Source organism: Bradyrhizobium manausense, from assembly GCF_018129685.1.
Classification (GTDB): Bacteria; Pseudomonadota; Alphaproteobacteria; order Rhizobiales; family Xanthobacteraceae; genus Bradyrhizobium; species Bradyrhizobium manausense_D.
This window is the reverse complement of sequence record NZ_JAFCLG010000002.1, coordinates 1-56025: the sequence shown is the minus strand read 5'-3', so window position 1 is coordinate 56025 and position 56025 is coordinate 1. Positions and strand designations below refer to the sequence as shown.

General features: G+C 64.3%; 54 protein-coding genes (1 of these 54 only partly in view). 29 read left to right on the top strand and 25 right to left on the bottom strand.

What is annotated here, in order from left to right; genetic code table 11:
* A protein-coding gene (locus JQ621_RS07880) for a TetR/AcrR family transcriptional regulator (protein WP_212233889.1) crosses the window boundary here: on the bottom strand, window positions 1-439 show its 5' portion. The gene continues 191 nt to the left of window position 1, outside the view; the window shows 439 of its 630 coding nt (coding positions 1-439); its start codon is at window positions 437-439; the stop codon falls past the left edge of the window.
* A 101-nt stretch (window positions 440-540) separates the two neighbouring features.
* On the opposite strand from JQ621_RS07880, the gene JQ621_RS07875 reads away from it, so the two are divergent.
* The 5 genes from JQ621_RS07875 to JQ621_RS07855 all read left to right on the top strand — a co-directional run bounded on the left by JQ621_RS07875 (window position 541) and on the right by JQ621_RS07855 (window position 4376).
* The gene (locus JQ621_RS07875; RefSeq protein WP_212233888.1) at window positions 541-1236 is read left to right on the top strand and encodes a PspA/IM30 family protein; all 696 of its coding nucleotides are present in this window, start codon (window positions 541-543) and stop codon (window positions 1234-1236) included.
* Window positions 1237-1282: 46 nt separating this feature from the next.
* Window positions 1283-1567, top strand: coding sequence for a YiaA/YiaB family inner membrane protein (locus JQ621_RS07870; protein WP_212233887.1), 285 nt, complete (start codon window positions 1283-1285; stop codon window positions 1565-1567).
* 183 nt (window positions 1568-1750) lie between these two features.
* Window positions 1751-2776, top strand: coding sequence for a hypothetical protein (locus tag JQ621_RS07865; RefSeq protein ID WP_212233886.1), 1026 nt, complete (start codon window positions 1751-1753; stop codon window positions 2774-2776).
* Window positions 2773-3978 (top strand): hypothetical protein, encoded by a 1206-nt coding sequence (locus JQ621_RS07860; RefSeq protein WP_212233885.1) that lies wholly within the window; start codon window positions 2773-2775, stop codon window positions 3976-3978. The genes JQ621_RS07865 and JQ621_RS07860 overlap by 4 nt, the downstream gene beginning before the upstream one ends.
* Before the next feature lie 191 nt (window positions 3979-4169).
* Window positions 4170-4376 (top strand): hypothetical protein, encoded by a 207-nt coding sequence (locus JQ621_RS07855; RefSeq protein WP_212233884.1) that lies wholly within the window; start codon window positions 4170-4172, stop codon window positions 4374-4376.
* Window positions 4377-4385: 9 nt separating this feature from the next.
* On the opposite strand, the gene JQ621_RS07850 is transcribed toward JQ621_RS07855, so the two are convergent.
* The gene (locus JQ621_RS07850) at window positions 4386-5231 is read right to left on the bottom strand and encodes an SDR family NAD(P)-dependent oxidoreductase (RefSeq protein WP_212233883.1); all 846 of its coding nucleotides are present in this window, start codon (window positions 5229-5231) and stop codon (window positions 4386-4388) included.
* A gap of 186 nt (window positions 5232-5417) precedes the next feature.
* Here JQ621_RS07850 and JQ621_RS07845 point away from each other — a divergent pair, with 186 nt between their 5' ends.
* The 3 genes from JQ621_RS07845 (at window position 5418) to JQ621_RS07835 (ending at window position 10209) form a co-directional block, all read left to right on the top strand.
* Window positions 5418-6914, top strand: coding sequence for an aldehyde dehydrogenase family protein (locus JQ621_RS07845; RefSeq protein WP_212233882.1), 1497 nt, complete (start codon window positions 5418-5420; stop codon window positions 6912-6914).
* A gap of 121 nt (window positions 6915-7035) precedes the next feature.
* Complete coding sequence (locus JQ621_RS07840; protein ID WP_212233881.1) at window positions 7036-8163, top strand: alkene reductase; 1128 nt, start codon at window positions 7036-7038, stop codon at window positions 8161-8163.
* A 384-nt stretch (window positions 8164-8547) separates the two neighbouring features.
* A complete protein-coding gene (locus tag JQ621_RS07835; protein WP_212234291.1) occupies window positions 8548-10209 on the top strand; it encodes a thiamine pyrophosphate-binding protein in 1662 nt (553 codons plus the stop codon).
* Between the two features lie 206 nt (window positions 10210-10415).
* On the opposite strand, the gene JQ621_RS07830 is transcribed toward JQ621_RS07835, so the two are convergent.
* On the bottom strand, window positions 10416-11795 hold the full coding sequence (locus JQ621_RS07830; protein WP_212233880.1) for an LLM class flavin-dependent oxidoreductase: 1380 nt from the start codon (window positions 11793-11795) through the stop codon (window positions 10416-10418).
* A gap of 230 nt (window positions 11796-12025) precedes the next feature.
* On the opposite strand from JQ621_RS07830, the gene JQ621_RS07825 reads away from it, so the two are divergent.
* The 7 genes from JQ621_RS07825 (at window position 12026) to JQ621_RS07795 (ending at window position 18734) form a co-directional block, all read left to right on the top strand.
* Window positions 12026-13411, top strand: a complete 1386-nt coding sequence (locus tag JQ621_RS07825) for a M20 family metallopeptidase (RefSeq protein WP_212234290.1) — start codon at window positions 12026-12028, stop codon at window positions 13409-13411.
* A gap of 98 nt (window positions 13412-13509) precedes the next feature.
* Window positions 13510-14421, top strand: a complete 912-nt coding sequence (locus JQ621_RS07820; RefSeq protein ID WP_212233879.1) for an amino acid ABC transporter substrate-binding protein — start codon at window positions 13510-13512, stop codon at window positions 14419-14421.
* A 138-nt stretch (window positions 14422-14559) separates the two neighbouring features.
* Window positions 14560-15291, top strand: a complete 732-nt coding sequence (locus JQ621_RS07815) for an amino acid ABC transporter permease (protein WP_212233878.1) — start codon at window positions 14560-14562, stop codon at window positions 15289-15291.
* 4 nt (window positions 15292-15295) lie between these two features.
* Window positions 15296-15988 carry an amino acid ABC transporter permease gene (locus JQ621_RS07810; protein ID WP_212233877.1) on the top strand — a complete coding sequence of 231 codons (693 nt, stop codon included), beginning with the start codon at window positions 15296-15298 and terminating at the stop codon, window positions 15986-15988.
* A gap of 189 nt (window positions 15989-16177) precedes the next feature.
* Window positions 16178-16909, top strand: a complete 732-nt coding sequence (locus tag JQ621_RS07805; RefSeq protein WP_212233876.1) for an amino acid ABC transporter ATP-binding protein — start codon at window positions 16178-16180, stop codon at window positions 16907-16909.
* 182 nt (window positions 16910-17091) lie between these two features.
* Entirely contained in the window at window positions 17092-17952 is an 861-nt protein-coding gene (locus JQ621_RS07800) for a D-amino-acid transaminase (RefSeq protein WP_212233875.1), read from the top strand.
* A 53-nt stretch (window positions 17953-18005) separates the two neighbouring features.
* Entirely contained in the window at window positions 18006-18734 is a 729-nt protein-coding gene (locus tag JQ621_RS07795) for a helix-turn-helix transcriptional regulator (protein WP_212233874.1), read from the top strand.
* On the opposite strand, the gene iaaH is transcribed toward JQ621_RS07795, so the two are convergent.
* Window positions 18731-20158 (bottom strand): indoleacetamide hydrolase, encoded by a 1428-nt coding sequence (gene iaaH / locus JQ621_RS07790; protein ID WP_212234289.1) that lies wholly within the window; start codon window positions 20156-20158, stop codon window positions 18731-18733. The two genes, JQ621_RS07795 and iaaH, sit on opposite strands and share 4 nt — an antisense overlap.
* A 179-nt stretch (window positions 20159-20337) precedes the next feature.
* Window positions 20338-23769, bottom strand: coding sequence for an indolepyruvate ferredoxin oxidoreductase family protein (locus JQ621_RS07785; protein WP_212233873.1), 3432 nt, complete (start codon window positions 23767-23769; stop codon window positions 20338-20340).
* Window positions 23770-23922: 153 nt separating this feature from the next.
* Between JQ621_RS07785 and JQ621_RS07780 the strand changes: the two genes are divergently transcribed.
* Entirely contained in the window at window positions 23923-24378 is a 456-nt protein-coding gene (locus tag JQ621_RS07780) for an Lrp/AsnC family transcriptional regulator (protein WP_212233872.1), read from the top strand.
* A 7-nt stretch (window positions 24379-24385) separates the two neighbouring features.
* Here the strand turns inward: JQ621_RS07780 and JQ621_RS07775 are convergent, their stop codons facing one another.
* From JQ621_RS07775 to JQ621_RS07765, 3 genes are read right to left on the bottom strand one after another with little or no spacing between them, the layout of a single operon-like run.
* Entirely contained in the window at window positions 24386-25171 is a 786-nt protein-coding gene (locus tag JQ621_RS07775) for a fumarylacetoacetate hydrolase family protein (RefSeq protein ID WP_212233871.1), read from the bottom strand.
* A gap of 15 nt (window positions 25172-25186) precedes the next feature.
* Window positions 25187-26554 carry an LLM class flavin-dependent oxidoreductase gene (locus JQ621_RS07770; protein ID WP_212233870.1) on the bottom strand — a complete coding sequence of 456 codons (1368 nt, stop codon included), beginning with the start codon at window positions 26552-26554 and terminating at the stop codon, window positions 25187-25189.
* Window positions 26555-26575: 21 nt separating this feature from the next.
* Window positions 26576-27628, bottom strand: coding sequence for an Ldh family oxidoreductase (locus JQ621_RS07765; protein WP_212233869.1), 1053 nt, complete (start codon window positions 27626-27628; stop codon window positions 26576-26578).
* 294 nt (window positions 27629-27922) lie between these two features.
* Here JQ621_RS07765 and JQ621_RS07760 point away from each other — a divergent pair, with 294 nt between their 5' ends.
* A complete protein-coding gene (locus JQ621_RS07760) occupies window positions 27923-32038 on the top strand; it encodes a bifunctional diguanylate cyclase/phosphodiesterase (protein WP_212233868.1) in 4116 nt (1371 codons plus the stop codon).
* 13 nt (window positions 32039-32051) lie between these two features.
* Here the strand turns inward: JQ621_RS07760 and galE are convergent, their stop codons facing one another.
* The 4 genes from galE to JQ621_RS07740 all read right to left on the bottom strand — a co-directional run bounded on the left by galE (window position 32052) and on the right by JQ621_RS07740 (window position 37224).
* Complete coding sequence (galE, locus tag JQ621_RS07755; RefSeq protein WP_212233867.1) at window positions 32052-33044, bottom strand: UDP-glucose 4-epimerase GalE; 993 nt, start codon at window positions 33042-33044, stop codon at window positions 32052-32054.
* A 17-nt stretch (window positions 33045-33061) separates the two neighbouring features.
* Window positions 33062-33868: a WecB/TagA/CpsF family glycosyltransferase gene (locus tag JQ621_RS07750; protein WP_212233866.1), complete on the bottom strand. Its 807-nt coding sequence runs from the start codon at window positions 33866-33868 to the stop codon at window positions 33062-33064.
* Window positions 33861-36143 carry a GumC family protein gene (locus tag JQ621_RS07745; RefSeq protein WP_212233865.1) on the bottom strand — a complete coding sequence of 761 codons (2283 nt, stop codon included), beginning with the start codon at window positions 36141-36143 and terminating at the stop codon, window positions 33861-33863. The genes JQ621_RS07750 and JQ621_RS07745 overlap by 8 nt, the downstream gene beginning before the upstream one ends.
* 295 nt (window positions 36144-36438) lie before the next feature.
* Window positions 36439-37224, bottom strand: coding sequence for a class I SAM-dependent methyltransferase (locus tag JQ621_RS07740; RefSeq protein ID WP_212233864.1), 786 nt, complete (start codon window positions 37222-37224; stop codon window positions 36439-36441).
* Between the two features lie 389 nt (window positions 37225-37613).
* Here JQ621_RS07740 and JQ621_RS07735 point away from each other — a divergent pair, with 389 nt between their 5' ends.
* Complete coding sequence (locus tag JQ621_RS07735; protein ID WP_212233863.1) at window positions 37614-38639, top strand: glycosyltransferase family 2 protein; 1026 nt, start codon at window positions 37614-37616, stop codon at window positions 38637-38639.
* Here the strand turns inward: JQ621_RS07735 and JQ621_RS07730 are convergent.
* Window positions 38636-39607 (bottom strand): glycosyltransferase, encoded by a 972-nt coding sequence (locus tag JQ621_RS07730; RefSeq protein ID WP_409334194.1) that lies wholly within the window; start codon window positions 39605-39607, stop codon window positions 38636-38638. The genes JQ621_RS07735 and JQ621_RS07730 overlap by 4 nt on opposite strands.
* A 221-nt stretch (window positions 39608-39828) precedes the next feature.
* Here JQ621_RS07730 and JQ621_RS07725 point away from each other — a divergent pair, with 221 nt between their 5' ends.
* From JQ621_RS07725 to JQ621_RS07710, 4 genes are all read left to right on the top strand, one after another.
* Complete coding sequence (locus tag JQ621_RS07725; protein WP_212233862.1) at window positions 39829-40896, top strand: glycosyltransferase; 1068 nt, start codon at window positions 39829-39831, stop codon at window positions 40894-40896.
* Window positions 40897-40935: 39 nt separating this feature from the next.
* Window positions 40936-42288: an O-antigen ligase family protein gene (locus JQ621_RS07720; protein WP_212233861.1), complete on the top strand. Its 1353-nt coding sequence runs from the start codon at window positions 40936-40938 to the stop codon at window positions 42286-42288.
* A gap of 148 nt (window positions 42289-42436) precedes the next feature.
* Window positions 42437-43585 carry a GNAT family N-acetyltransferase gene (locus JQ621_RS07715; RefSeq protein WP_212233860.1) on the top strand — a complete coding sequence of 383 codons (1149 nt, stop codon included), beginning with the start codon at window positions 42437-42439 and terminating at the stop codon, window positions 43583-43585.
* A gap of 98 nt (window positions 43586-43683) precedes the next feature.
* Entirely contained in the window at window positions 43684-44568 is an 885-nt protein-coding gene (locus JQ621_RS07710; RefSeq protein ID WP_212233859.1) for a protein-L-isoaspartate O-methyltransferase family protein, read from the top strand.
* 3 nt (window positions 44569-44571) lie between these two features.
* On the opposite strand, the gene JQ621_RS35745 is transcribed toward JQ621_RS07710, so the two are convergent.
* The 3 genes from JQ621_RS35745 to JQ621_RS07700 all read right to left on the bottom strand — a co-directional run bounded on the left by JQ621_RS35745 (window position 44572) and on the right by JQ621_RS07700 (window position 46173).
* A complete protein-coding gene (locus JQ621_RS35745) occupies window positions 44572-44706 on the bottom strand; it encodes a hypothetical protein (RefSeq protein ID WP_283813159.1) in 135 nt (44 codons plus the stop codon).
* Window positions 44707-44830: 124 nt separating this feature from the next.
* Window positions 44831-45430: an NAD(P)H:quinone oxidoreductase gene (wrbA, locus tag JQ621_RS07705; RefSeq protein WP_212233858.1), complete on the bottom strand. Its 600-nt coding sequence runs from the start codon at window positions 45428-45430 to the stop codon at window positions 44831-44833.
* Between the two features lie 44 nt (window positions 45431-45474).
* Window positions 45475-46173 carry a pirin family protein gene (locus JQ621_RS07700; RefSeq protein WP_212233857.1) on the bottom strand — a complete coding sequence of 233 codons (699 nt, stop codon included), beginning with the start codon at window positions 46171-46173 and terminating at the stop codon, window positions 45475-45477.
* Window positions 46174-46289: 116 nt separating this feature from the next.
* Between JQ621_RS07700 and JQ621_RS07695 the strand changes: the two genes are divergently transcribed.
* The 3 genes from JQ621_RS07695 to JQ621_RS07685 all read left to right on the top strand — a co-directional run bounded on the left by JQ621_RS07695 (window position 46290) and on the right by JQ621_RS07685 (window position 48881).
* Complete coding sequence (locus tag JQ621_RS07695; protein ID WP_212233856.1) at window positions 46290-47225, top strand: LysR family transcriptional regulator; 936 nt, start codon at window positions 46290-46292, stop codon at window positions 47223-47225.
* A 210-nt stretch (window positions 47226-47435) separates the two neighbouring features.
* Window positions 47436-48422 (top strand): tripartite tricarboxylate transporter substrate binding protein, encoded by a 987-nt coding sequence (locus tag JQ621_RS07690; RefSeq protein ID WP_212233855.1) that lies wholly within the window; start codon window positions 47436-47438, stop codon window positions 48420-48422.
* A 105-nt stretch (window positions 48423-48527) separates the two neighbouring features.
* Window positions 48528-48881 carry a hypothetical protein gene (locus JQ621_RS07685; RefSeq protein ID WP_212233854.1) on the top strand — a complete coding sequence of 118 codons (354 nt, stop codon included), beginning with the start codon at window positions 48528-48530 and terminating at the stop codon, window positions 48879-48881.
* A gap of 68 nt (window positions 48882-48949) precedes the next feature.
* Here the strand turns inward: JQ621_RS07685 and JQ621_RS07680 are convergent, their stop codons facing one another.
* The 7 genes from JQ621_RS07680 to rpsU form a co-directional block, all read right to left on the bottom strand.
* Window positions 48950-49795, bottom strand: a complete 846-nt coding sequence (locus JQ621_RS07680; protein ID WP_212234287.1) for an adenylate/guanylate cyclase domain-containing protein — start codon at window positions 49793-49795, stop codon at window positions 48950-48952.
* A 187-nt stretch (window positions 49796-49982) separates the two neighbouring features.
* The gene (locus JQ621_RS07675) at window positions 49983-51221 is read right to left on the bottom strand and encodes an RNA polymerase sigma factor (RefSeq protein ID WP_212233853.1); all 1239 of its coding nucleotides are present in this window, start codon (window positions 51219-51221) and stop codon (window positions 49983-49985) included.
* The gene (locus tag JQ621_RS07670; protein ID WP_212233852.1) at window positions 51218-51562 is read right to left on the bottom strand and encodes a YciI family protein; all 345 of its coding nucleotides are present in this window, start codon (window positions 51560-51562) and stop codon (window positions 51218-51220) included. The genes JQ621_RS07675 and JQ621_RS07670 overlap by 4 nt, the downstream gene beginning before the upstream one ends.
* 21 nt (window positions 51563-51583) lie before the next feature.
* Complete coding sequence (locus JQ621_RS07665) at window positions 51584-51838, bottom strand: hypothetical protein (RefSeq protein WP_212233851.1); 255 nt, start codon at window positions 51836-51838, stop codon at window positions 51584-51586.
* 272 nt (window positions 51839-52110) lie between these two features.
* Complete coding sequence (locus tag JQ621_RS07660) at window positions 52111-52578, bottom strand: YbaK/EbsC family protein (RefSeq protein ID WP_212233850.1); 468 nt, start codon at window positions 52576-52578, stop codon at window positions 52111-52113.
* 16 nt (window positions 52579-52594) lie between these two features.
* Window positions 52595-53335: a haloacid dehalogenase type II gene (locus tag JQ621_RS07655; RefSeq protein WP_212233849.1), complete on the bottom strand. Its 741-nt coding sequence runs from the start codon at window positions 53333-53335 to the stop codon at window positions 52595-52597.
* 160 nt (window positions 53336-53495) lie between these two features.
* Entirely contained in the window at window positions 53496-53768 is a 273-nt protein-coding gene (rpsU, locus tag JQ621_RS07650; protein ID WP_212233848.1) for a 30S ribosomal protein S21, read from the bottom strand.
* Window positions 53769-54208: 440 nt separating this feature from the next.
* Here rpsU and JQ621_RS07645 point away from each other — a divergent pair, with 440 nt between their 5' ends.
* The 3 genes from JQ621_RS07645 (at window position 54209) to JQ621_RS07635 (ending at window position 55035) form a co-directional block, all read left to right on the top strand.
* Window positions 54209-54418 (top strand): cold-shock protein, encoded by a 210-nt coding sequence (locus JQ621_RS07645; RefSeq protein ID WP_212233847.1) that lies wholly within the window; start codon window positions 54209-54211, stop codon window positions 54416-54418.
* A 96-nt stretch (window positions 54419-54514) separates the two neighbouring features.
* Window positions 54515-54751 carry a transcriptional regulator gene (locus tag JQ621_RS07640; RefSeq protein WP_212233846.1) on the top strand — a complete coding sequence of 79 codons (237 nt, stop codon included), beginning with the start codon at window positions 54515-54517 and terminating at the stop codon, window positions 54749-54751.
* Between the two features lie 59 nt (window positions 54752-54810).
* On the top strand, window positions 54811-55035 hold the full coding sequence (locus JQ621_RS07635; RefSeq protein ID WP_212233845.1) for a hypothetical protein: 225 nt from the start codon (window positions 54811-54813) through the stop codon (window positions 55033-55035).
* A gap of 80 nt (window positions 55036-55115) precedes the next feature.
* Here the strand turns inward: JQ621_RS07635 and JQ621_RS07630 are convergent, their stop codons facing one another.
* Together JQ621_RS07630 and JQ621_RS07625 are read right to left on the bottom strand one after the other, a co-directional pair.
* Window positions 55116-55289, bottom strand: a complete 174-nt coding sequence (locus tag JQ621_RS07630) for a DUF3606 domain-containing protein (protein ID WP_212233844.1) — start codon at window positions 55287-55289, stop codon at window positions 55116-55118.
* Entirely contained in the window at window positions 55277-55522 is a 246-nt protein-coding gene (locus JQ621_RS07625) for a hypothetical protein (protein ID WP_212233843.1), read from the bottom strand. Before JQ621_RS07625 ends, JQ621_RS07630 begins: the two co-directional genes overlap by 13 nt.
* A 164-nt stretch (window positions 55523-55686) precedes the next feature.
* Between JQ621_RS07625 and JQ621_RS07620 the strand changes: the two genes are divergently transcribed.
* The gene (locus tag JQ621_RS07620) at window positions 55687-55917 is read left to right on the top strand and encodes a hypothetical protein (RefSeq protein ID WP_212233842.1); all 231 of its coding nucleotides are present in this window, start codon (window positions 55687-55689) and stop codon (window positions 55915-55917) included.
* Window positions 55918-56025 lie beyond the last annotated feature (108 nt).

The following is a 56025-nucleotide window of genomic DNA, read 5'->3' as shown; positions in this document are numbered from 1 at the left end:
CTCGCTTTGGAAACAGCGCGGCGAGCGGCACATAGATGTGCCGGAACAGCTGCATCTGGTCGTCGATCGACCAGTCGGGCACGATCTTGTCGGCCTCCATGCGATGCTCGAACAGAGCGCGCCAGAGCTGGAGATTTTCCGCGGCGAAATCGCAATAGCCAATGGCGATGCGAACCAGCGTCTCCTGCGGAGACGGAGCTCCGGCGCTCTCCGCTGCGCTCAGCGCCGCATCGAGCCGCGACAGCGTACGCGAGCCGACCCGCAGGATGAGCTCGTCGACATCGGCGACGAGATTGTAAACCGCGCCGTTGGCGCAGCCGATCTCGCGGGCGAGATCGCGCGTCTTCAGGCCGGCCAATCCCCGTTCGGCGATCATTCGCTCCGCCGCCAGGATCAGGTCCTCCCGGAGTTTCTCTCGACGTTCCGAGGCTTTAGACATATCTTAACCAAATTCTTGAGCGTTGCTCAAAATTATCTTGAGCGTCGCTCAAGATATGCTACAAAGCATCCGTGAGCAATGCTCATAACAGGGAGCAAGCAATGTTCAAGACCGTCGTCACACTTTTCCGCGGCAGCATGGCCGCCGCCGGCGAGGAGCTGGAAGACCGCACGGCCCTTCTGATCCTCGACCAGCAGATGCGCGATGCGGCCGCAGCCGTTGAGCGCAGCAAGCGGACGCTGGCGCTGGCGATCGCGCAGGACCAGCAGGAGGGCCGCAAGCTCGAGGCGACCATCGCCCGCCTCGCCGATCTCGAGACCCGCGCGGTTGCGGCGCTCGATGGTGGCCGCGAGGATCTCGCCAGGGAGGCCGCCGAAGCCATGGCAGGTCTCGAGGCCGACCGCGACGCGGCGCTGACGGCGCGGGCGCTGTTCGCGACCGAGATCACACGGTTGAAGCGCCATGTCGCAAGCGCGCAGGCGCGCATCACCGAGCTCGATCGCGGCCGCCGGGTCGCCCGCGCCTCGGAGGCGGTGCGTTCGCTTCGTCGCAGCGGAATCGAGGCAGCTCGCCCTTACGAATCAACGCTGCCGGAAGCCGAGAACACCTTGCGGCGCCTGCGCGATCGCCAAATCGAGGCCCAGGCCGCCGATGACGCCCTGGTCGAGCTTGATGCGGCTACCGGTCCGCTCGCTACCGCCGAGAAACTTGCCGAGCAGGGCTTTGGCCCCCGGCTCAAGACAACCGCGGACGACGTGCTGGCGCGGTTGAAGTCCAAGCGCTCACCGACTGCCTGAACCAACGAAGACGATTCAACTCAACGCCAAGCAACAGGAGACCAACATGAACCCGACCACCCCGTCCCACAGCCAAGCCTGGGTCACTTTCACCTATGTCTCGTTCGCCGCCTCGGCCTTCATGGTCGGAATGGGCATCTTCTTCTTGCCGCTCGATCTCTCGGTCAAAGGCTACCTCGCGATGGGCTTTCTGATGCTGACGCAGTCCTGCATCACCATGACCAAGACGATGCGCGACAATCACGAGAGCGGCCGGTTGGTGAACCGTATCGAAGACGCCAAGGCCGAGCGTCTGCTGATGGAGGTCGAGCGCGGCTCGCGTGCGGCGTAACGCCACGCGACCAGGTTTGCGATCTGAGCGGCGGACGCCAAGGCATCCGCCGCTTCATCGCGCTTGTGCCGGTTTGCCGCAGGCCCGCAACAATTCCTTTACCCTGCCTGCGCCGCAGCAGGCTGTACTCATCGCTCCTTAACAGCCTCGCGCGAAGAACGGCTCGGACTACGGGCAATCGAGATGGTGGCATCTGGCAGCGACCAAGGTACAGGACGAGGCCGGAGCGTTATCCGGCGGCTGAGCAGCTATGCCGCGTTTTGGTTCAAGGCCTTCGCCCAGCCGGCCATCGACCTCTCCTTGCGGACCCATCCCGGGCACGTGACCCGAATTGTCGAGAGCCCCGGCTTGTGGCTGTCGCATGACGAGTTGGAGCAATTGGTCGCGCAGCTCCGCAGCGTCGCAGCCAAGACGCTGCCGGCCGATGAGCTGACCTATGGTATCTTCTCCGGCGAGCGCGAGCGTCTTGTACGCGCCATCGTGACCCTGATTTCCGAGGAGGACAGCGGACGTCCGATCGCGTTTAACGCGCTCTCGGTGATGCAGGTCGAACTCGATGGCGCGCCCGTCGACGTCACCCATCTCGGGCTCGTGATGGTCGATCCCGACGCGCGCGGGCGGGGGTTGTCCTGGGTGCTCTACGGCCTGACCACGCTGGTGCTGTTTCTGCGCGATGGCCTGCGTCCGCGCTGGATCTCCAACGTCACCCAGGTTCCGTCGGTCGTCGGCATGGTCACCGAGACCTTCTCCGACGTCTATCCGTCGCCGCGCCCCGAAGCGCGACAGAGCTTTGCCCATCTGCAACTCGCCCGCGGCATCATGCGCCAGCATCGCGGCGTGTTCGGTGTCGGCACCGATGCCGGCTTCGACGAGAGCCGCTTCGTCATCACGGATGCCTATACCGGCGGGTCCGACGCGCTGAAGAAGACCTTCGACGAGGCGCCGAAGCACCGAGATCCGCAATATGCGGAATTCTGTGCCCGCGAGCTGAATTACGAGCGCGGCGATGATGTGCTGCAGATCGGCCGCATCGACCTTGCGGCCGCGCGCGCCTACCTGTTCGAGCAGGTGCCGCACCGGTCGCTGCCCGGCCTGTTCGTGGCGTCGCTTTTTCTCGGCCTGCAAAGGCTCGTGCTGCCGGTCGTCCACTGGCTCGACGACAGCAAGAGCTTTGGTACGCTGCGGCCGCGGCAAGGCAACGGCCGATGACATCAGCTGTCATTGCTTCCGCGATCGTCAATGTCTGTGCCGTGATCGGGCTCGCTGTCGCCATGCTCGCGCTCTACCGCCGTGATGCGCGCAGTCCGCTGACGGTGCGACTCGTGATCGCGCTCGGCATCGTCGCGCTGCTGTTTCTCGTGCGAAGCGCGGCATGGCTGACCGGGAGCAGCCTGCTCGACGACCTCTCGGTGATCCCGGCCGCCGCCATACCATTCGGCGCGCTGATCGTGACAGAGGGAATGTTGCGACGGCACGCGCCCCGCGCCATCAAGCTTGCCGTGATCATCGGCGCCGTCGTGCTCGGCCTCGGCGGCGCCGTTGGCCTCGGGCACTTCGATACGCCGTACGCCATTGCACTGGCATTGTTCCAGCTCGGCGGCTTCGCGGCTTGCGCATTCCTGCTGGCGACGCGTGATCGGGCCTCGCTGATGGTCTCCGAAAATCGCGGCATCGACCGCATGACGATCGGCGCGATCATCGTGCTGCCTTTCATCATCACCGATTTTGCGGCCTTGATGCCTGATATGCCGGTCAGGCTCGGCGCGCTCGGGGCGTTGCTTGTTGTGACCGCCGTTCTGATCGCCGGCAGCAGCGCTGAAGCACGTTGGCATGCCGTGCTGCTGACCGTGCTGCGGCTGGGGAGCTCGGTGTTGCTCGGGCTCGCTGCGGCCTTCGTCGCGTCCGATGCCGATGCGGCGCAGATCGTCCGTTTCTGCGGTGTGGCCGTCGCAGGCGTGCTGACCATCGGCCTGATGACCGACACGCTGCGGGCCTACCTCGAATCCCGCACGCCCGGCATGTTGAGCTCCGTCGCGGCGTCGTCGGCCGCCACGCGCGACCAGTTGATCGCCGAGTTGCTGCGCCATCCCCTGTTCGAGAGCGCGCAGCGGCTTCGCGAGATTGATCTTGCGGCCTACGATCCGCTTCTCCTGCGCAACCGGCTCGCGACGCATCGCGTGCTCAGGAGATCGGACGCGCCCTGGGGGCATCCATCGGCAGATCCCGCCGTCGAGCGTCTGGTGTCGCTGCTGGCCGCGGGAAACGCGACGCATCTCGTGGTACTCTCGTCGGATCCCGTTGACGTTCTCGCGCTCGCCGTCCCCGTGATCTCCGCCGATCCCGCCACCGAGACCGCGATTGCGCTGGTGCAGCGGATCCTGATCATGGCGGACGCAGGCGCGCCCGCCTGAGCTCTTGCAGCGGCATGGAGGCATGCAACGGAGCCATGACGCGCCGCGACCATGTGCAGGTTGGGCGTATGTCGCGGTTCCAGCAGCCGTGAAGGGTTGTTGTGTGATCGAGATTCAAGCCGGCTTTGCCGATTGTGATTTGAGCGCAGGTGCGATATGGCTCTCGCGCTTTCTTAAGGCGGAGACGAGCTTTGTCGAAACAATCCCTGCGTGAAGAGGCCGAGCGCCTGATCCGCGAATCGATGGAGAAAAAGACCATCGTCGTGAAGCAGGGGTCCACCCGCATCGAGGCGGTCTGCGGCAAATGCGGCGCGCCGAACCGGGTCCAGGCGGAAAAAGGCCAGACCCGCGTCAAGTTCGCTTGCAAGAACTGCGGGCAGAAGCAAGAGACGCTGTAGGCGTCCAGCCTACTCCTTCTTCACGAACTTCGCGAACGCATCCGCATAGTCCGGGTGCCAGCGCGACAGCGGCGGGCGGTTCTCGACGATGTCTCCGGCGGCCCATTGCATGCGCTTCTCGTCGAGCGCGCGGGGCACGTCATTGTCCGGGCAGAGGATGTAGAAATCGCCGGCTTCAAGCCGCGTCAGCATGAAATCCACGGTCTGCTCCGGCGTCCACGCCGCGGCCGGCTTCTCGGTGCGGCCCTTTGCCGTGAGCCCGGTGAATACGAAGCCGGGGATCAGCAGGTGGGCCGTGATGTGGCAGTCTTTGGTGTTGCGCAGTTCGTGCTGCAGCGCCTCCGTAAACGCCTTCACGCCGGCCTTGGAGACATTGTAGGCGGGATCGCCGGGCGGGGTGGTGATGCCTTGCTTGGAGCCGGTGTTGATGATCAGGCCGGCGTTGCCGCGCGCAATCATCTGCGGCGCGAAAATGCGTGAGCCGTTGATGATGCCCCACATGTTGACGCCGATGATGCGCTGCCAATTGTCGGGTTCGCCGAACAGCGAGCTGCCCGGCTGGATACCCGCATTGTTCATCAGCAGATCCGTGCCGCCGAAATGCGCGCCGACGGCGCGTTCCAGTTCTGTCAAGCTGTCGATCCGGCTGACATCCACCACGGATGTCATCACATTCGCGCGGCCCGCAATCGATGACAGTTTTGTTGCGGCTGCTGCCAGCCGATCCTCATCAACGTCGGCGATGCACACCTTCATCCCGGCCCGTGCGAACGCCATGGCCGCGGCAAGACCGATGCCCGACGCACCCCCGGTGATCACGGCGACGTTGCCTTTTGCAATGACAGGATGTGACATGGCTTTTCTCCCGGCTTCACTCTTCGCCGAGCTATAACACGGCATTGATACGACCCTGCACAAGTCGGCATGGCAGGGCTTCGTTCCACGCCGACTTTACGCCTTTCCAGCGCCGCTGTATCCTCTTCGACTTAACGATCCCGCCCAGATCGAACCCAATCAATCACCTATCCAGGGAGTGCAGCCATGGCTGTGTCGCAGGCGATTCCGATCGCGCGCCATCCGTTCGCCAACGGGTCCTACAAGCAGATGCTGATCGACGGGAAATGGGTCGACGCCGCCTCCGGCAAGCGCTTCGAGACCCATAACCCCGCCACCGGCGAGTTGCTCGCAACCGTCGCCGAAGGCGACAAGGAAGACATCGATCGTGCGGTCGCTGCCGCCCGCCGTGCTTTCGAGGGTCCCTGGAGCAGGGTCAAGCCGTTCGAGCGGCAGAACCTGCTGCTCAGGCTTGCCGATCTCGTCGAGAAGAATTTTGACGAATTGTCGCAGCTCGACACAATGGACATGGGCGCACCGCTCAGCCGCACCCGCGCCTATCGCCTGCGTGCCGTCGGAATGCTGCGTTATTACGCCGGCCAGACCACCGCGATCCATGGCGAGACCATCGAGAACTCGCTGCCTGGCGAGATCTTCTCCTACACGCTGAAGGAGCCGATCGGTGTCGTCGGCGCCATCATTCCCTGGAACGGTCCGCTGACCGCGACCATCTGGAAGATCGGACCTGCAATCGCAACCGGCTGCACCGTGGTGCTCAAGCCCGCCGAAGAGGCGCCGCTGACCTCGCTGCGGATCGCCGAGCTTGCGATGGAAGCCGGCATCCCGCCCGGTGTCGTCAACGTGGTGCCCGGCTATGGCGAGACCGCCGGTGCCGCGCTGGCCTCGCATCATGACGTCGACAAGGTTGCCTTCACCGGCTCGCACGTCACGGGCCAGTCGATCATTCGCGCCTCGGCCGGCAACCTGAAGCGCGTCTCGCTCGAGCTCGGCGGCAAGTCGCCGGACATCGTCTTCGCCGATGCCGATCTCGATGCTGCCGTTCCCGGCGCGGCGATGGCGGTGTTCGCCAATTCGGGCCAGATCTGCAGCGCCGGTACGCGCCTGTTCGTCGAACAGTCGATCTACGAGGAGTTCGTCGGCCGCGTCGCCGAGTTCGGCAAGAAGCTGCAGGTCGGCAACGGCCTCGATCCGAACGTGCAGATCGGCCCGCTGGTGTCCGAGGAGCAACTCAAGCGCGTCACCGGCTATCTCGACATCGGCCAGAAGGAGGGCGCGCGTGCGCTCGCCGGCGGCGGTCGCGTCACGGAAGGTGCGCTGTCAAAGGGCTTCTTCGTCTCGCCCACGGTGTTCGCCGGCGTCCAGGACAATATGCGTATCGCGCAGGAGGAGATCTTCGGTCCCGTCATCTCCGCGATCGCGTTCAAGGACATGGACGAACTGGTCAAGCGCGCCAACAACACCACCTTCGGTCTCGGCTCCGGCCTGTGGACGCGCGACGTCAGCAAGGCCCATGCGGTTGCGAAGAGCCTGCGTGCCGGCTCGGTGTGGGTGAATTGCTACCAGGCGATGGATCCGGCCGTGCCGTTCGGCGGCTACAAGATGAGCGGCTATGGCCGCGAGTCCGGCAAGCAGCATGTTGAGGAATATCTCAACGTGAAGGCCGTCTGGATCAAGACGGCCTGAGGTCTGTTCTCCCCCGCGTTCCGTGCGAGGGAATATCTGATTTTCGGAGGGGGCGGTGCCTTTTGCGGTGGCCGCCCCCCGCTATATGATCCGCATCCTTTCAAAGACATCCGGGGCCCACATGAAATTCGAGGCGTTGTTTAGACCGCTGCAGGTTGGTCCGTACAAGCTTGCCCATCGCGTTGCGATGGCGCCGCTGACGCGCATGCGCGCGGAGCGCGAAAGCTTTTCGCCGCGGCCGCTCAACGCTGAATATTACGGCCAGCGCGCGACAAAGGGCGGCCTGATCATCGCCGAAGCATCGCCGGTGTTGCCGCATGGCCGCGGCAATCCGGCGACGCCGGGCATCTATTCGGAGGCGCAAGTCGCAGGCTGGCGCAAGGTCGTCGATGCCGTCCACGCCAAGGGCGGCATCATCTTCCTCCAGCTCTGGCACGTCGGCCGCGTCTCGCATTCCTCCTATCATGGTGGCCAACTGCCGGTCTCGGCCTCCGCGATCGCGATCAAGGCCGAGGGCATGAAGGCGATGACGGCCGACGGCAAGATTGCCGATTACGAGACGCCGCGCGCGCTGGAGACCGACGAGGTCAAGGGGATCGTCGAGGCATTCCGGCAGGCCGCCAGGAATGCGCTCGCCGCCGGTTTCGACGGCGTCGAGATCCACGGCGCCAACGGCTATCTGCTCGAGCAGTTCCTGCAATCACGCAGCAACCAGCGCACCGATCAATATGGCGGCTCGATCGAGAACCGCGCGCGGCTTCTGCTCGAGGTCACACAAGCCGCGATCGACGTCTGGGGTGCCAACCGCGTCGGCGTCCGCCTGTCGCCGCACGGCATCGCCAATGATTCCGGCGAGCCGGATCCGATGCCGCTCTACACTTATGTCGTGAAGGCCCTCGATAAGCTTGGTCTTGCCTATCTGCACTTCATCGAGCCGCGCTCCAGCGGCGCCGGGCGTGCTGACGTTCATTGGGAGAACGTGCCTTCCGCCATGGCGCTGTTCCGCCCGCATTACAGCGGCGTGTTGATGACTGCCGGCGGCTTCACCGGCGAGACAGCGAATGCTGCGATTGTCGATGGCCACGCCGACATCATCGCCTTCGGCCGCATCTTCATCTCCAACCCCGATCTGCCGCGGCGGCTCGCGCACGATTACCCGATCACGCCCTACAACCGCGCAACGTTCTATGGCGGCGAGGAGAAGGGATACACGGATTACCCAGTGTATGACGAGCTGACGCCGGCGTGAGCTCTCTCCCCGTCATTCCGGGGCGATGCGCAGCATCGGGTCCGGAATCCATTTCACATCCTGGCTTGCCGCCCAATGGATTCCGGGCTAGCGACCCGCTGGTCGCGCCCTGGAATGACGATCGTGTATTGTCGTCTTCGCAATGACGACGGAGAGACTTCCATGGCCAAAGCCGCAGTCGCCGCAGGAACCGCCACCGGCCATTGCCTCTGCGGCAAGGTCACGTTCGAGATCGACGTCCCTGCGCGCTGGGCTTGGCACGACCATTCCGCCAGTAGCCGCCGCGCCCATGGCGCAGCCATGAGCGCGCTTCCTTGCGCGTTCCCCAAGACTTCGGCCATCATGCGGCCGGCCTCCGGTAACGTCCGGGGCACGGAGGAAGCATTGAAAAACAGGATCACCGGCCGTTCCGCCTTTCTCGCGCTGCTCAAGGACGAGGGCATCACGCACCTGTTCGGCAACCCCGGCACTACCGAGCTGCCGATCATGCATGCGCTGAAGGACCATCCTGATCTCACCTATGTGATGGCGATGCAGGAGAGCCTGGTGGTGGCGATCGCAGACGGCTACAGCCGCGCCTCCGGAAAACTCGTTGCCTGCAACGTCCACGTCGCGCCCGGCCTCGGCAATGCGATGGGCTCGCTCTACAATGCCCAGTTTACCGGCACGCCGATGATCCTGACCGCGGGCCAGCAGGAGCAGGGTCACGGCCTGATGGAGCCGGTGCTCTATGGTCCCTTGGTTCGGATGGCCGAGCCGCTGGTGAAATGGGCGGTCGAGGTGACGCGGCTTGAAGACCTGCCGCGCATCGTGCGCCGCGCGGCGAAGGTGGCGATGACGCCGCCGACCGGGCCGGTGTTCATCTCGCTGCCCGGTGACATCCTCAATAGCGAAGCCGGCATCGATCTTGGTCGTTCCACCCGCATCGACGCGCGGACAAGGCCGTCGGACGAGGCGGTGAGGGCATTCGCCGCACGCTTGCTGAAAGCCGAGCGTCCCGTCATCGTCACCATGGATGAGGTGGTCAAGAGCGATGCGTTGAAGGAAGCCGCCGAGCTCGCCGAGCTGCTTGGCGCGGCCGCCTACCAATCCTCGACGCCCTATGGCGCGCACTTCCTCTCGCAGAGCCCGAGCTTCGTCGGCACGCTGGCGCGCATGCAGAAGGTCGCGCGCGATACACTGGCGCCCTACGATCTGCTGATCGCGCTCGGCGGCGATCCCCTGCGGATGTCCGTCTATAGCGAGGTCGATGCGTTGCCGGAAGGCCTCGGCATCGTGCAGATCGGCCTGGTCGATTGGGAGATCGCCAAGAATTACGGCGCCGAGATTGCGCTGAAAGCAGATGTCAAGGAAACGCTGCGCGCGCTGATCCCGGTGCTGAAGGAGATGGGCGGTGCTGCGCTCGCCAGCCGCGCAAAGCAGCGCATCGCCGAGCTTGCACCGAGGAACTGGACCGCGCGCCGGACAACGTTGATCGAGCAGATCGGCAAGAACGCGGGCCGCAGCCCCATCGATCCTGATTATCTCGTGCTGCAGATGGTCGAAGCCATGCCCGACCATGCGATCCTCGTCGACGAAGGTCTCACGTCCAGCCGCCAGATCACCGCACTGCGACCGCATCGCGACCGTTTTGGCTATCACGGCCTTGCCTCAGGTGGCATCGGCTGGGGCCTGCCGGCCTCGGTCGGCGCCAGCATTGCCAATCCGGATCGGCCCGTCGTGTGCTTCTCGGGCGACGGCAGCGCGATGTATTCGATCCAGTCGCTGTGGACCGCGGCGCATCACAAGCTGCCGCTCAACGTCGTCATCGCCAACAATGGCGGCTATCGCATCATCAAGCAGCGCCTGCTCGCCTTCCATGGCGATGACAATTATGTCGGCATGGATTTTGTCGATCCGCCCGTGGATTTTGCCGGTGTGGCCAGGGCGCTCGGTTGTGAGGCGATCAAGATCAGCGATGTCAGGGAGTTGAGGGCAACGCTCACGTCGGCGTTCAACCGGCCGGGAACGAAGCTGATCGAGGTGATGGTGGACGGGAAGGTGTAGCCCGTTCGCGATGATGGAGTGGCTGCATTTCGCTCAAAGCTCAGACCGTCACCCTGAGGCGCTCACTCTGCGGCGCAAGGCGACGCAGAGTGAGCCTCGAAGGGCGACGGCCCGGCTGCAACGGGGCCGTTCATCCTTCGAGGCTCCCGGCACGATGCTGCGCATCGCGCCAGTCGCGCCTCAGGATGACGGACGTGAAGGGAACGCTACCCCGCCTTCCCCACCCGATACCCCGCCGCCGGATGCGGCGCGTCGAGCCGCGCCCGGCCGTCGCCGAACAGCTTCTCCCGCAGCGTGCCTTTCGCATATTCCGGCTTGTAGCGGCCGCGCTTGGTCAGCTCGGGCACCAGCATGTCGGAGATGTCCTCGAAATCGCCAGGCGAAATCGCAAAGGCCACATTGAGCCCGTCGACGTCGGTCTTCTCGAACCAGTCCTCGATCTTGTCGGCGACGCTCTCGGGCGTGCCGACCACGACGGGGCCGGCGCCGCCGATGCCGACATGCTCGATGACGTCGCGCACGGTCCAGACCCGGTCAGGATCGCCGCGGGTGACGTTGTCGAGCGCGCTGCGGCCGGCATCGTTCTGGACGTGACGGACCTGCTGATCGAACTCGTAGCCGGAGAAGTCGATGCCGGTCCAACCCGACATCAAAGCGAGCGCGCCCTCCGGATTGATGTGCGACCGGTAGTCGGCATATTTGGCTGCGGCTTCAGCTTCGGTGTTGCCGAGGATGATCGTCATCATGTTGAACATCAGGATTTCTGCCGGGTTGCGGCCGAGTGCGGCGGCCTCCTGGCGGATCGCGGCGACGCGCGGGGCAATGATCTTGGCCGATGGTCCCGACATGAACACGCATTCGGCGTGCTTGGCTGCGAACTGCCGCCCGCGCGGCGAAGTGCCGGCCTGATACAGTACGGGCGTGCGCTGCGGCGAGGGCTCGCTCAAATGAATGGTGTTGTTGATGCGGTAGTTCGCGCTCTCATGATTGATGCGGTGAACTTTCGAGGGATCCGTGAAGATGCCGCGCTTGCGGTCGCGCAGCACCGCATCGTCCTCCCAGCTGCCTTCCCAGAGCTTGTAGACGACTTCCATATATTCGTCGGCGATATCGTAACGGTCGTCGTGTCCGGTCTGCTTGTCCTTGCCGGCGCCGCGCGCGGCGCTGTCCAGATAGCCGGTGACGACGTTCCAGCCGATCCGGCCCTCGGTGAGGTGGTCGAGCGTCGACATTCGCCGTGCGAACGGGTAGGGCGGCTCGAACGAGAGATTGCTGGTGACGCCGAAGCCGAGGTTCTTGGTGACAGCGGCCATCGCCGAGAGCAGCAGCAGCGGCTCGTTCGAGGGCGTTTGTGCTGCATTGCGCAAGGCCGCGTCAGGGCTGTTGCCGTAGACGTCGTAGACGCCGAGCACGTCGGCCAGGAACAATCCGTCGAAACGGCCGCGTTCCAGCGTCTTGGCGAGGTCGATCCAGTAGGGCAGGCGGTTATATTCGGCGGTGCGGTCGCGCGGATGCGTCCACAACCCCGGCGATTGATGTGCGACGCAATTCATCGCAAATGCGTTGAGCCTGATCTCTTTGGCCATGCTGGTCCCCCGGCGCCCTGTACCGAGCGCTCTTCAAATGATAAACGTGCGCCCGAACTTGGCGAAGTTCTTGCATATCGCTTGCGCTTGGCAAGGCCAAAATCGGCAGCACGCCTGCCCTTGGCAAGCCGGGCTCAAGAGAGCAAGAACGAAATCGCAAGTCCCCGCCACTTTCGAGCGTCCGCGTGGTCCGCTACGCTGCCTCGTTCCAGACGTTGAAGACGATCCTGATGACCAGAGCCGACGCCATCGCCCGTGCCCGGGACGACTTCCAATCCGGTGCGTTTCTCGCCGAACTCGACCGCCGCGTCGCCTACAAGACCGAAAGCCAGAACGCTTCGCGCGGCCCCGAGCTGCGTGCCTATTTGGAACAGGAGATGGTGCCGGCCTTCGCGGCACTCGATTTCACCAGCCGTATCGTCGAATCCCCGAGCGGCAAGTCGCCGTTCCTGTTTGCCGAACATCACGAGAGTGCATCTGCGCCGACCGTTCTGATCTACGGCCATGGCGACGTCGTCGACGGCATGGAGGGCGAGTGGCGCGACGGCCGCGATCCCTGGCGCACGACGGCGTCAGGCATTCGTCTCTATGGCCGCGGCACTGCTGACAACAAGGGCCAGCACAGCATCAACATGGCCGCGCTCCGCGCCGTGCGCGAGGCCCGCGGCGGCAAGCTCGGCTTCAACGCGAAATTCATCGTCGAGATGGGCGAGGAGATCGGCTCGCCAGATCTCGGCAAGGTCTGCGACCTCAACCGCGATGCGCTCAAGGCCGACCTGTTCATGGCTTCCGATGGGCCGCGGCTGTCGGCGGATCGGCCGACGCTGTTCCTGGGATGCCGCGGCGGCATCCGCATTCATCTCGATGTGGTCTTGCGCGACGGCGGCCATCATTCCGGCAATTGGGGCGGCGTGCTCGCCAACCCCGCGACCATCCTGGTCAACGCGATTTCGACGCTGGTCGACGGTCACGGCCGGCTTCAGCTCGACGCCTTGAAGCCGCCGCGGCTCACCAACCAGATCCGCAGCTATCTTGCCGACGTGCAGGTGATTCCGACCGAGGGCGAGCCCGCCCTTGCGGAGAATTGGGGCGAGGACGGCCTGTCCGCGGCCGAGCGGCTCTATGCCTGGAACACGCTGGAAATTCTGGCGATGTCGTCGGGCAATATCGCAAAGCCCGCGAACGCCATTCCTGGGCACGCCAATGCCGTGCTGCAATTGCGCTTCGTGGTCGGCACCAAGGTCGATGGCCTGATCGATGCCGTCAAGGCCCATCTGGTCGAGAAGGGTTTTCCGATGGTCGAGGTCAAGGCGGCGCAGAGCTTTGCCGCCTCGCGCACCGATTTCGACAGCCCCTGGATCAAATGGGCCGCTGACTCAGTCCAAAACACCACCGGCAAGGCGCCTGCGGTGCTGCCGAACTTCGGCGGCTCGCTGCCGAACGACGTGTTTTCGGAAGTTCTGGGCCTGCCGACGATCTGGGTCCCGCACTCCTATCCCGGCTGCTCCCAGCATGCGCCCAATGAGCACATCCTGCTGCCACTGACTGAAGAGGCCTTGACGGTGATGGCCGGCTTGTTCTGGGATCTCGGGGAATTGCCAAAGCCGCTCGCCTGAGCGTTAATTTGAGCCGTCAGCCAGCCAAAAGTCACATTCTAATCCGGCCGGATTTGTGCTTGCATCCCGCCGCATCATCCTGAAAGGGGAACAAAAAAGTGAAACATTTCCGTAGCATCGGACTCGCGCTCGCCGCGACTTTCGCCGTCAGCCAGGCGGGCGCCGAAGAGCTCACCGGGACGCTCAAGAACATCAAGGACACCGGCGCCATCACGCTCGGCTTCCGCGATTCCTCGATCCCGTTCTCCTATCTCGACGACAACCAGAAGCCCGTCGGGTTCGCGATGGACATCTGCTACAAGATCGTCGACGCCGTGAAGAAGGAGCTCAAGCTCGACAAGCTCGAGGTGAAGCTCAATCCGGTGACTTCTGCCACGCGTATTCCGCTGATGGCCAACGGTACGATCGATCTCGAATGCGGCTCGACCACCAACAATGCCGAGCGCCAGAAGCAGGTCGCCTTCACCAATACCCACTATCTGACCGCCAGCCGCTACGTCTTCAAGAAGTCGAGCGGCCTCAAGTCGATCGACGATCTCAAGGGCAAGACGGTGGTCTCCACCGCCGGCACCACCAACATCAAGCAGCTCACCGAGGCCAATGTCGCCAAGGGCCTCGGCGCCAACATCATCCCGGCCAAGGATCATGCCGAAGCTTTCCTGATGGTCGAGACCGATCGCGCGGTCGCCTTCGTGATGGACGACATCCTGCTCGCAAGTCTCGTGGCCGGCTCGAAGTCGCCGGACGACTACGTCATCTCCAAGGATGCCTTCTCCAAGCCCGAGCCCTACGGCATCATGCTGCGCAAGGACGATGCGCCCTTCAAGAAGGTGGTCGATGCGGCAACCGCTGCGCTCTACACCTCGGGTGAAGGTCAGAAGATCTACGACAAGTGGTTCACCCAGAAGATTCCGCCGAAGGGCCTGAACCTCAACACACCGATCTCCGATGAGCTGAAGCACGAGTTCGCCAAGCCCTCGGACTCGCCGAATCCGGACGACTATAAGTAAGATGAGCTATTCCCTCTCTCCGCAAGCGGGGAGAGGGAATTCCGAAGGAGAGTGGCCGGACATTTGCATAGGCGACCAAGACCTTATCAGAAGACCTATCCAACACGTTTTTGATTGGCGCGTTCGCGCGGGGGACACGTGAACTACCACTGGAACTGGGGAATTTTCTTCGAGCCGAACCCGATGGGGACCGGCACCTATCTCGACATGCTGCTGTCGGGACTGGTGCTGACCCTGAAGACGGCCGCACTCGCCTGGATCATCGCGCTGGTCTTCGGCTCGATCGTCGGCGTCCTGCGGACGCTGCCGTCCAAGGCTGCAGGTTGGTTCGGCTTCTGCTGGGTCGAGTTTTTCCGCAACATGCCGCTGCTGGTGCAGCTGTTCCTGTGGTTCTTCGTGCTGCCGGAGCTGCTGCCGAAGTCCGCCGGACTATGGCTGAAGCAATTGCCGAACGCGCCGTTCTGGACGGCAGCGATCGGCATCGGCTTCTTCATGTCAGCGCGCGTCGCGATACAATTGCAGGCCGGCATCGGCTCGCTGCCGCGCGGCCAGAAGATGGCGGCAACCGCGCTCGGGCTGACCACGATGCAGGGCTATCGCTACATCCTGCTGCCGATGGCGTTCCGCATCATCCTGCCGCCTCTGACCTCGGAGTTTCTCAACACCATCAAGAACACGGCGGTCGCCATCACCATCGGCCTGATCGAGCTGACCGGACAGGCCCGCTCGATGCAGGAATTCTCGTTCCAGGTGTTCGAGGCCTTCACCGCGGCCACCATCCTCTATCTCCTCGTCAACGCCGTCGTCGTGACCGCGATGCGCTTCCTCGAGCGCTGGGTCGCGATCCCCGGCTACATCACGGGGAAATAGCGCGATGTTCAGCAATTTCGATTTCGGGGTCATCATCCGCGCGCTGCCCTATCTGTTCTACGAGGGCATGACGTTCACGCTGATGCTGACGGGCCTCGCAGCACTCGGCGGTCTCGTCTTCGGCACGGCGATCGCGCTGATGCGGCTGTCCGGCTACAAGGTGCTCGGGCGCATCGCCGGTGTCTATGTCGACTTCATGCGCTCGCTGCCGCTGGTGCTGGTGATCTTCTGGTTCTACTTTCTGGTGCCCTATATCGGACAGTGGGTGACCGGGGCATCGCGCCCCATCAGCGTCGGCGCGTTCGCGTCCTCGCTCATCACCTTCATCATGTTCGAGGCGGCGTATTTCTCCGAGATCATGCGCGCCGGCATCCAGTCGATCTCGCGTGGCCAGCCGGCCGCGGCCAGCGCGCTCGGCCTGACCTACGCACAGACCATGCGCTACATCGTGCTGCCGCAGGCCTTCCGCAACATGCTGCCGGTGCTGATCACGCAGACCATCGTGCTGTTCCAGGACACCTCGCTGGTCTACGTGCTGTCGATCACCGATTTCCTCGGCGCCGCGAGCAAGGTCGCGCAGCGCGACGGCCGTCTGGTCGAGATGTATCTGTTTGCCGCAATCGTCTACTTCACCATTTCCTGTATCGCGTCCTTTGGCGTGCGCCGTCTCCAGGCGCGCATCGCCATCATCCGCTAGGTGAAGCTTGGGTTTGATTTATCACCACGCGCTTCCCCTCACCTCTCCCATCGGGAGAGGTCGGATCGCCTTGGCGATCCGGTTGAGGGGCTTCGCTCCGACGATTGACCTGACCCCCTCACCCGGCGCTTCGCGCCGACCTCTCCCGATGGGAGAGGTGAACCGAATTTGCCGCAGGGCTTGAGACACATGATCGAAATCAGCCACGTCAACAAATGGTACAGCCCGACCTTCCAGGTGCTGACCGACTGCACCACGAGCGTCACCAAGGGCGAGGTCGTCGTGGTCTGCGGGCCCTCGGGCTCGGGCAAGTCGACCCTGATCAAATGCGTCAACGCACTGGAGCCGTTCCAGAGCGGCGACATCAGCGTCGATGGCACCAAGGTCAACGATCCCAAGACCAATCTGCCGAAGCTGCGCTCGCGGGTCGGCATGGTGTTTCAGCACTTCGAGCTGTTTCCGCATCTGAAGATCATCGACAATCTCTGCCTCGCTCAGCAGAAGGTGTTGGGACGGTCGTCCGAACAGGCGGTCGCGAAGGGCATGCAGCTGCTAGAGCGCGTCGGCCTCAAGGAACAGGCGCAGAAGTTTCCCGCGCAGCTCTCCGGCGGCCAGCAGCAGCGCGTCGCGATCGCGCGCGCACTCGCGATGGACCCCATTGTCATGCTGTTTGACGAGCCGACCTCGGCGCTCGATCCGGAAATGGTGAGCGAAGTGCTCGACGTCATGGTCGACCTCGCCCATGAGGGCATGACCATGATGGTTGTTACCCACGAGATGGGCTTTGCCCGCAAGGTCGCCAACCGCGTCATCTTCATGGACCGCGGCGAGATCGTCGAGGACGCGCCGAAGGAGGACTTCTTCGGCCAGCCGCGCAGCGATCGCGCGCAAAAGTTCTTGTCGAAGATTCTGTCGCATTAGCCACCGTCGTCATTCCGGGACGCGCCTCTTTGGCGCGGGCCCGGAATCCATACTCACGATGGTGGTTATGGATTCCGGGCTCGTCGCTACGCGCCGCCCCGGAATGACGAAACGAGGGATGATTGCTCCTCTCAATCGGCGTATAACCGCGCCAAATCCCCGTTCCCACCAGGAGACCAGCCTTGGATTCGATCGCCTACGTCAACGGCTCATTCGTCCCGCTCTCGGACGCGAAAATCTCGGTGCTCGACCGCGGCTTCCTGTTCGCCGACGGTATCTACGAGGTCTCGGCTGTGCTCGGTGGCAAGCTGGTCGACAACGCCTCGCATCTGGCGCGGCTGGAGCGCTCGGTCGGCGAGATCAAGCTGAAGCTGCCGGAGACGCTCGATCGCATCACCGAGATCCAGAAGGAGCTGATCGCTCGCAACAAGATCGAGAGCGGTCTCGTCTATCTCCAGGTCACGCGCGGCGCCGACAAGGGCCGCGACTTCGCCTTCCCCAAGGCTGACGTCAAGTCGAGCCTGGTGATGTTCACCTCCGAAAAGGACATCATCAACGCCGCCTCGGCCAAGACCGGCATCAACGTCATCACGGTGCCCGACATCCGCTGGGAGCGCCGCGACATCAAGAGCGTGGCGCTGCTGGCGCAGGTGCTGGCGAAGCAGGCCGCCGCCGAAGCCGGCGCGGGCGAAGCCTGGATGCTGGAAGACGGCTACGTCACCGAGGGCGGTTCGTCGTCGGCGTTCATCCTGACCAAGGACGACGTCATCGTCACCCGCAAGAACTCCAACGCAATCCTGCCGGGCTGCACCCGCAAGGCAGTCGTCGCGCTCGCCGAAGAGCGCCAGCTCCGGGTCGAGGAGCGTTCTTTTACGGTCGAAGAGGCGCTGGCCGCGAAGGAGGCGTTCATCACCTCCGCGTCCCAGTTCGTGCAGCCGGTGATCGCGATCGACGGCAAAAAGGTCGGCGACGGCAAGCCCGGTCCCATGGCGACGCGGCTGCGCGAGATCTACGTGGAGTTCGCGAAGGCGACGGCGGTTTAAGCGATTTTCGCCGGTTCCCAGGCAGGCGATTGTCCGCTAGGCTTGCGGGCGCCATGTATGTCACCGCCGCTGAAAGCCGGGTTCTGGCCCGCGTCTTCGGGCTCCTGTCCGAGGACATGGCCGAACGCGACGTTCGCAAGGCGGTTGGAGATCATCTGCTGGAATTGCTGCAGGCCGACTATTACGCTTCGTTCGTCTGGGAGGAGGCCACCAAAACCTTCGGCAAGGCCGTGTTCCTCAACATGGATCCGAACAACCTCGCCAGATACGACGCCTATTACCAGCACCACGATCCCATCACCTTCAAGCTCCAGGCGCGGCGAGAGGCGACGCTGGTAACGCAGGTCATGCCGCAACGCGAACTGATGCGGACGGAGTTCTTCAACGATTTCCTGGCGCGCGATGGGCTCCACTGGGGCGTCAATGCCTACAGTTTTGTCGGCGACCGCAACATCGGCGACGTCAGGATCTGGCGCGGTCGTCATCGCGAGAACTTCGACGCGCATACGCTGGAGTTGCTGCGGCTGATCGAGCCGGCCTTCACCGGCGCGCTGGTTCGCGCTGCCGGCGGCCCGGCCGAGGCCGATACCTCGCCGGTGCTCAAGCTCTCCGTCCGCGAGTTCGAGATCGCGCGGATGATCTCGGACGATCTCAGTGACAAGGAGATCGCGCACCGGCTTTGCGTCGAGGTCTCGACGGTGCGCACCCATTTGAAACGCATCTTCGAAAAGCTGGGCGTTCGTCGCCGCAGCGGCGTCGCCAGCCTGCTGTCAAGGCACTAACGCGTCGGAGCCGGCAGCCGTCCGAATACCTTGTCCATGGCCATGCCGATCGCGAGCAGGCGGCGGTCGCTGCCTGCGGGACCGTCGAGCTCGAGACCGACGGGCAGCTTGCTCGAGGCTCCCAGCGCGATCGGGACCTGGATGCCGGGAACGCCGGCATTGCTGCCCGGATCGGTGTTCTGGATGAACAACAGGAAGTTCTCCAGGCTGCTGGACTCGGGGGTCGCGGCGATCGCAACCTTTGGCGTGGTCGGAAAGGCGATCGCGTCGAGCTTGTTCCTGGCAAAGGTGTCGCGATAGAGCGCCTGCAGCGCCGGGCGTTCGGTCTTTATCGCGGCATCATAGGCGGGCTTGCCGTCGACGACCGTGTTGTTCGGGCCCGGCAGCTTGTGCGGGATCACCAGCCCGTCATAGGTGCCCTTGACATCGGGACTTGCAATATCCCTCGCCAGTGCGTCGATCGTGATGCCGGTGCCGGTGTGCTTGAGCCAGGCGACCATATCGTCATTGGCCTCATAGATCGCGACCGGAAAACTCACCTTGCCGTTGATCTCGGCAAGCTGCGGCATCTCGACATCGATCACGGTGACGCCCTGCGATTTGAGCTTGTCGATGGCGGCGCGGAATGCCGCATCGGTGTCGGCGTCGAGATTGGCGAGCATGCTCTTCACGATGCCGAGGCGGACCTGTTTCAGGTTTGCCGGCGCAATTGCGCCACCACCGGCGATGACGCGGTCGAGCGCGGCGACGTCGGTCATGGTCGCGGCCATGGGACCTGCGGTGTCACGGGTGTGCGAGATCGGCGCGATGCCGGCTTGCGGATAACGCCCCACCGTCGGCCGCAGCGAGGCGCAGCCGTTGAATGAACAGGGAATCCGGACCGATCCGCCGGTGTCGGTCCCGAGGCCGGCGGTCACGATGCGCGCGCCGATCGCGGCGGCCGTACCGGACGAGGAGCCGCCCGCGATCTTGCTGGCGTCATAGGCGTTGCGGACACCGCTTTCGGTGCCGGTCTTGAAGCCCGCGTTATAGCCGGAGATACCGAAGGCGAGTTCGTGCATGTTGGTCTTGCCGATGATCACCGCACCGGCCGCGCGGAGCTTCGCCGCAACAGGCGCATCCTGCTTCGGCACGAAGGCTTTCAGCGCCGGCGTGCCCGCGCTTGCGGGGAGCCCGGCAACCTCGATGTTGTCCTTGATCACGACAGGCACGCCGCCGAGCGGCAGGCAGCCGCCTTTCTTACGCCGCGCGTCGAAGGTCTCCGCGGCCTTCATCGCGCCCGCTTCATCCAGCGTGATGAAGGCGTTGAGATTGGTGCTCGCTTTGGCGCGTGCGATGGCCGCTGAAGTCAGCGCCTTGCTGGTGATCTTGCCGGCGCACAGATCGGCCGCGGCCTGGGTCGCGGTCATCTGGTCGAGATTGATCGCGCCCTGTGCCGGCGCGGAGGTGGGCAGCGCGGCGGCAGAGAGAACGAGGCTTGCGATAGCTGAATTCAGCGGGAATGGTCGACGTTCCATGGGGCTTCCCCGTCGGTGAAGATGACAGCCGAGCTTATCGCGATCCGGTTGCCGCGCCTGTCCTCATTTTCGGGGATGTAGGGCCTTCAGGCCGCCCGGGCCGACTTCGGCTCGGCCAGTCGGGCCTCGATATCCGACTTCACCTTGGCGATGGCCGCATCCTTGACCGGCCCATAACCACGGATCTCCATCGGGGCCTTCGCAAGCGCGAGGAGATCGGGCAGGGTGGCCGCGTCCAACCGACGAAGGATGGTGGCGATCAGTTCCTCATACCAGGCGATCAGCTCGCGCTCGGTGCGACGCTCGGCCATGTAGCTGAACGGATCGAACACCGTTCCGCGCAAAACCTTGAGCCGCGCCAGCATCGCGAGGGGCATCTGGATCCACTGGCCGAAAGCGCGCTTGCGCGGCCGACCGCGGGCATCGCGGCCGGACGGCAGGAAGGGCGGCGCGAGGTGATACTGGACGCTGAAGCCGTCCTCGAATTCACGCCTCAGCTCATCGAGGAAGCCGCTCCGCATGTGCAGGCGGGCCACTTCGTATTCGTCCTTGTAAGCCATCAGCTTGAACAGGGACCGTGCGACCGCTTCGGTCAGCGCCTCGCTGTTGAGGGCAGCTTCGGCATTGCGGACCTTCTCGACCGTTGACCGATAGCGCGCTGCGTAGGCCTTGTCCTGATAGGACGCCAGGAAATCGGCGCGGCGGTTGATCAACTGGTCGAGCGTCTCGGCCTTGGCAGCCTCGTCCGTCTTCGGCAGGAAGTCGGGATCGGCGGCGGCGATCCGGCCCCATGCAAAGGCCTGCTTGTTGCGGTCGACCGCGACGCCATTGAGCTCGATCGCACGCAGCAGGGCCGATAGCGAGACCGGAACCAATCCGCGCTGCCAGGCAAAGCCCAGCATGATGATGTTGGCATAGACCGCGTCGCCAAGCAGCCGTTCGGCCAGCGCATTCGCGTTGATGGTGTCGAGATTGTCGTTGCCGACAACCTGGCGGATCGCGCGCAGGCGGGCAGGGGCGGCGAGATCGGCGTCGCGAAAACGCACGACATCGCCGGTCGGCATCTGGGCGCTGTTGACGGCTGCCCGCGTGCCGCGGCGATAGGTGCCGGATGCCTTCGGCGAGGAGCTGACGACGAGGTCGCAGCCGATCAGCGCATCGGCCGCGCCCTGGTCGATGCGGACCTGGTGGAGCGTTTCGGGTGATGCGGCCAGGCGGATGTAGCTCAGGACTGGTCCGAACTTCTGGGCAAAGCCGGTAAAGTCCAGCACCGAGACACCGCGGCGTTCCAGATGTGCGGCCATGCCGATCAGCGCGCCGACGGTGATCACGCCGGTACCGCCGACGCCGGTCACCAGCAGATCATAGGGACGGTCGAGCGTTGCAAGCGCTGGGAGAGAAAGCGTTGCGGCGCGGCCGACTGCGTCGATCTGGCTCGCGTTCTTCTTGCGGCGCGTCGCACCTTCGACGGTGACGAAACTCGGGCAGAAGCCGTTGAGGCAGGAAAAATCCTTGTTGCAGGCTGACAGATTGATCTGGCGCTTGCGGCCGAACGGCGTCTCCTTCGGCTCGACGCTGAGGCAATTGGATTCGACCGAGCAATCGCCGCAGCCTTCGCAGACGAGGTCGTTGATGTAAGCAAAGCGCTTTGGGTCGGCCATCTGCCCGCGCTTGCGGCGGCGTCGCTTCTCTGTGGCGCAGGTCTGCTGGTAGATCAGCACAGAGACGCCGGAGACGTCACGCAGTTCGCGCTGTACGGCGTCCATCTCTTCGCGCGGATGGATGGTGACGCCGCTGGGCAGGTCCGCAGGAGAAAACTGCGCGGGATCGTCAGACACCAGGGCGATGCGGGCCACGCCCTCCGCGCGCACGCTGTGCGCGATGGCATGCACGCTGACGGGACCGTCGACCGGCTGGCCGCCGGTCATGGCGACCGCGTCGTTGAACAGAATCTTGTAGGTGATGTTGGCCCTGGCGGCGATCGCCTGCCGGATCGCCATCGAGCCGGAGTGATAGTAGGTGCCTTCGCCGAGATTCTGGAACACGTGCTTGTGGCCGGTGAAACGCGACGATGCGGCCCAGTTCACGCCCTCACCGCCCATCTGGATCAGCGAGGAAGTCTCGCGGTCCATCCAGCTCGCCATGAAATGGCAGCCGATGCCGGCCAACGCCTTCGATCCCTCGGGCACTTTGGTGGAGGTATTGTGCGGACAGCCGGAGCAGAAATAGGGCGTGCGCGTCGCGCCTGCGACGTTGATGGTGCGCTCGGCCTCCGGCAGAAGCGCCGCGGCGCGCGCGGCAAGATCGAGGCCCGGAAACATAGGATCAAGACGGCGCGCCAGCACGGACGCGAGTGCGCGCGGCGATAATTCGCCGATCCACGAGATCAGCCGCGCTCCTCGCTCATCGTGCTTGCCGACCATGCGCTCGGGCTTGGCGCCGGGATAATCGTAGAAATACTCCTTGAACTGGCTCTCGATGATGCCGCGCTTCTCCTCGACCACGAGGATCTCGCGTTTGCCCTTCACGAAGTCCATCGCGTCATGAAGCGCCAGCGGCCAGACCATGCCGACCTTGTAGATGTCGATACCGAGGCTGCGACAGGCGGCCTCATCGAGGTCCATCAGCCGCAGAGCTTCCATCAAATCGAGATGCGCCTTGCCGGTCGTGACGATGCCGTAGGTGGCGTTTGGAATATCGTAGATGTGGCGATCGATCGGATTGGCCTTGGCGAACGCGTAGACGGCGTGCTTCTTCGCCTCCAGCCGTTCCTCGATTTGCGGACCCGGCAGATCGGGCCAGCGATAGTGCAGTCCGCCGGGCGGGGGCGTGAAGTCAGGTGTGCGGAAGAGGCGCGGCGGGTGCAACGCGACGGAGGCTCCTGACTCCACGATCTCCGAGATCGCCTTGAAGCCGACCCACATGCCGGAGAAGCGGCTCAGCGCGTAGCCATATTCGCCGAACGCCAGATATTCATCGACGCTGGCAGGATGCAGCGTCGGCATGAACCAGCTCATGAACGCAACATCGGACTGGTGCGGCATCGACGACGATACGCAGCCATGGTCGTCGCCGGCGACCACCAGCACGCCGCCGTGCGGCGAGGAACCATAGGCGTTGCCGTGCTTGAGCGCATCGCCGGATCGGTCGACGCCGGGGCCCTTGCCGTACCAGAGCCCGAAAACGCCATCGACTTCGCGCTCGGTCTGCGTCTCGACCTGCTGCGAGCCGAGCACCGCGGTGGCGGCGAGATCTTCGTTGACGGCGGGGAGAAATTCGATGCGGTCCCGCTGCAGCCGCTCCTGGATGCGCCAGAGTTCGAGATCAATGCCGCCGAGCGGCGAGCCGCGATAACCGGAGATGAAGCCGGCGGTGTCGAGCCCTGCGGCGCGGTCGCGCCTGACCTGGTCGAGCACGATCCGGACGATCGCTTGCGTGCCTGTGAGGAAGACGCGGCCCTCCTCGCGGTCGTAGCGGTCGGAAAGCTCGTAGGCGTCGAGTGACGGAATGGCGTCCATGGTGGACCTCGCGCGGCATCCTTGCCGAGAGGCGAAGGGTAAGCCTGAGGCGCTGGTAAGATCTACCTATTTATCCCATCAGGATGCGAAATACGGTAGATTTTTGCGATAAAGATATAATTATGGTAGAATCAATCAATTTGAGGGCTCTCGATGATTGAAGACCAGGACACGCGGATTCTTGCCCACCTCCAGAAGGATGGCCGCGCCACCAACCAGCAGCTCGCCGACGAGGTCGGCATGTCCACCTCGGCCTGCTGGCGCCGGGTGCGTGCGCTGGAGGAAAGCGGCGTCATCCGCGGGTATGCGGCACTGGTGGCGCGCGAGCAGGCCGGATTTGCCATGTCGGCCATCCTCCATGTCTCGCTCGAGCGGCACGACGCCAAGTTCGTTGATGAGTTCGTCTCGCGCGTCACCAAGCGTCGCGAGGTGCTGGAGTGTTTTGCAACAACGGGTGACGCTGACTACCACTTGCGTGTCGTCGTGCAGGACATGGCGGCCTACAACCGCTTCCTCGACGAGTTCATGTTCCGCATTCCGGGCATCCGCTACGTCCGCAGCAACGTGGTGCTGAAGGAGATCAAGACCAGCGTGGCGCTGCCGTTTTGAGACGTGCTTACTGCCCCTCCCGCACAAATCTGTTGCGCAAGGTGCCGACGCCGGTGATCTCGATCTCCACGACGTCGCCGTGCTTGATGTCGGGCGAGGCGCCATCGGTGCCCATCCAGATCACATCGCCCGGCCACAGCGTGAAATATCTGGTCAGCTCGACCAGGAACGGCACCACGCCAAAGATCATGTCGCCGGTCGCGAAGCGGTTGGTCTCCGTGCCGTTGACGCGGACGATTGTCTCCATCGTGGCGAGATCGGCCTCGGTCTCGATCCACGGTCCCATCGGCTTGAATGTATCGGCGTTCTTCGAGCGCCACAGGCTGCGGTCGGCTTTCTGCCAGCTGCGTTCGCTGACGTCGTTGCCGATGGTGTAGCCGAACACGCAATCCAGCGCGTTCGCTTCGGTCAGATGCTTCACCTTCTTGCCGATGACGACGGCAAGCTCGCCCTCGTAATGGACCTTCTCGGTCGCGAAGGACGGGATCACGACATCCTCGTCGTGCGCGATCAGCGCGTTCTGCGCGCGGTAGCCGATCTCGGGGCGGTCAGGCACGGCCGGCACGGTACCGGCCTTGTCGGCGGCTTCCTTCAGATGCTTGAGGTAATTCAGGCCGACGCAATAAAAGGTGCGTGGGATCAACGGCAGCTCGATCTTGACCTGCGACAGCGGATGCGTATGCGACGTCCGCCGCCATTGGCCGAAGGGATCGCCTTCGACCGCGATCACCTGGTCGCCTTCAATGAGTCCCCAGCAGGTTTTGCCGGAGGCGGTGAATTTCAGCCAGCGCATATTCTGTCCTCGTTGTTATCTAGCGGCATCGCGCGGCTTTATTTTCCAGGCGCCGGCGGCCGGACGCTTCAAGCCGAGATTTTCCCGCAGCGTCTTGCCGCGATACTCCTTCTGGAACAGGCCGCGCCGCTGCAATTCCGGCACAACATGTCGCACGAAGTCTGCGTAGGAGCCGGGCACGTAAGTGGCCGCGATGACAAAGCCGTCGCAGCCGCGCTCGACGAACATCTCTTCCAGCCTGTCCGCGATCTCCTTGGGACCGCCGACCATGGCGTCGTGCACCTGGCCGCGGCCGGAGAAGGTGACGAAGTCGCGTGCGCTGGGATTGCTCTTGCCGGAATTTTTCAGCACGCCGTCGCGGATGCCGAGAATACCCTGCATGCTCTTCAATTCCTCCGTCGTCAGCGGCTCGTCGAGATGCTTGGACGCGAAGTCGTAGTTGAGCGCTTCGGCGAGCAGCGACAGTGCGTCGATCTCCAGCGGCAGCTTGTTGATCAGCGCCATCTTGTCTTCGGCTTCGGATTTGGTCGCGGCGCACACGGGCGTCGTCAGATTGCACAGGAACATCTGGTCAGGGTCGCGGCCGACCTTCGCGGCCTCGTTGCGCACGGACGCATAGCCTTCCTTGGCGCCCTGAAGATTGCGCGCGGCGGTGAAGATCACCTCGCCCCAGCGTCCGGCAAAACGCTGCCCGCGGCCGGACGCGCCGGCCTGGATGATGACGGGGTGCCCCTGGTCCGAACGCGGCACGGTGAACGGTCCGCGCGACTTGTAGGACGGGCCCTTGTGGTCGAGCCGCTTCACCTTGGTCGGATCGGCAAAGCGGCCGCTCGTCTTGTCCATGATGAGCGCGCCGTCCTCCCAGGTGTCCCAATGGCCGAGCACGACCTCCATGAACTCGTCGGCCTTGTCGTAGCGGGAATCATGTTCGGGATGGGAGTCTCGCCCCATGTTGAGGGCTTCGCCGTCATTGAGGGAGGTCACGACGTTCCAGCCCGCGCGACCGCCCGACATCAAATCCAGCGTCGCAAAACGGCGCGCGACATCGAACGGCTCGTAATAGGTGGTCGAGCAGGTTGCCCCTAGGCCAAGCTTGTCGGTGACCAGGCCCATCGTGGTCAGCACGATCAGCGGGTCCATCTTCACGCACCGGATGCCGTATTCGACAGTGTGAGCGTGGTCGTTGCCGTAGCGGTCCGGCATCGCCAGGCGATCGTCGAAGAACGCCATGTGGAATTTGCCGGCTTCCAGGATCCGGGCTATCTCCTGGTAATAGTCCGCCGACATGGAATCCGGGCGCGAGTCCGGATGTCGCCACGAGCTCGGCAAGTTCGTGCAGTTCTGCGCCTGAAGGAAGCCGACCAGGACCATCTGCCTGTTCATACTGGTGTTCTCCGGATTGCTTCAGGACAGATCGAGGACGGTATCGAGCCGGTATTCGCGCGCCAGCGCGCGCAGCTTCTCCCAGGTCGCATCCTCGACCTCGATGCCGTCGCGCAGGCGCTGCTGCTCGCGCAGGCCTTCGAGCTCGCCGGGATAGTAGACGCCCTTGCTGCCCTCGGACGGCGGCGTCGATTTCAGGTATCGCGCAAATTCCGCGACCTCGCGCTTGAACTCCTTCAGCGGGCGGAAGGCGGCGACGTTGAACACCGCCATGAAGCATCCGTCGTTGTGCCGCCCCGTCGGCTCGACGCCGAAGCCGAGCCCGGTGAGCAGGCCGCAGAGTATCTCGACCATCGCGGCAAGACCGCTGCCCTTGTAGCCCTCGGTGCCGCCGAGCGGCAGCAGCGCGCCGCCCTTGCGATATTGCGTCGGATCGGTGGTGTGCCGTCCCTCGGCATCGATGATCCACCCGGTGGGGATCTCCTCGCCGCGCGCCACCGCGAGCTGGATCTTGCCGGCCGCGACCGCCGAGGTCGCCATGTCCAGGTAGAAGGGCGCATCGAGATCGGACGGCACCGCAATCGAGATCGGGTTGGTGCCGAGTCGTGCTTCCTTGCCGCCGAACGGCGCGACGTGTTTTGGCGAGCGCCCGGAATCGGCTGTCGCAATTCCGATCATGCCTTCCTGCATCGCCATCAGCGGATAGGCGGCGAGGCGGCCGACATGGCTTTGTCGGAATACGGTGCAGGCGGCGACATTCGACGTCTTTGCCTTCTCGATGGTCAGCGCCATCGCCTTCGCGTTGACGTGGAAGCCAAAGCCCCAATGGCCGTCGATCACCGTCGTGGTCGGGGATTCCTGGACAATGGTCCATGTCGCGCCGGGGACGATGTGGCCGGCCTTGATGCGGTCGATATAGGTCGGAATGGCGATTACGCCGTGGGAGTCATGGCCGGCGAGATTGGCGTTGACGCAGCCGATGGCGACGGCGTCGGCTTCTTCCTCCGAAGCGCCGGCGGCACGGAGCAGCGCAGCGCTGACGCGCGTGAGGCGGTCGGCCCTGACGATCGGCATGGCGTTCCCTCGGCTTTGGTGCCCTCAATGGGCCGTTCGTTGGGCCATCGTTTCAAAGCGGGGCTGCGATATCAATCTCCCGTAAACCAATACAGGGCTGCAAATTCGTTAAGAGAGCGCGCCTTTGGTCGTAGATTCGTCCCGCCCAGCGGTATTCTCGGCTGTTTTGTTCCGATCATTCGCAGCTCGTTCACTCTGATCGCTGGTTTCCAAGGTGCAATAACGACCACTTAGGCGATCTCCGTTCATAAAGCGCCCGGGATAGATCGGCAGAAATGCCCGGGAGTTGAGATCGTGTCGACGACACTCGCGCGCACCTTTGCGGCGTTGAGCGCCATTAATGAAGCGATCCTCTACGCGAAATCGCCGGAAGAGCTGTACCAGAAGGTCTGCGACGCCGGGTTTTCGAGCGGGGACTTCATGGCCGTTGCCGTGTTCCTCGTGGAGCCGGACGGCCGACGGCTGCGCTTTGCCGCCGGGTGCGGCGACGACGTCAAGCGGCTGAGTACAATCGACATCACAACGGTTGAGGGAACGCCGGAAGGCTCAGGCGTCGGCGGCGAGGCCTTCCGGAGCCAAAAGCTCTGCATCAGCAACGATTACCTGAACGATCCGCGCTCGCTGGCATGGCGCGAAGGGGCGGCGAAGGCGGGTATCGGCGCGGCTGCAGCGCTGCCGCTCCTCCGCGACGGCAAGAGTATCGGCATATTGCTCGTCACTCGCCGCGAGGCCGGCTCGCTCGCCGCGCAAATGGTCTCGCTGTTCGAGCGCATGTCGGCCAACATCTCATACGCGATCGAGAACTTCGCCCGCGAAACCGCGCGCCAGGCTGGCGAGCGCGCGACGCGCCGCCTGAACCGCATGTTCGGTGCGCTGAGCGCGACCAACGAGGCGATCCTGCGCGCCAAGACGGAGCGCGAGATGTATCAGATGGTGTGCGACGCCTCCGTGCATGGCGGCAAGTCGCTCGCGACGTACGTCCTGCTCAAGGAGGCCGATTCCAACTGGCTCAAACCGGTTGCGGGAACCGGTCAGAACCTCGATCTCGTGGCCCAGGCACGCTACTCCGCCGACGCTGATGATCCCTTCGGCCGCGGCATCGCGGGCCAGGTTTTCCGGTCGCAGCAGCCCTGGGTCGAGCGCGATCTCGTCAGCCGCACCAAGGGAACGCCTTGGGAGCAAGTGAACCTGGTGACCGGTGTATCGGCGTGCATTGCGGCTCCGTTGATCAGGCAGGGCCAGAGCATCGGCGTCATCCTGTCTTTCCTCAGTCGTTCATGGGCCAAGGACGAGGAGATCGTTGCGCTCATGCTGCGCATCGCCGAGAACGTATGCTTCGCCATCGACAATTTCGCCCGGGAGGCAGAAAAAGCCAGGATCACGGCAGAAGAAGAGCGCCTGGCGCGCATGTATGCAGCGCTCAGCGCAACAAACGAGGCTATCCTGCACGCGCGGTCGCGATCGGAACTGTTCGACCTCGTTTGCGAGGCAACAGCGAAGGGTGCCAAGTTCACCTCGGCCAACATCGCGTTGGTCGATCAAGGCGCCGAGCAGCTGCGCGTCGTCGCCAGCTATGGGCCGAACGCGGACCAGGTTCGCAACTTAAAATTCGCGACGTCGGATCAGGTGCCCGAAGGTCGCGGGCTCACCGGCACCGCGTTCCGCACACGCCAGCCTGCGATCAGCAACGACGTGCTGGCCGACGACCGCATCGCGCCATGGCATGCCAGCGCTCGCCGCAACGGCATCGCGTCATCGGCGGCGCTGCCCCTGCTCAATGGGGACCGGGTCGAGGGCGTGTTCCTGTTCAACTCCGCGGAGCGCGGCACATTTACGGATGAATTCGTCGAGCTGCTGCGAAAGCTCCAGGCCAACGTTGCCTTTGCTCTCGAAAACTTCGACCGCGCCGACGAGAAGGCGAAGGCCGACAAGCAGCGCAACCGGCTCAGTGGCATGTTCGAGGCGCTGAGCGCCACGAACGAAGCCATCATGCGTGCCAAGAGCCGCGAAGAGCTGTTCGAAGTGGCGTGCAAGGCGGCCGTGCTCGGTGGTGTCTTTGCGTCCGCCACGATCGGGCTTTTGGACGAAAAGCGCGAGCTCGTTCGTGTCGTCGCGGTCAAGGGGCGGCTCCAGGAGCGCATGGCGGGACGTTATTGCAATGTTTCTGCCGATCATCCCGACGGGCAGGGAGTGATCGGGATGTCGCTGCGCACGCGACGACCCAGCGTGATCAACGACTATCTCCATGACCAGCGAGCGGCGAACTGGCACGCCAAGGCCGCGGAGGACGAGACCCGGGCGGCGGCCAGTTTCCCGCTGCTGCGGGCGGGCCAGGAGCCGATCGGCATTCTGCTCTTCCTCGCGCCGGAAGAAGACACGTTTACGCCCGATCTGGTCGAGCTGCTCGGGCGCCTGGCCGAGAACGTATCGTTCGCCCTCGACAATTTTGATCGTGCCGAGGAAAAGGCGCGCACCGAGGCGCAGAAGGAGCGGCTGACCCGCATGTTCGCGGCATTGAGCGCCACGAACGAGGCGATCATGCGCGCGAAGTCGCGTGCCGATCTGTTCGACCTTGTCTGCCGCGCCGTCTCCAGTGGGGCCAAGTTCACCTCGACCACGGTTGCACTGCTCAAGGCCGGCAGCGACCATCTCGAGATCGTCGCGTCTGCCGGTCCGTCCGCCGACACCACGCGCAACGTCCGTCTGTCCATCGATGCCGGGCGTCCCGAAGGACGCGGTATGAGCGGTACCGCGTTTCGGACGCGCCAGCCCTGCATCATCAATGACTACCTGAGCGATGACCGTGTTCGCATATTCCACGCCCTTGTGCAGGGTGACGGCGCGCGCTCCGGCGCCGCATTCCCGCTCGTCACGCATGATCAGGCCGTCGGTGTCATGATTTACATGTCGACCGAACAGGAGACCTTCACGCCGGAATTCGTCGAACTGCTGCAGCGTCTTGCCGACAACGTCTCCTTTGCGATGGAGAATTTCGATCGTGCCGACGCAAAAAACGAGGCGGACGAGCGCATCGAATATCTCGCCTCGCACGACAGCTTGACCGATCTGCCCAATCGCGAGACCTTCAACGGGCTGCTGCGAGAGGCGATCGAGGAAGCCCAGCGCCACGATCGCCAATTTGCCGTGCTGTTCATCGATCTCGATCGTTTCAAGGTCATCAACGATTCGTTGGGTCATGAGGCCGGAGACCTGCTGCTGCTCGAAGTGGCCAACCGCCTGCGCGGTACGCTGCGGGCCCGCGACGTTGTGGCGCGCCTCGGAGGCGACGAATTCGTTGTCATTCTCGACCGGTGCGGCGAGATCGACGACGTCCAGCGCATCGCGACCGGCTTGTTGAAGGCGCTCTCCGAGCCCATGGAACTCGCCGGCCACGAGTGCCACACCACGGCGTCGATCGGCATCGCGATGTATCCGGCCAACGGTGCCGACGCGCAGACGCTGACCAAGAATGCCGACATGGCGATGTATCTGGCCAAGGAAGACGGCAAGAACGGTTATCGCTTCTTCTCCAAGGAAGTGAAGACGCAGTCGATCGAGCGTTTGTCGCTCGAAAGCGCGTTGCGCCGGGCGCTCGAACGGGAGCAGTTCTCGCTGAACTATCAGCCCAAGGTCGACATGGAGACGGGCCAGATCACCGGCGTCGAGGCGCTGTTGCGCTGGAACCATCCCGATCTCGGTAGCGTCTCGCCGGCGCAGTTCATTCCGCTCGCGGAAGAGACCGGCCTGATCGTGCCGATCGGCCGCTGGGTGTTGAACGAGGCCTGCGCGCAGGCGATGGCCTGGCAGCGCCGCGGCCTGCTGCCAGTGTCTATGGCGGTGAACCTGTCGCCCCGCCAGTTTGCCGACGAGCATTTGTTGCGGGATGTCGACGAAGCCCTGGCGGCCTCCGGCATGTCGCCGGTGCTGCTCCAACTCGAGGTCACCGAGAGTATGATGATGCGCAATGTCGGACGCGCGCTGAAGGTGCTCGACGCCATTCAGAGCCGCGGTATCAGGCTTGCCATCGACGATTTCGGCACCGGCTATTCGTCGATGTCGCTGATGAAGCATTTCCCGATCGACACGATCAAGATCGACCGCTCGTTCGTACGCGACCTGCCGCACGATTCGGAGGACCAGGCGATTGCACAGGCGATCATCAGCATGGGCAAGGCGCTCGGCATGACCGTGGTGGCCGAGGGCGTCGAGAACGCCGAGCAGGAGGCATTCCTGCGTACCCATGGCTGTGACGAGATGCAGGGCTTTCTGATCGCCAAGCCGTTGCCGGCGAAGCAGATGGCCGAACTGTTGCGGCCGGTTGAACTGCCCGTCGCGCCGCCCCTCCAGCCGGAGACCGATGTGGTCGAGGCTGAAGCCGACGCTCCGCCGCGCAAGCGCGCCGTCGTCTGACGGCTGCGATCGCCTAACGCGATTTGAACGGATGGGCTTTCTGGTGCCAGGCCCAGGCGGTGCGGATCACCGTGGCGAGGTCGGAATGGCGCGGCACGAAGTCCAGCACCTTTCGCGCAGCCGAGGGATCGGCAACGAGATAGGTCGGATCGCCGGCGCGGCGGGGCTTGACGGTGTGCGGCACTTCGCGCCCGGTCTCCTGCTTGATCGCGGTGAGAATCTCGCGCACCGAGAAGCCCGCGCCGGTGCCGAGATTGAAGCTGCCGCCGGCATGTCCGGTTTCGAGCAGCTTCAGCGCCGCGACATGCGCCGCCGCGAGGTCGGTGACGTGGATGTAGTCGCGGATCGCGGTGCCGTCGGGCGTGTCGTAATCGTCGCCGAACACGGCGAATTCGACATGGCCCTGCAGCGCCATCATGGCGCGCGGAATGAGATGCGTCTCGTTGTCACGCAATTCGCCGATGCCGCCGGCCGGATCGGCGCCGCTGGCATTGAAATAGCGCAGACAGAATGCACCGAAGCCGTATGCCGCGCGGTAGTCGCCGAGCATGCGCTCGATCATCCACTTCGAAGCCCCGTAGGGGTTGATCGGCGCGCAGGGAAAATCCTCGGGCAGCGCCTTGGAATCGGCATTGCCATAGACCGCACCGGTCGAGGAGAACACGATGCGGTGGCAGCCCGCGTTGCGCATCGCCTGGAGCAGCGACAGCGTGCCCTGGACGTTGTTGATGTAGTATTTCTGCGGGTCGGTCATGGACTCGCCGACGAGGCTGGCTGCCGCGAAATGCATCACCGACGTGACCTTGTGGTCGGCAAAGGCGCGCGCAAGCGTCGCGCCATCGAGTAGATCGCCCGTCACCAACTCCCCGGCGACGAAGCTGCGATGACCGGTCGTGAGATTGTCATAAACGACGGGGCGATAGCCGGCCGCAGTGAGGGCGCGGCAGGCGTGCGAGCCGATATAGCCCGCGCCTCCCGTGACAAGGACAGTCGGTCGATCGGTCATGTCGCTTTTCTACTCTTTCAGCGATTGGAAGGCCGGTTGCGGCTGAAGAGAAGATAGATCGCGCGGGGGTTCGTGGTCAAATAGCGCCAGAACAGGCGGCGCGGCTCGAGCCACGTGCGCCAGGCCCATTCAAGTCCGACCTTCTGCATCCATTTCGGCGCACGGGAACGACTGCCCGACAGAAAGTTGAACAGACCGCCGGACGTCTTGATGACGCCGACATTGGTCAGCAGCGGCGTGTATTCCTCCACGAAGGCCTGCTCCGAGGGCACGCCGAGCGCGACCCAGAGGAAATCCGGCGCCAGTGCGTTGATCTCCTCGACCTTGGCGCGCAGCGCATCGCCACGGAGGTAGCCGTGGCTGTATCCGACGATCTTGAGGTTCGGGTACATATTCTGGACGCGTCTGACCGCCGTGGCGTTCTCTTCCTCGCTGGCGCCGAGCATGTAGAAGGTGCGGCCGGTCTCCTGCGCCTTTCGCGCGACGATATGGAACAGGTCCGTGGTGGCGACGCGTTCCGGCAATGGAAACCAGGACTGCAGCCGCGAGGCTGCCACCAGCGGTTGACCGTCGGCATTGATCAGATCGGCGGCACGAAACAGGCGTTCGGTCTGCGGCTCGGTCGAGCAGCGCGCCAGCACTTCGCCATTGGCCGACGTCAGATACAGTGGGCGGCCGATGCGATGACTCGGGTCGGTGGCTTCGATCATGAAATCGGCGGTCGCTTCGAGGTCGAGCACGGCCATGCGAAGGCCGCCGACGGTGGTTCGTGGCACGTCGGCGGTCGCGGCCCGCCCGTCCAGATTGACGCGGCGCTCAAGCATATTGTTTGCCTCGCTGGCACGTTTGAGTGGCAGGGGCGAGCTCGTCGAGCACGACGCCAACGAGCTTGCGTTGGGCGCCACCGAGCGCGGCCAGGATGTCTTCCATGCTGTCGTTGATGCCGAGGCTGATCGGCAGCACCGCCACCAGCGCATCGGCGCTGTCGAGCAATTTGCGGCCGGCGGCCGACAGCGGCAGCGCGGGCCCGTCGATAATCACGAGGTCATAGCCGCCGGCCGCGCGTGCCTGTGCGATCGCCTTGCGGATGGCATCGGTGGCTTTGCCGGCATCGCTCTCGATCGCCGGCAGGACCGAGATGCCGTTGACGGTCTTGATCTCGCGCGGGGCCTTATGGCCGACCGGGAGCCAGCTGATCTTGCCGGGATCCGTCTTGGTGGGGCGCCTGACCTTGTTTGAGAGCAGGTGCGCTTGGTGGTCGGCATCGATCAGCAGGACGCGGCTGCCGTCGCGCGCCGCCGCAAGCGCGACGTTCAGTGTGACCATGCTGCGCCGCGCGGCGTCTCCGGCGCCGACCAGGGCCATCACCGGCATGGTCTTGCCGCCGGCGCGGCGGACCATCGCCGCGCGCATGTCGCGCAAGGCGTTGAGCAGCGTGGTCAGCGGAAATCCGGGACGCAGCGTCGGCCAGCCGATGCGCGTCAGATCGACCCCGCCGCCGGTGGCGAGAATAGCGCCGAGCGTGCGGATCACGTCGGCCTCCTGAAGCCTGGCGATCAGCGGCTTCTCGACCAGCGCGAGCGCCGGCGCAGGCGCGGCGGTTTCGGGCTGGGACTTCGTACTCTCCGGTGCCGGCCTGCGCTCGCGGCGGTTGGGTTCGGGCGTCGCCGTATCGTTGAACAGATGCTCGGCCGCGACGAACCAGCAGGCGGCGGCAAGTCCACCGAAGAGGAAGCCGATCATCGCGAACAGGCTCATCGCCGGCGGGAACGAGCGACGTTGCGGCACCGTGGCTTCGCCGATGACTCGGGCGGCCGAGGTGTTCAGGGTCTCCTGCTCCTCGGTTTCGCGCGAGCGCTTGAGGAAGGATTGATAGACGTCGCGGCTGGCATCGGCCTCCCGCTCAAGCTCCCGCAGGCGCACGGCGGCTTGGCTGAGCTGCACGCTCTGCCGCTTCTGCACCTCCAGCGCGCGGTTGAGCGAAGCTTCGAAATCGCGGGCGCGCGTCAAGTCGTTCTTGGCGGACTGCGCGAAGCGCTCGATCTCCTCGCTGATGGTCCGCTTGAGGTCCTCGACCTGCTTTTCGGTCTGGCGCAGGGCCGGGTGCCGCGGGCCGAGCTCGGCGGTCTGCTCGGCGTATTTCTTGCGGGCGTCGGCATATTGCGCGCGCAGGTTGGCGATCGTCGGCGATTGCAGCGCCTCGGGGATGGCGCCGGCATCCGCCGCCGTCCGCTTATTCGCCTCGATCTGGTCCAGCCGCGCCTGCGCATCCATGGTTGCTGCGCGGGCCGCGGAGAGGCGCTGATTGCTGGAGGAGAGCTGCTGATCGGAGATCAGCGAGTCCTGGGTGCCGACGAAATTGTTCTGGGCCTTGTAGGTAGCGAGCGCAGTTTCAGCGGTGCGCAGCCGCTCGCGCAGCTCCTTCAACCGGCCCGACAATTCGCTGGTCGCACGCCGCGCCGCCACGGCCTGCGAGTTGCGGGATTCCGCGAGGTAGGTGTTGGTCAGGGTGTTGGCGAGCATCGCCGCTTTGGCCGGATCGATCGACCAGACCTCGATGTCGACGATGAAGCTCTTTTCGGTCTTGCGGATGGTGATGTGCTTGTTCAGCGCGTCGAGGGCAGCGAGCTGCACCTCCTTGGCCTCGGTGGTGGAAGGTGCGCGGAATTGGAGGCCGAAGAGGCCGAGCAGTGACGATGTCAGGGTCTTGCCATCGCCTCCTCCGCCGAATTCCGGATCCTTGTCGAGCCCTGTCTGCTGGATCACCTGAAGCAGCACGCTGTTGGAGGTGATCAGGCGCGCTTGGCTCTCCACCACCATGGACATGCCGGAGACGTCCTGCGCGCGCGGCGTGAGCTCGCGATCGACGAGCTGAAGCTCTCGCGGGTCGACGTAGAGCTGGGCCGTCGCGGTGTAGCGGGGCGTCAGGCTCTTGCCGGCGCTGACGGCGAGACACGCGCCGATCAGCGCCGCGGAGGCAATCGCAATCTTGTGCCGCCACAGCAGATTGACGAGCTCCAGCACGTTGAAGCTGGCCTCGGATCTCCGCTGCGGGGCCTCCGATCTGGCCCGCTCTATCGGCTGGTTGTAGTCAAGCATAGTCCCCAGCTTTCATTCCAACGGTCGCGGGCTGAGGGGTTACTCTTCGCTTTACGCCTCGCACCCGGGATATGGGTGCGCCATCAACGCAACAGGGAAAATTAACCATACTCATTGAGGGACTATTCACCGAAATGGCAAACAAAGCGTTTAAGCGCAGGGCCTCGTGCCGTGTCGTTGTGACGCTCTCCGCGCGCCGGTTCCTCAGTGATTAACAGTTCGTTACCGTGCCGGCCTTTTGGCGGGCGCGCAGGCGGCTTTCCAGCGTGCCGGCCAGTCTGCGCGCGCATGGTCCTCAGCGCTTTCGCAGGATGACGTGATAATCGCCGCGGCGGACATCAGTGCCGCGCGGAAGCGCGGCGTTCATCGCCGCTGCGGCGGCGTCGACAAGGGCGGCGAACAGCGGCTTGCGCAGGCGCATCTCGGGGTAGCGCGGGCTCTCGACCTCACGGCGGTAGATCATATCGAGACCGTGGGCGGCCGCAAACGCCTCGAGCTTCGACAGCGTCACCAGCGGATGGAAGTAGGTCGGGAACGGCGGTTCGCCCGGTTGGCCGGCGTTCTTGATGCCGCGGATGTTCCGGTAGAACCAGACATGGAACCAGTGCGGCGAATATTTGGTGACGACGCCGGAGAGCGAGTGCGGATTGGGCGCGCCGATCAGGATCATGCCGCCGTGCTTGAGCGCATCGCGGAAGTTCAGGAGCGCCGCCTCGACGTCGGGCAGGTGCTCGATCACGTTGTAGCAGATCACGACGTCGAAGGTCTCGGGCCCGAAGCGATAGGTCTGGACGTCGCCGAGAATCGCCTCGTCCGCATAGGTGTTGTTGCGGACCTGATCCTCGTCGATGTCGACGACGGTGACGTGGCTGCGGCTGAGCACATCCATGGGCAGGAAGCTGGAGGAGCCGCCGCCGGCCTCGTAGATCGCGAGACGGCCTTGTGGCAGCTCGCGGCGCAGCACCTCGTGAACGCCGAGCAGGCTGTCGCGGGCCTCACCGGCGACCAGCTCCAGGAGCGCCTGGCTCTGTGCGGGAGCATTGGTCGCTGTCGTGAAATCGATCGTGGCTTTCTTGTTCATGTTCTCTGACCGCGCTTGTTCGATTCAAATTTACAGGAAAAATCTCTCGACCTCGAAGAGCAAATCCAGTGCCGCGCGACGTCACCGGTCGCGGTGCTTACGGGCGGGTTAATCAGACCCCGCGTTAACTACGGCATTGTCCATGTTGCGCCGCCAGCGCGTGATGGACCGCCAATTGCAGTAGCATGCGCAAGGGATTTCGCTGGGAAAACACGCAAAAGCGGTTAAGCGCATGATAGGACGCTCCATGGTCGCGATGTCGGCGTCGCGGCGCGGTTTCGAGAGCGAAGCAGACGTTCATTATGGGACGCTTCTGTCCCGCGCCGGCGTCCCGCTGCGAGGCAGTGGATGCAGGGCTTTTTCAACATATCTCAGGCATTGAGAACGCGATGACGCTGATCCCGACAGACTTGTCCACCAGCCGGATTTCGGAAATGTTGCGCGATCCCTTCCGGCAGATCGCCGCGAGCTCGCGCGTCATCGACCTTTCCGTCGGCATCGTCGTCTGCATTCCCTGCTTCCGCCGCCCCGCCCATCTGCGGCTGACGCTGGACTCGCTCGTCAACCAGCGCACCCCACGCTCCTTCGCGGTGGTGATGGTCGAGAACGACGCAAGCGGGCGTGCCAGTGCACCGGTCGCTGCCGAATATCTCGCCGCCGGCAAGCTCCAGGGCGTCTGCCTGGTCGAGACGCGTCAGGGCAATTGCCAGGCGATCAACGCTGCGTTCGAGACGGCGCAGGCGCTGTTTCCCGCGGCGACGCGCTTCCTGATGATTGACGACGACGAGATCGCGTCGCCAGACTGGCTTGAGCTGATGGTTCGCACCGCGGAGGCGACGGGCGCCGATATGGTCGGCGGACCGGTGCTCCCGGTATTCGAGGACGACAGCCGGCCCTGGCTCGCGCGGCATCCCGCCTTCTGCCCTGCCTATGATTACACCGGCGCGGTGCCGCTGATCTATGGTTGCGGCAATTGCCTGATCACGCGTGCGGCGTTCGACCGGCTCGGCAGCCCCGCCTTCGACCTGAACTTCAATTTCCTCGGCGGCGGCGATTGCGATTTCTTCTATCGCGGCCGCAATGCCGGCATGATTTTCCACTGGACGGCGGAGGCCGTCATCACCGAGACCGTACCGCAAAGCCGTACCAGTCTCGGCTGGATCGCCAAGCGGAGCCTGCGCATTGGCGCGATCAACTATCGCGTGCAGCTCAAGGCCGCAGAGGGCGCGGCGGCGCGAGCGAAGGTGTTCGCGCAGGTGCTCGGCCGGCTGCCGCTGTCGCTGGTTCGCTCGGTTCGCCTGCTGACGTCATCGAAAGCGATCGTGGCGATGCACCCGGTGCTGGTGGCCGTCGGTTCTGCGCTTGCGGCCTTTGGATTCGATCCGAAGCCCTATAAGGCCTCGAAGACCGGCTAGATTCCGAACCAGGACAGCGCAATCTTGATCGTGGCCCGCGGCGTCGCCTTGAGCGAGCGCTGGCCGATCGTGCCGAGATAGCCGAGCGCCTCGCGATATCTCCCGAAGCGCACGGCCTGCATCGCAGAATAAGTCACGAGATGGATTTCGGCCGCCTGGCGCAACCTTGCTGCCGCGCCTGGCGGCAGCTTACCGAGGATCAACGGATCGTCGAACACGCGCGCGACCGCCGGGAAGAAATCCTGCGGCGTCCGTAGCGCGGCGTTCATGGTGTTGGTCGCGTGCAGGCGATAATCGAGCAGAAGCTCTGGCACATAGGCGAACTCGCCGAGCGCAGCCAATCGGCACCAGCAATGCCAATCCTCGCAATAGCGGAGCGAGACGTCGAAGCCGCCGCTGGCACGGAAAGCAGCGGCGCTGACGAGCATGATGCCGCCATTGACGATGAAATTGCCCCTTGCGAGCCGCTCCAGCACATGGCCCGACGGCTTGTGCCGTCCCTTCAGCAGGTCGCGGCGGCCAATCGTCCGGCCCGCACTGTCGATCGTATTGTAGTCGCCATAGACTAGCACGGCATTCGGGGCCGTCCTCGCGGCCGTCAGCAGCGTCGCGACAGCGCCGGGCCGCAGCCGATCGTCCGCGTCGAGGAAGACCAGCCAGTCCCCACGCGCGTGATATGCGCCGAGGTTGCGCGCGGCCGACACGCCGCTTGCGTCGTTGGTCATGAGCCGCAGTCGCGGATCGCGGATGGCCCGCACCATCGCCAATGTGTCGTCGGTCGAGCCATCGTCGACGACGATGACCTCGGTGACCTCGCTCTGGGCCAGCGCGCTGGCGATGGTCTCGCCGATATAGGCGGCGGCGTTCTTCGCGGGGATGATGACCGAGACCGTAGGCGTTATCGCGCGTGCATACGTCACCGCGGGCGCGGTGACCGGTGCTTCGAGCATGGCGTCGGCAAGGGTCAAGCGAGGGCTCGCGGTGTTTAAGGATTCGTTAACCAGGTGGCTGTTCAAGTCGATGCAGATCATAATCACATAACGATCAAATCGTTGTTGCGAAGGCGCCGGCGCCGCCGGTTTCGTAGATTAGCGTTAAACCTGTGGCGTTAAGTCTGTCCCTGATTTCGAGAGGTGCGACAGCCGGCCTCATGCGAGGATGCGAGGCCTTGATGCCGCGGATGGATCCAGTGCCCGCCAAGACATTCGACTACGATCCCGACGACATGGTCCTCAACCTGTTCTACGAGGACAAGGACGATCGCTGGTTTCCAGGAGACCGCCATCTGCGGCGCATGGCGCGCAAGATGCTGTTCGGCGAGCCGCGCATGAGCGGACAGCTACGCGTGTTCCTCAATCTCTGCGCCGGACTCGATCGGCTCGGCATCCGTTACCGCGTCAACGATTACGGCTACATCGCGCAGCATCCGGACGAGGTCGCCTGCATCATCGGCCGCACCTTCCTGCTCGACAAGTTCGCCTGGAAGAATCCGATCCTGCTCGGCGTCGCCGCGCATAATCACCCGATCGACGACCCCGATCTGTTCAAGCGCCTTCCAGTCAAGAAGGTCGTGGTGCCCGGCCCCTGGTATGCCGAGATGTACCGGCCGCATTGGCCGGAGACAGAGGCGTGGCCGGTCGGCATCGACACGGATATGTGGGCGCCGTCGCGCCCGCGTGACAAGACCGTCGATGTCCTTCTGTACGACAAGGTCAGCTGGGATCGCGATCGCTACGTGCCGGAGCTGGTCGAGCCGGTTCGCGAGCGGCTGATCAAGGAGGGCCGCTCCTTCACGGAGCTGCGTTATGGCAGCTACAGGGAGGAAGACTATCAAGCGGCGCTGGCGCGTTCGCGCGCGATGATCTTCCTGTGCCAGAACGAGAGCCAGGGAATCGCCTATCAGCAGGCCCTGTCCAGCGGCGTGCCGGTGTTCGCCTGGGATCCCGGCGGCCCGTGGCCCGATCCCGACTATTATCCGCACCGCGTCCGGTTCGCGCCGGTCTCGTCGGTGCCCTATTGGGACGATCGCTGCGGCCTCAAATTCACGGACAGCGCCGGCTTCGAGGAACGCTGGACCGATTTCTGGGCCGGCTGCAGCACGGGCAAGTTCGATCCGCGCGGCTACATCATGGACAATCTGACGCTGGAGCAGCGCGCGCTGCAATATTACGAGATCGCGCGCGGCGTTGCGCGGCAGAGCCGGGTTTCTGCCGCCTCCGGCATGCTGGTTGACGGATGGTTAACGGGGATGGGTTAGACCCTCAGGGTTCTCCATCGTCCCGTCAGGCCGAGAGGCATGGATCGTAGCGCCGCAGACATGACCGACGTCGAGGCCGGCTCGTTCGGCCACGCGCTGCGTGGCGTGCTTGCACGGCTGGACGTCGCGAACGTGGCGCGTTGTCTCGTTGCCGTCACCACCCTGCTGCTGGTCCTGATCACGCTCGATCCGTTTCCGGATTTGCGCAATCCCGACATTGCCAACGTCGTCGGCGGACGGTTGGCGACAAGCTACATTTCATTCGGATTGCTGGCCACGGTCGCGGTGTTGTTTACGCTCTCGACGGATGCGCCCTCGCTCAGAAGCCTGGTCACGCCGCTGCATGTCTGCCTGATCGGCTGGATGCTGATCAATCTCGCCTTCTCCGAGAGCCGCGGGATCTCGATGCAGCGCTTCGTGGTCGCGACCAGCGTGACGACGCTCGCCGTCCTGCTGCCGCTGTTGCCGCCGACGCTGCGGAGCTTCAATCTGTGCCTTGGCGGCGCCGCGCTGGTGCTGCTGGCGCTGTGCTATCTCGGCGTCTTCTTTGCCCCGCAATTTTCGATCCACAGCGCGCTCGATGTCACAGAGCCGCAGCTCGCCGGCGACTGGCGCGGCAGCTTCGGCCACAAGAACGTCGCCTCGCCCGTCATGACCATCCTGGTTTATACAGGCATTTACCTGGCAGCCGTCGGCTCCTTCGTGATGGGACCTGCGATCGCGCTGCTTGCCGGCGTCTTCCTGGTCTTCACCGGCGGCAAGACATCGTCGGTACTGTGCCTTGCGATCTATGCCCTGGCATCGCTGGTCTACCTCACGCGGAGCCTGTGGCTGAAGCGGATCATCTGCTTCGCGCCACTGGTCGTGCTGAACCTGCTGACGGTCGGCAGTGTCCTCAGTCCGGCGCTCGGCAGCATCACGGGCGCGCTTCCGATCGATCCCACCTTCACTGGCCGTGCCGAGATCTGGGAGTTTGCGCTCAGAGCCGTTGCGGAAAAGCCGGTCACCGGCCATGGCTATGCGGCGTTCTGGGACGGCGTGACGGAGCGACAGACCACCCAGGGCGCGGAGTGGGCGGTGAGCGCGGCGCACAGCCACAACAGCTATCTCGATCTCGCCGTCACGATAGGCCTGCCGGGCCTGCTGCTCGTCATCCTCATCTTCGTTCTCGCGCCGCTGCGCAATTTCCATGAGGCCCAGGCTCACAGCCGCAGCAACGCGCTCGGCAAGCTGTTCCTCACCATCTGGCTGTTCGGCCTGTATTTCGGGGCGACCGAGACCTTCCTGCTCGAGCGTCAAAATCCGGTCTGGTTCATGTTCGCTCTCGCCGTGGCCGGCCTGCATTTCCTGGCGAGATTTCAATGTGTCGAGCGGCCGGAACCCGGTCGCTGACAAGTTGTCGCAGACGCGCGTTCCATATCGGGACACGGGAGAGCGCTCGGCCTGACGGTAACGGCTTAACGATAAGCTGCGACGTAACTTGAGGTCTGCGGCAAAACATAATCTATCTGGACATGTATTGTAACTGTATGCCTCGCAAATGGCGTTTCTCAGCGTTGAGCACTTAGACGGTCGGGTGTCGTCCAGCACGTCGGGAATCTCGGTCGATTTCATGCGTGACTGGCACAGGGCCGCATTGCGCCTGAACGCCGGCCATCGCACCGCGTTCCAGCATGGTTACTGGCTCGACGCCTGGTACAAGGCCTTTCACGACGTCGCGCCGCTGATCGCAATCATCACCGATACGGCGACGGCCAGGGATATCGCGATCGTGCCGATGTTCAGCCACACGAGGCGCGGCATCCGCGTCGTCGAGTTTGCCGATCTCGGTGTCTCCGACAACAACGCCCCGATCCTGGCCGTTGATGCGACGTTCGACGCGGCGGGCGCACAAGCGATCGGCGCGGCGCTGGTCGATGCCTTGCGCGCCTTGCCCGATCGTTTCGACGTGCTGCGTTTGAAAAAAATGCCGTCCCATGTCGGCGCCCGGCCGAACCCACTGGTGTCGCTCGGCCGGCCGGGATCGTCATCGCTCAACGGCAATCTGGTGATGATGGGCGACGACTACGGGCAGTACCAGGCCTCGATCAAGCGCATGCAGATGCCGCGCTGCTGGCGCGTGTTCAACCGCAACCCCGGCGCGCGGTTCGAGATCGCCACGGACATTGAGCGCGCGCACGAACTGCTCGACGTGATGGACGCCCAGCAGCAGGAGCGTATGCACCAGCTCGGCTCGCGGTTCGTGCTCAATGATGCGGCCCATGCCGGCTTCTACCGCGACGTCGCCCGGCAGGGTGTTGCGGAAGGCTACGCGGTGATCTCGGCGCTCGTCTGCGACGAGGGCGTCGTCGCCACCACGCTCGGCGTCAGACATGGCGCGACCTATTTCCTGCTGCGCATCGGCCATGCCGGCAGGCGATGGGCGAATTGCTCTCCGGGACTGCTCGTCACCGAGCGCACCATGGCGGCGCTGCATGCGCAGGGCGTGCGGCGTTTCGATCTCAGCATCGGCAATCACGACTACAAGCGTCGCTTCGGCGCCGAACAGGTCGCCCTGACCGATGCCAGCGTCGCCCTGTCCTGGCGCGGGCTGCCTTACGTCCTGCGTGACCATGCCGCGCAGGGTCTGCGCCGCCATCCGAAGCTCGCAGCCCTTGCGGCGCGGGCGATCGGCAAGGGAGCGCGCTAAAAAGGGAACGCGCTGGAGCGCTCGTCGCTCGCGGGTTGCAAGGTCACTCGAATATCGCAATCGTTGTGCTATCGTTGCCTCCGCAAGCAGGAGGCGGCATGGACGACCGGTCGGCGAAATATCGTGCTTTCTTTGCGCAATTGATCTGCACTGCGGCCAAGGCCACGGACCCTCGTCTCGAGCGGGCCTTTCGCAACGTGAGGCGCGAGCCCTTCGCCGGCCCAGGACCGTGGTCGATCTCCTTCGGCGGCCATCCCTATGTCGTGACGCCCGATGACGATCCCGCCTTTCTCTATCAGAACGCGCTTCTCGCGCTCGATCCGGCGCGCGGCGTCAACATCGGCATGCCCGGCGCGCACGCTTACTGGCTGAGCGGCACAGGTGTCAGGGAAGGCGAGACCGTGCTGCAGATCGGTGCGGGCACCGGCTACTACACCGCCATTCTCGCCGAACTCGCCGGGCCCAAGGGCCGCGTCTATGCCTATGAGATCGACGCGCGCCTGGCGGGGCTTGCGCGCGAGAATTTGAAGGATATCGCCACCGTCGAGCTGCGTGAGCGCTCGGGCATCGCGTCCGATCTGCCCAGCGTCGACGTGATCTATGTCTGCGCGGGCGCGGCGCAGCCGGCCACGGAATGGCTCGAGGCGTTGCGCCCCGGCGGCCGGCTGGTGTTTCCGCTCGCGCCCGAGGGCATGCTCGGCGGCATGCTGATGATCACGCGTCCGGAGCAGGGGGCGGCCTGGCCCGCCAAATTCCTGAGCCGGGCCCAGTTCATCGGTTGCGCGGGGCTTCAGGACGCGGAGGCGGGCCGGCGATTGGCCGAGGCATTCGCGAGGGGATGGGAGGTCGTGCAATCGTTTCGGCGAGGGGAGGTGCCTGACGACACCTGCTGGTTCGCCGGCGACGGTTGGTGGCTGTCAACAGCGCCCGCATCCGCGCCGGCAGCGAGCATCCCGGCGCACGGCGACATCACACAGGCGTGACGGTCACGATCCCCCGCACTCGGCGCAGTGAAACCGGCCGCGCGAGGCACGGAACAGGCTGCGACAATACCAGCGGCGCGCGAGCGCCTGGGCCGGCTTGCGGATCATCTGTGCGATCAGGAGAAGTTCGAAAGCCATTGGTCTCGTAAGCCTTGCGTGTCGTAAGCGCTGTCGTTCCTGCTTACATAAGATGGGGCGGCATTCCCTTCAGAGAATGCCGCCCCCGTCGCATCAGCCATGCAGCTGGCTATGAGGCCTAAGCTTAACCGTGCAGCTTTTTCGCGGTCTCCGCGATCACGCGCCCTTGATAACGCGCGCCGGCCAGCTCGTTGGCGCTGGGGTGGCGGCTGCCGTCGCCGCCGGTGATCGTGGTGGCGCCATAGGGCGCACCGCCGGTGACTTCGTCGAGCTTCATCTGGCCGGCAAAGCCGTAGTTCATGCCGACGATCACCATGCCGAAATGCAGGAGATTGGTAATGATCGAGAACAGCGTCGTCTCCTGGCCGCCATGCTGGGTCGCGGTCGCGGTGAAGGCGCCGCCGACCTTGCCATGCAGCGCCCCCTTGGCCCAGAGCCCGCCGGCCTGGTCGAGGAAGTTCGCCATCTGCGAAGCCATCCGGCCGAAGCGGGTACCGGTGCCGACGATGATCGCGTCGTAGTTCGCGAGATCCTCGACCTTGGCGACGGGGGCAGCCTGGTCGACCTTGTAATACGAGGCTTTGGCGACCTCGGCCGGCACCAGCTCGGGCACGCGCTTGATGTCGACGGTTGCGCCGGCTTCGCGTGCGCCCTCGGCAACGGCATTCGCCATCGCTTCGATATGGCCATAGGCGGAATAATACAGGACGAGAACTTTGGTCATGGTGGTCTCCGTTCGAGTTGGATGTGATGGATGGTTGTCGGGTGTTACGCGGCGTCGACGAGCACGAGCTCGGAGTCTTCGAGGGCGGTTATCGTCAGCTTGCTCTCGCCCTGGATCGCAGCGCCGTCGCGGGCGTTGACGCGCACGCCGTTGATCTCGACCGCGCCGGCGGCCGGCACGAGGTAGAGGTGCCGCGCCTTCTGTGGCTCGTACTCGGCGCTCTCGCCGGCCTTCAGCGTGGTGGCGAGCACCCGCGCATCGGCGCGGATCGGCAGCGCGTCGGTGTCGCCTGCAACGCCGCTCGCGATGGTGACGAGCTTGCCGGAACGGTCCGCCTTCGGGAACGGCTTCGATCCCCAGGTTGGCTGGCCGCCGCGCGCGGTCGGCTCGATCCAGATCTGGAAGATACGGGTCCTGGTCGGCTCGAGATTGTACTCGGAGTGGCGGATGCCGCTGCCGGCGCTCATCACCTGCACGTCGCCCGCTTCGGTGCGGCCCTTGTTGCCAAGGCTGTCCTGATGGGTGATCGCACCCTCGCGCACATAGGTGATGATTTCCATGTTGGCGTGGGGGTGGGCGGGAAAGCCGGTATTCGGCGCGATCTCGTCGTCGTTCCACACCCGCAAGGACCCATGACCCATGTTGTTCGGATCGTAGTGGTCCGCGAAGGAGAAATGATGCCTGGCCTTGAGCCAGCCGTGATCGGCGCCGCCGAGTTTTGCGAAAGGTCTGAGTTCGATCATGGGAATCTCTCCAGTCCTGAAGTCCTGATGAAGCTTGGATAAGCCTCCGTCTGTGGTATAGAAATAGAAACTGTCGAAACACATTGTTTCCCTAAATAGCATTACGGGACCGGGCCATGGCAAAACTCCCCGACTTCGAGGCGCTCGCGATCTTCGCAAAAGTCGTGGAATTACGGTCGTTTGCGGGGGCCGCGAGCGAGCTCGCAATGTCCAAGGCGACTGTCTCCAAGGCGGTCACCCGGCTGGAGGAGCGGCTCGGCGCCAGGCTGTTCAACCGCACCTCGCGCCGGCTCGCGCTCACCGACGCCGGGCACAAGCTGGCCGACCGCGCGACGCGGCTGCTCGCCGACGGGGAAGCGGCCGAGAACGAGGCGCTCGCGCAATCGGTGGCGCCGCGCGGCCTGGTGCGGCTCGCGGTGCCCATGACGTTCGGCATCAAGGCGGTGGCGCCGCTCTTGCCGGAGTTTTTCGAGACCTATCCGGAGGTCTCGGTCGATCTGCATTTGAGCGATGCGACCGTCGATCTCATCGGCGAAGGTTTTGACATCGCGGTGCGGATCGCACGGCTGGCGGACTCCTCGCTGATCGCGCGGCGCCTCTTCACCATGCCGCGTTTCACGGTGGCCGCGCCGTCCTATCTGAAGAAGCACGGCCGGCCGACGCATCCGATGCACCTCGCCGAGCACAAATGCTTCAGCTACGCCTATCTTTCGACGCCCAACGTCTGGCACTACACCAACGCGGCCGGCGAGCAGGCGAGTGTCCGCCCCGGCGGCCAGCTCCGCGTCAACAATGGCGAAGCGGTGATGCCGTCGCTGATCGCGGGCCTCGGCATCGCCGAGCTGCCCGAATTCATCGTCGGCGAGGCGATTTCATCGGGTGAAGTCGAAGTGATCCTGAAAGACTGGAAGCAGGCCGAAGGCGCCGTACACCTGGTAACCCCACCCGGCGGCCCGCGCCCCGCGCGCGTCGAAGCACTCGGCGATTTCCTCGCGGCCAAGCTGCCGGGCACCTGCAAGCGGAAGCCGAAGAAGAGCGGGAAAGCGGGGTAGCTTGTAAGGCGAGCACGCTCCGTCAACCCGTCATTGCGAGCGCAGCGAAGCAATCCAGAATCCCTCCGCGGAAAGACTCTGGATTGCTTTGCTGCCCTCGCAATGACGGAGCCCTTTGAGACGGCATCGCTCACAAGCCGCTTTGCGTGCTCGCCGCGAGCCGCTACTCTCCTCGAACAAACAACAAAATGATATCGGGGGAGGCTGCCGATGAACCGCCGTGACCTGCTGCGCGCCGCGGCTGCCCTGCCGCTGACGCAAACAATCATCTCGCGACCGGCGCTCGCGCAAACCTATCCCGTCCGCAACATCACCATGATCGTGCCGTTCCCGGCCGGTGGCCAGGCCGACCTTGCCGCGCGTCCCGTCGCGCAGGCGCTGGAGCGGATTCTCGGTAAGTCTGTCATCGTCGACAACCGCGCCGGCGGAGCGGGCGGATCGGTCGGCAATGCCGCGGCCGCGCGCGCCGAGCCCGACGGCTACACGCTGCTGATGACATTGTCCTCGCTGGCGGTGCTGCCCGAGGCCGACCGGCTGTTCGACCGGCCCGTCGCCTACGAAGTGTCGCAGTTCATGCCGATCGCGCGCGTGCTGGCCGATCCCACGTTGCTCGCGGTACCGGCTTCGGCACCCTGGAAGACGGCGCAGGACTTTGTCGAGGACGCAAAGAAACACCCGGGGCAGATCACCTATGGCTCGTCCGGTCCCTACGGCACGCTGCATGTCGCGATGGAGATGTTCGCCAGCAGCGCCGATATCAAGTTATTGCATGTGCCGTTCCGCGGTGCGGGGCCGGCATTGACTGCGCTGCTCGGCGGCACCGTGCAGGCGATTGCGGCGGCGCCGGGCACGCTGAAACCGCAGGTCGATGACGGCAAGCTGCGCGTACTCGGCAATTGCGGCGCGCAGCGCATCGCGAGCTTTCCTGACGTGCCCACCTTCCGGGAGCTCGGCTACAAGGATGTCGAGATGTACATCTGGGCCGGACTGTTTGCGCAGAGCGCGCTCCCTGCGCCGATCGCGGCACGTCTGCGCGAGGCGATGGCGCAGGTGATGACGAGCCCGGATGTGCTGAGGACATTCGAAGCCTCGGGTAGTCTCGTCGCCTATCAGGACGCGCCCGCATTCGCTGACTTCGTGGCGACCGATAGCGCGCGGCTGATCGCGGCGGTCAAGAAGATCGGACGGGTCGAATAGGTTCCCGCTAAGTTCGTGCGCGCCTTCACATCTTGTTGTCCGTCAAGAAACCTTCTCGTGCCTCATTGATTGAGGACAATTGGCGGGATTGAGAAGGACAGACATATGCGGACAGGGCAGATCGCGCTCAGTGTTGCACTTTCGATCGCCGGCATCGTCGCGCCGGGCGCGGCGTTCGCGCAGGAGCATCGCGGCACACTGGAACAGCAGATGGCCTGCACGCCGGATGTGTGGCGACTGTGCAGCAGTCAGATTCCCGACGAGAACCGCATCGTGGCCTGCCTGCAGCAGAACACTCTGCAATTATCGAGCGCATGTCGCGCGGTGTTTCAGTCGAACAACCAGGCTCCGCCTCCGCAGCCGGTCCCGCGAAACCGCGTTGCGCCGCCACGCTACAACAATGCGCCGCTTCCACCGCCACAGGCGCAGCCGCGGCCCTATGACGACGACGATGATTAGGCGCTGAGGAGAACACGATCGGGAAAAGCGCGCGGCGATGGGCGTGACATGGCGGTCGTGCCGCCCTTTCAGCGTTCGCCCCTGCTGTCCGACTCGGGTCGATGTCCAAGCACCGTCCGCAAGATGGCGCCGAACAGAATGACCGCGACTGGCCAGTGGAACCAGATCTTGTGCGCGCCCGTGAGCAGATTGATCACAATCAAAAAGGCCGAGACCGTGACGGCCGCCGCGACCGGGCGGGGTAGCTTCCCCAGCCACTCCGAGACCACATTCGTCGGAGCGGACGGCTCATGCCTGTCGCCACTCCACGTGGCACGAACTGGCTCCCGGAGGGGTGGGCCCCCTTCGCTCGGGGCGCTCCCTCGTCCCGTGGTTTGGCCACCCAAGGTCAACCGATAGCTGGTCAGGGGAGCGATGTTCTTCATGGGGCGCTGGCCGAGACAGTCGAAGCCAACCGACAATTTGTTGTGCACCTGATCGTAGACCGAGCTCGAGATCACGACGCCGCCGGGGTCGGCAAGCTCTTGCAGGCGGGATGCGATATTGACGCCGTCACCATAGATATTGGTGCCGTCCACCATGACGTCGCCGAGGTTGATGCCGATGCGAAATCGCATCGGGCTCATCGTCGGGTTCGCCTGGGGCGGGTCCGACTCCTGATTGGAAACTTCCTGCTGGATTTCGATCGCGCATTGCACGGCCTCGACGACGCTGGCGAATTCGGCGATCACGGCATCGCCCCAGGTATTGACGATGCGGCCGTCGTGACGCTCGACCAAACGCGCCATGGCGGCGCGGGAGCGGCGCAGCGTCTCCAGCGTTCCCGTCTCGTCGGCTTCCATGAGGCGAGAATAGCCGTGCACGTCGGCGCACAGCACGGTGGTCAGTCGTCGTTTCACCTTGTCTTCGGTCATGATCGCCATGCTAGCCTTCCTGACCGGCAAATGCATCAGGATCATTTTCGCTGCCGCGGCGGGCACCTGCCTCAAAACCGTCATAGCCGCGCGACGGATTGCAGCAGCCCATCGGTTTGACGAGAGCGGGCAGTGTCCTGGCGACAGCGGGGTGCCATCGTGGCCGGGCCGAACAGCCGGGCTGGCGTCAATGCAACCTCGAGGTCAGCTCCCCAAGCCGGCCGGAGAGCCATTGCCGTTCTGCAGGTGGAGGATCGAGCGCGAGGAGGACGGCATACGCCAGGCGCGCCTCCTCTATTCGCCCGGTGCGCGTGAGCAGGTCGGCCCGGACGGCGTGATAGGGGCCAAACTGCGCGAGCCGCTCGCCATCCAGCCCTTCGAGCTCGGCCAGCGCCGCCTCGGCACCTTCCAGCTCCGCCACGGCCACGGCTCGATTGAGCCTGACGATCGGGTCGTCACGAACCAGCAACAATTCGTCGTAGATGTCGCGGATGCGGCGCCAGGGGGCGGGGTCAGACAGACTGGAGCGCGCGCACCAGCAGGCCTGGAGCCGCGCCTGAAGCGTGCGGACAGCGTCCGGCGCCAGACGGACGGCCGCTGCCAGGAGGGAATCTGCGCGCCGGATCAGATCGCGGCGCCATAGCGCGGGATCCTGCGCGGAGAGTGGGACCATCACGCCAGCGGCGTCCACGCGTGCCGGCCGGCGGGCCTCTGCGTAATGAAGCAGCGCCGCGAGCGCGTGCACTTCGCCGGCATCGGGCACCAGCTCGGCCAGCATGGACGCCAGGTGCAGCATCTCGGCGGCAAAGCCGGCGTGTGGGCTCAGGCCCGCCGCGTCCTCATGGGCCTTGGCATAGGCGACCTCGATGGTGGAAAGGATCGCCTCGATCCGCTCGGGCCAGTCTTCGGGCGACGGCAGCTCGAACGGAATTGCGGCATCTGCGATCTTGCGCTTCGCGCGAACCAGCCGTTGTGCGAGTGCGGTGTCCTCGACCAGAAAGGCGCGCGCAATCTCGGTCACGGTCAGGCCGCAGACCAGACGCAGCGTCAGCGCCGCGCGCGAGTCCGGCGCCACGGCCGGATGACAGCAGATGAAGATCAGCCGCAGACGGTCGTCGGGAATCACGTAGCTATCGGCGGTCATGACGTCCTCCGCATCGGCCTCGGCGGGCGGCTGCTCCGGAGCGAGTTGCCGTCGCGTGCGCTGTCGGCGCAGCATGTCGAGAGCGACCCGGCCGGCGACTTGATAGAGCCACGCCGCCGGGTCGTCCGGCATGCCGCGCTCCCGCCAGGCCGTGAGCGCCCGCACGCAGCTTTCCGAAAACGCGTCCTCGGCAAGCGACAGATCGCGAAACCGGCCCGCGAGCGCGGCAATGATACGCCCGCCCGCGGCCCGGAAAACGCGCTCGATGGCGGAGCCGTTCACGGCTCAAGCAGCGGGCGAATCTCGATCGACCCGTCCTGCAGCACGGGAACGCGCTTGGCGATCGCGATGGCCTCGTCGAGGTCGGCCGCCTCGATCAGATAGAAGCCACCGAGCTGTTCCTTGGCTTCGGCGAAGGGGCCGTCATGTACGGTCTTTTTGCCGGCCACGGTTCGTATGGTGGTCGCCGCCGAGGTCGCTCTCAGGCCGCTGCCACCGATGCGCCTGGCACCGAGCTCTTGCGTAAAGGTCATGTGCTTGCCCACGATCTCGGCGATCTTCGGGCCGGATTTGTCGGGACCGTAGAGGGCCTCGTCTTCATAGATCAGCAGCGCATATTTCATGTTTTGCTCCTCATGTTGAAGTTACATCAGCGTGCCGCATCTGGCGACACCATCACGGAGACGCGCCGTGTCTGGACGGATCGACATCGGCTGAAAGAATTTTTGCGAGGCCGAGACACCGGTCCGGGTTGCGACCAGCTGGCGCTCGACGGCGACGCCGCCTTGCAGGTGAGCGCCCTCGGTCTGGGCGCCGCACGGCGTGGTCAAGGCGAGCCATGCCCGCGCGACGAAATACAACAGTTGAATGACAGCCCTGCCACTGCGACGCCCGCTCATGGTCCGCCTCTGCCCTGCATCAGCGAGCCGCCATGGTTCGCTTGCAATGGAGACGCGGTGCCGGGACGGCAATCGACATCCGGCCGGAAAATTTTGCGGAGTCGGGGCGGTCAGCGACCGGGTCGAAATCGCTGCCGGGAGCGCGCGGCAGCCGGGGCTTCGCCAAGCTCCCGATCTGGCGGGAGACCGGCTGTCGCACTTGGAGCGGATGTCAGACGCGCACAATTTGCGCCCGCCCCTCAATGGCCGCCCTCTAAGCCGGCCTTGCCGCCTTACGGCCGGTGTTCGCAGACATCGACCCACTCGGCCGCGGTGAGCTCGGCCAACCGCTCGGGCGTGATGCGCACGGCGCTGTGGGTCGAGCCCGCAGCCGGCACTACCACGTCGAATGCCTTCAGCGAGACGTCGCAATAAACCGGCAATGGCGACTTCAGCCCGAACGGGCAGACGCCGCCGACCTCGTGGCCGGTGATCTCCGCGACCTCTTCCAGCCCCAGCATCTTCGGCTTGCCGCCGAACTGCGCCTTCACCTTCTTGTTGTCCATGCGCGAGGTGCCGGCTGCGACGATCAGGATCACGCGCTCGCCGACACGCAGCGACAGCGTCTTGGCGATCATGCCGGGTTCGACGCCATAGGCCTCGGCAGCCAGCGCCACCGTGGCGGAGCTGATCGGCGATTCCATGACTGAAATGTCGGGGGCTTTTTCGGCGAAGTAGGCGCGAACGGATTCCAGGCTCATTCCAATCGTTCCGGACTTACGGGCGGGCAATGATCTCAGGCAGCTCCGCGAGCGAGCGAACGCGATGATCCGGCGCAAAGCCGAGCTCGTCCATCTGGGTGCGGATCGCCTTGAACATGGTCAGCGGTGCCACGAGTTCGGTCTCGACGCAAGCCAGCGCCATGGCCTCCGGCGTGACCCGTTCGATCCAGGCGACGTTCAGCCCGAACGATTTGGCGCCGGCGACGTCCCAGGGATTGGAGGAGACGAACAGGACGTCCTCGGGCGCGGTGCCGAGCACCTCGCCGATCAGCGCATAGGCCTCCGGGCTCGGCTTGAAGATCTTCCTGGCATCGACGCTGATGGTGGCATCGAGCAGGCGGTCGAGACCGGAGCTGCGCGCCAGCGCATTCAGCATGTCCGGGCTGCCATTGGAGAGGATGGCAAGCTTTTGCGGCCGCAAGGCCGCGAGCGCCGTGGTCGCGTCGGGATAAAGATCGAGATCCAGGTACTTCGCGATGACGCGCTCGAACGCCTCGTTCTCATAGGCCAGCCCGAGCACGCGCAACGTATAGGCCAGCGAGTCGCGCGTCACGATCGCAAAATCCTGGTAGCGCCGCATCAGCGAGCGCAACCAGGTGTATTCGAGTTGCTTGATCCGCCAGACCTGCGTGATGATCTCGCCATAGCCCGGAAACGCATCCTCGGTGATTTCAGCGACCGACTGGACGTCGTAGAGTGTCCCATAGGCATCGAAGACGACGGCTTTGAACTTCATCGACTGTCCTTCCCGGCCCTTGCGGTTACAGGAACCCCGTTTGGGGGAGTGCACAGGACGTCAGCTTACCAGAGCACAGCGGGTGTCGGCCACCGCAAGCGTGATCGGCGGAATGTGACGCTCGGTCGCTTCGTTGTTTCCGAGCGACCAAGCCGTGCCGCTACGCCGGCCTGGAGAGCTGCGGCAGAGGCGCCTTGCGTTCGGGGAGCTTCTTCTTCGGCGGCGCGGGCAGCAAGCCTTCCCTGATCGCCTGCTTGCGCGCAAGCTTGCGGGCGCGGCGGATCGCCTCGGATTTCTCGCGCGTCTTTCGCTCCGAAGGCTTCTCGTAGGCGCGACGCTGCTTCATTTCGCGAAACACGCCTTCGCGCTGCATCTTCTTCTTCAGGACACGAAGGGCCTGATCGACATTGTTGTCGCGGACCATTACCTGCATCGAAACTCCTTGCTGGGCTGCGAAAGGGGACAACCCTGCACGCAGCCGGTTGCGCAGGGAACTCGTTGCGAATGGGAGAATGGGAGCAACCGCGGATATCTTCGTCGGTTCGAACGAGCAGGTTTGCCCGTCACGGCGATGCGCGGCTCAGTGGCGGCGAGGTGACCACCCCCGTGCGGCCAAGTCAATCGATAAGGGCATTGCCCCGACCCGGCAAATCAGGTCTCGAGCTGCCCCCGCCGGCACCCGGGATCGCCGGCCCGAAAACAAACTGGCGCCTTTCCTTGTAAAACGGCGAACAATGTGTATATTCCCCGCATTCGATTAGCCGCTGTGCCTTGTTGATCGTGCCCGCGGGCTCCTTTTCCAAAGACATCGACGAAGTTGAAACTGCCGCGTGATTGTCGCGCGGAACGCGCGTGTGCGCTTTGGAGAAGAGAATGACGACAGGTACCGTGAAGTGGTTCAATGGCCAGAAGGGCTTCGGATTCATCCAGCCGGACGATGGCAGCAGCGACGTGTTTGTTCACATCAGCGCGGTCGAACGCGCTGGTCTCGGCGGTCTCGCCGAAGGCCAGAAGGTCAATTACGAGCTCAAGACCGACAAGATGCGCGGTAAGGTCAGCGCAGAAAACCTCTCGCTGGCTTGATCTCGTCGCGCCGTTTCACGGATGTACTGAAACGGCCTGTTGCCCGCTCGATCCCAGGATTGAGCGGGTTTTGCCTGTTGCCAAACGAGGTGAAGGATGAGCACCCGAAAGTCGGCGGTACCGTCACCTGAGGCAATCGCGCGCGCCGGTCGTCAGCGCCTGGCAGCCGAAGAAGGTGTGCGTGCGATTGCGGATGTCGAACGACAGGCCATCGAGGTCCGCAAGAACATGGCGCGACTGCGCCAGTTGCGCGAAGCCAGGGAAGCTGCGGACGCGGCTCGCGCGGCGACCGAGCCGGCGCCAAAGAAGCGGACGAGGAAGTCGGGGCGATAGCCCGGTGCGACGAACGCCGAAGCCTAGTCTTAAGCAGAAGCCTGGTCTCAAGCAAGAGAGTGTTGATCGTGCCCAGAGCAAAGTCGGACGGCAAAGGAACGATTACATTCACGCTTGCGCTAGGCGCGGCGCGCCAGCTTTGCAGACTGACGACGACGTTCCAGACCGACAAGCAGGCTTTCAGCTATCTCCATCGATACCGGACCCAGTTCGAGCAGATCGCGCGGGCGCGGCTTGCCTCGGGCGAGCTCGAAGACGGCATAATCGTGCTGACGATGCTGTAGCTCGCCTGTCTCTCAGACTAGGCCAATCGCGAGCGCAACGTCGACGAGAAGCAGCCCGACGAGGGTACTCCTGTCTGGCCTCACCTCGTCAATTCCTTGCGGACTGCGGCGGCGGAGTTGCCCACTTTTTCGACGATCTCCTGCAGCTTCGCGCGTGTGATGCCGAACTCGCGGGACCAGGATTTGACCTCTTCATCCCTGTCCATGTTGATCTTGCTGCGATCCGGTTGCGCGCGCCTGGTCAATAGAGCCATATGATGTCCCGGTCTCGAGTATCGACAAATGGGGCTTTCGCAACCTGCTCCCGATAGGAAGAAATCGCCCTGTTGGCGAGCATGAGCGTTCTGCGCTCGCCTGCGCGCAGCTGCTGCTCGATCGCGTCCATGATGATGTTCGCGGACTCGGTCGCCCCTCTCAGCTCGCCGGACTTCTCCAGAAAGCTCCAGGCGATCTCGAACGATCCTTCAAGTGCGCTGACGCGTGTCATGATCGTCAACTCCGCCGAACCGTGCCCGTTCCTCGCGGCCGGCCGCCCGAAAAAGCCATCGCCAGAAAGACGGGCCGGCCCTGCTGTCAACCGGCGCTCTCCGGAGATGACGATCGATCGGCGCAAAGTTTTCCATTCGCTCGGGATGCGCTGCGGTTAGGCTCGTGGCCATTGTTCGGCGCCTGTCGGCTCCGGTCCGGCAATTCAATGGCCGGGTCGGACGACGGATTGATACTCAAAGCATTTCGATTGCGCATGATCCGGAGGACGCTTTGTGCTTCAAGCATATTGACCCGGAAGGCTCGGGCGAGCTTTCCGGCTTTCGGCAGGGCTATCTGATCGGCTGCGCTGTCCTGATTTGCATCCTGGCCATCGAGATGATGGTGCTGCTTTAGGGTCTGTACTCAATAGGGATTCCATCTGAAATTAGATTGTGATTCAAGCTTCTCAACGGAAGGGAGGCTTGAATGGCAAAGCAGGTCTACTGGCTCAGCGATGCGGAA

Excerpts from the sequence above, each read along its gene's own strand:
- JQ621_RS07875 (WP_212233888.1), top strand. The coding sequence starts at position 541 with ATGTTCAAGACCGTCGTCACACTTTTCCGCGGCAGCATGGCCGCCGCC.
- JQ621_RS07870 (WP_212233887.1), top strand. The coding sequence starts at position 1,283 with ATGAACCCGACCACCCCGTCCCACAGCCAAGCCTGGGTCACTTTCACC.
- JQ621_RS07865 (WP_212233886.1), top strand. The coding sequence starts at position 1,751 with ATGGTGGCATCTGGCAGCGACCAAGGTACAGGACGAGGCCGGAGCGTT.
- JQ621_RS07860 (WP_212233885.1), top strand. The coding sequence starts at position 2,773 with ATGACATCAGCTGTCATTGCTTCCGCGATCGTCAATGTCTGTGCCGTG.
- JQ621_RS07850 (WP_212233883.1), bottom strand. The coding sequence starts at position 5,231 with ATGTCACATCCTGTCATTGCAAAAGGCAACGTCGCCGTGATCACCGGG.
- JQ621_RS07845 (WP_212233882.1), top strand. The coding sequence starts at position 5,418 with ATGGCTGTGTCGCAGGCGATTCCGATCGCGCGCCATCCGTTCGCCAAC.
- JQ621_RS07840 (WP_212233881.1), top strand. The coding sequence starts at position 7,036 with ATGAAATTCGAGGCGTTGTTTAGACCGCTGCAGGTTGGTCCGTACAAG.
- JQ621_RS07830 (WP_212233880.1), bottom strand. The coding sequence starts at position 11,795 with ATGGCCAAAGAGATCAGGCTCAACGCATTTGCGATGAATTGCGTCGCA.
- JQ621_RS07825 (WP_212234290.1), top strand. The coding sequence starts at position 12,026 with ATGACCAGAGCCGACGCCATCGCCCGTGCCCGGGACGACTTCCAATCC.
- JQ621_RS07810 (WP_212233877.1), top strand. The coding sequence starts at position 15,296 with ATGTTCAGCAATTTCGATTTCGGGGTCATCATCCGCGCGCTGCCCTAT.
- JQ621_RS07805 (WP_212233876.1), top strand. The coding sequence starts at position 16,178 with ATGATCGAAATCAGCCACGTCAACAAATGGTACAGCCCGACCTTCCAG.
- JQ621_RS07795 (WP_212233874.1), top strand. The coding sequence starts at position 18,006 with ATGTATGTCACCGCCGCTGAAAGCCGGGTTCTGGCCCGCGTCTTCGGG.
- JQ621_RS07785 (WP_212233873.1), bottom strand. The coding sequence starts at position 23,769 with ATGGACGCCATTCCGTCACTCGACGCCTACGAGCTTTCCGACCGCTAC.
- JQ621_RS07780 (WP_212233872.1), top strand. The coding sequence starts at position 23,923 with ATGATTGAAGACCAGGACACGCGGATTCTTGCCCACCTCCAGAAGGAT.
- JQ621_RS07775 (WP_212233871.1), bottom strand. The coding sequence starts at position 25,171 with ATGCGCTGGCTGAAATTCACCGCCTCCGGCAAAACCTGCTGGGGACTC.
- JQ621_RS07770 (WP_212233870.1), bottom strand. The coding sequence starts at position 26,554 with ATGAACAGGCAGATGGTCCTGGTCGGCTTCCTTCAGGCGCAGAACTGC.
- JQ621_RS07765 (WP_212233869.1), bottom strand. The coding sequence starts at position 27,628 with ATGCCGATCGTCAGGGCCGACCGCCTCACGCGCGTCAGCGCTGCGCTG.
- galE (WP_212233867.1), bottom strand. The coding sequence starts at position 33,044 with ATGACCGATCGACCGACTGTCCTTGTCACGGGAGGCGCGGGCTATATC.
- JQ621_RS07750 (WP_212233866.1), bottom strand. The coding sequence starts at position 33,868 with ATGCTTGAGCGCCGCGTCAATCTGGACGGGCGGGCCGCGACCGCCGAC.
- JQ621_RS07745 (WP_212233865.1), bottom strand. The coding sequence starts at position 36,143 with ATGCTTGACTACAACCAGCCGATAGAGCGGGCCAGATCGGAGGCCCCG.
- JQ621_RS07740 (WP_212233864.1), bottom strand. The coding sequence starts at position 37,224 with ATGAACAAGAAAGCCACGATCGATTTCACGACAGCGACCAATGCTCCC.
- JQ621_RS07735 (WP_212233863.1), top strand. The coding sequence starts at position 37,614 with ATGACGCTGATCCCGACAGACTTGTCCACCAGCCGGATTTCGGAAATG.
- JQ621_RS07720 (WP_212233861.1), top strand. The coding sequence starts at position 40,936 with ATGGATCGTAGCGCCGCAGACATGACCGACGTCGAGGCCGGCTCGTTC.
- JQ621_RS07715 (WP_212233860.1), top strand. The coding sequence starts at position 42,437 with ATGGCGTTTCTCAGCGTTGAGCACTTAGACGGTCGGGTGTCGTCCAGC.
- JQ621_RS07710 (WP_212233859.1), top strand. The coding sequence starts at position 43,684 with ATGGACGACCGGTCGGCGAAATATCGTGCTTTCTTTGCGCAATTGATC.
- JQ621_RS35745 (WP_283813159.1), bottom strand. The coding sequence starts at position 44,706 with ATGGCTTTCGAACTTCTCCTGATCGCACAGATGATCCGCAAGCCGGCC.
- wrbA (WP_212233858.1), bottom strand. The coding sequence starts at position 45,430 with ATGACCAAAGTTCTCGTCCTGTATTATTCCGCCTATGGCCATATCGAA.
- JQ621_RS07700 (WP_212233857.1), bottom strand. The coding sequence starts at position 46,173 with ATGATCGAACTCAGACCTTTCGCAAAACTCGGCGGCGCCGATCACGGC.
- JQ621_RS07695 (WP_212233856.1), top strand. The coding sequence starts at position 46,290 with ATGGCAAAACTCCCCGACTTCGAGGCGCTCGCGATCTTCGCAAAAGTC.
- JQ621_RS07690 (WP_212233855.1), top strand. The coding sequence starts at position 47,436 with ATGAACCGCCGTGACCTGCTGCGCGCCGCGGCTGCCCTGCCGCTGACG.
- JQ621_RS07685 (WP_212233854.1), top strand. The coding sequence starts at position 48,528 with ATGCGGACAGGGCAGATCGCGCTCAGTGTTGCACTTTCGATCGCCGGC.
- JQ621_RS07680 (WP_212234287.1), bottom strand. The coding sequence starts at position 49,795 with ATGACCGAAGACAAGGTGAAACGACGACTGACCACCGTGCTGTGCGCC.
- JQ621_RS07670 (WP_212233852.1), bottom strand. The coding sequence starts at position 51,562 with ATGAAATATGCGCTGCTGATCTATGAAGACGAGGCCCTCTACGGTCCC.
- JQ621_RS07665 (WP_212233851.1), bottom strand. The coding sequence starts at position 51,838 with ATGAGCGGGCGTCGCAGTGGCAGGGCTGTCATTCAACTGTTGTATTTC.
- JQ621_RS07660 (WP_212233850.1), bottom strand. The coding sequence starts at position 52,578 with ATGAGCCTGGAATCCGTTCGCGCCTACTTCGCCGAAAAAGCCCCCGAC.
- JQ621_RS07655 (WP_212233849.1), bottom strand. The coding sequence starts at position 53,335 with ATGAAGTTCAAAGCCGTCGTCTTCGATGCCTATGGGACACTCTACGAC.
- rpsU (WP_212233848.1), bottom strand. The coding sequence starts at position 53,768 with ATGCAGGTAATGGTCCGCGACAACAATGTCGATCAGGCCCTTCGTGTC.
- JQ621_RS07645 (WP_212233847.1), top strand. The coding sequence starts at position 54,209 with ATGACGACAGGTACCGTGAAGTGGTTCAATGGCCAGAAGGGCTTCGGA.
- JQ621_RS07640 (WP_212233846.1), top strand. The coding sequence starts at position 54,515 with ATGAGCACCCGAAAGTCGGCGGTACCGTCACCTGAGGCAATCGCGCGC.
- JQ621_RS07630 (WP_212233844.1), bottom strand. The coding sequence starts at position 55,289 with ATGGCTCTATTGACCAGGCGCGCGCAACCGGATCGCAGCAAGATCAAC.
- JQ621_RS07625 (WP_212233843.1), bottom strand. The coding sequence starts at position 55,522 with ATGACACGCGTCAGCGCACTTGAAGGATCGTTCGAGATCGCCTGGAGC.